General features: G+C 72.3%; 53 protein-coding genes and 2 tRNA genes (2 of these 55 only partly in view). 30 read left to right on the forward strand and 25 right to left on the reverse strand.

Translation table 11 applies throughout. The features are described from left to right. Both ABGB06_RS18120 and ABGB06_RS18125 read right to left on the reverse strand, forming a co-directional pair. Positions 1–3,495, reverse strand: the 5' portion of a protein-coding gene (locus ABGB06_RS18120; RefSeq protein ID WP_347590544.1) for a PAS domain-containing protein. Its footprint begins 96 nt before the window's first position; only the first 3,495 of its 3,591 coding nucleotides appear in the window; the start codon lies at positions 3,493–3,495; its stop codon lies off the left edge, out of view. A gap of 124 nt (positions 3,496–3,619) precedes the next feature. Beyond that, positions 3,620–4,054: an SSI family serine proteinase inhibitor gene (locus ABGB06_RS18125; protein WP_347590546.1), complete on the reverse strand. Its 435-nt coding sequence runs from the start codon at positions 4,052–4,054 to the stop codon at positions 3,620–3,622. 255 nt (positions 4,055–4,309) lie between these two features. Between ABGB06_RS18125 and ABGB06_RS18130 the strand changes: the two genes are divergently transcribed. Both ABGB06_RS18130 and ABGB06_RS18135 read left to right on the forward strand, forming a co-directional pair. Continuing rightward, a tRNA-Ser gene (locus ABGB06_RS18130) sits at positions 4,310–4,402 on the forward strand. Between the two features lie 151 nt (positions 4,403–4,553). Next, a tRNA-Arg gene (locus tag ABGB06_RS18135) sits at positions 4,554–4,626 on the forward strand. 88 nt (positions 4,627–4,714) lie between these two features. On the opposite strand, the gene ABGB06_RS18140 is transcribed toward ABGB06_RS18135, so the two are convergent. The 3 genes from ABGB06_RS18140 to ABGB06_RS18150 are packed head-to-tail and all read right to left on the reverse strand — an operon-like array spanning position 4,715 to position 7,706. Beyond that, on the reverse strand, positions 4,715–6,004 hold the full coding sequence (locus ABGB06_RS18140; RefSeq protein WP_347590548.1) for a site-specific integrase: 1,290 nt from the start codon (positions 6,002–6,004) through the stop codon (positions 4,715–4,717). Then, a complete protein-coding gene (locus tag ABGB06_RS18145; RefSeq protein WP_347590550.1) occupies positions 6,004–6,207 on the reverse strand; it encodes a helix-turn-helix domain-containing protein in 204 nt (67 codons plus the stop codon). Before ABGB06_RS18145 ends, ABGB06_RS18140 begins: the two co-directional genes overlap by 1 nt. Then, on the reverse strand, positions 6,204–7,706 hold the full coding sequence (locus ABGB06_RS18150) for a replication initiator (RefSeq protein WP_347590552.1): 1,503 nt from the start codon (positions 7,704–7,706) through the stop codon (positions 6,204–6,206). The genes ABGB06_RS18145 and ABGB06_RS18150 overlap by 4 nt, the downstream gene beginning before the upstream one ends. Before the next feature lie 69 nt (positions 7,707–7,775). Between ABGB06_RS18150 and ABGB06_RS18155 the strand changes: the two genes are divergently transcribed. Then, entirely contained in the window at positions 7,776–8,741 is a 966-nt protein-coding gene (locus ABGB06_RS18155; RefSeq protein WP_347590554.1) for a GntR family transcriptional regulator, read from the forward strand. Positions 8,742–9,153: 412 nt separating this feature from the next. Here ABGB06_RS18155 and ABGB06_RS18160 read toward each other — a convergent pair whose 3' ends face one another. The 3 genes from ABGB06_RS18160 to ABGB06_RS18170 all read right to left on the reverse strand — a co-directional run bounded on the left by ABGB06_RS18160 (position 9,154) and on the right by ABGB06_RS18170 (position 10,799). Further along, positions 9,154–9,303 carry a hypothetical protein gene (locus ABGB06_RS18160; RefSeq protein ID WP_347590556.1) on the reverse strand — a complete coding sequence of 50 codons (150 nt, stop codon included), beginning with the start codon at positions 9,301–9,303 and terminating at the stop codon, positions 9,154–9,156. 780 nt (positions 9,304–10,083) lie between these two features. Continuing rightward, positions 10,084–10,506, reverse strand: coding sequence for a hypothetical protein (locus tag ABGB06_RS18165; protein WP_347590558.1), 423 nt, complete (start codon positions 10,504–10,506; stop codon positions 10,084–10,086). Further along, positions 10,503–10,799, reverse strand: a complete 297-nt coding sequence (locus ABGB06_RS18170) for a hypothetical protein (RefSeq protein ID WP_347590560.1) — start codon at positions 10,797–10,799, stop codon at positions 10,503–10,505. The genes ABGB06_RS18165 and ABGB06_RS18170 overlap by 4 nt, the downstream gene beginning before the upstream one ends. Before the next feature lie 170 nt (positions 10,800–10,969). On the opposite strand from ABGB06_RS18170, the gene ABGB06_RS18175 reads away from it, so the two are divergent. Both ABGB06_RS18175 and ABGB06_RS18180 read left to right on the forward strand, forming a co-directional pair. Next, positions 10,970–12,238, forward strand: a complete 1,269-nt coding sequence (locus ABGB06_RS18175) for a helix-turn-helix transcriptional regulator (protein ID WP_347590562.1) — start codon at positions 10,970–10,972, stop codon at positions 12,236–12,238. Next, positions 12,235–12,750 carry an NUDIX hydrolase gene (locus ABGB06_RS18180; protein ID WP_347590564.1) on the forward strand — a complete coding sequence of 172 codons (516 nt, stop codon included), beginning with the start codon at positions 12,235–12,237 and terminating at the stop codon, positions 12,748–12,750. Before ABGB06_RS18175 ends, ABGB06_RS18180 begins: the two co-directional genes overlap by 4 nt. 2 nt (positions 12,751–12,752) lie before the next feature. Here ABGB06_RS18180 and ABGB06_RS18185 read toward each other — a convergent pair whose 3' ends face one another. Together ABGB06_RS18185 and ABGB06_RS18190 are read right to left on the reverse strand one after the other, a co-directional pair. After that, a complete protein-coding gene (locus tag ABGB06_RS18185; RefSeq protein ID WP_347590566.1) occupies positions 12,753–13,580 on the reverse strand; it encodes a hypothetical protein in 828 nt (275 codons plus the stop codon). 73 nt (positions 13,581–13,653) lie between these two features. Then, entirely contained in the window at positions 13,654–14,322 is a 669-nt protein-coding gene (locus ABGB06_RS18190) for a hypothetical protein (RefSeq protein WP_347590568.1), read from the reverse strand. 552 nt (positions 14,323–14,874) lie between these two features. Here ABGB06_RS18190 and ABGB06_RS18195 point away from each other — a divergent pair. Next, on the forward strand, positions 14,875–15,150 hold the full coding sequence (locus ABGB06_RS18195; protein ID WP_347590570.1) for a hypothetical protein: 276 nt from the start codon (positions 14,875–14,877) through the stop codon (positions 15,148–15,150). Between the two features lie 123 nt (positions 15,151–15,273). After that, positions 15,274–15,609, forward strand: a complete 336-nt coding sequence (locus tag ABGB06_RS18200; protein WP_347590572.1) for a hypothetical protein — start codon at positions 15,274–15,276, stop codon at positions 15,607–15,609. Positions 15,610–15,737: 128 nt separating this feature from the next. Here the strand turns inward: ABGB06_RS18200 and ABGB06_RS18205 are convergent, their stop codons facing one another. After that, complete coding sequence (locus tag ABGB06_RS18205; protein WP_347590574.1) at positions 15,738–15,893, reverse strand: hypothetical protein; 156 nt, start codon at positions 15,891–15,893, stop codon at positions 15,738–15,740. Positions 15,894–16,050: 157 nt separating this feature from the next. Continuing rightward, on the reverse strand, positions 16,051–16,281 hold the full coding sequence (locus ABGB06_RS18210) for a DUF2277 domain-containing protein (RefSeq protein WP_347590576.1): 231 nt from the start codon (positions 16,279–16,281) through the stop codon (positions 16,051–16,053). Positions 16,282–16,512: 231 nt separating this feature from the next. Between ABGB06_RS18210 and ABGB06_RS18215 the strand changes: the two genes are divergently transcribed. From ABGB06_RS18215 to ABGB06_RS18225, 3 genes are all read left to right on the forward strand, one after another. Further along, positions 16,513–17,484, forward strand: a complete 972-nt coding sequence (locus tag ABGB06_RS18215; protein ID WP_347590578.1) for a right-handed parallel beta-helix repeat-containing protein — start codon at positions 16,513–16,515, stop codon at positions 17,482–17,484. Between the two features lie 137 nt (positions 17,485–17,621). After that, entirely contained in the window at positions 17,622–21,368 is a 3,747-nt protein-coding gene (locus tag ABGB06_RS18220) for a substrate-binding domain-containing protein (RefSeq protein WP_347590580.1), read from the forward strand. Positions 21,369–21,423: 55 nt separating this feature from the next. After that, positions 21,424–22,302: a methyltransferase domain-containing protein gene (locus ABGB06_RS18225; RefSeq protein ID WP_347590582.1), complete on the forward strand. Its 879-nt coding sequence runs from the start codon at positions 21,424–21,426 to the stop codon at positions 22,300–22,302. Here ABGB06_RS18225 and ABGB06_RS18230 read toward each other — a convergent pair. After that, positions 22,296–22,802 (reverse strand): hypothetical protein, encoded by a 507-nt coding sequence (locus ABGB06_RS18230; protein WP_347590584.1) that lies wholly within the window; start codon positions 22,800–22,802, stop codon positions 22,296–22,298. The genes ABGB06_RS18225 and ABGB06_RS18230 overlap by 7 nt on opposite strands. A gap of 30 nt (positions 22,803–22,832) precedes the next feature. Beyond that, positions 22,833–23,831 (reverse strand): 2-dehydropantoate 2-reductase, encoded by a 999-nt coding sequence (locus ABGB06_RS18235; RefSeq protein WP_347590586.1) that lies wholly within the window; start codon positions 23,829–23,831, stop codon positions 22,833–22,835. A 154-nt stretch (positions 23,832–23,985) separates the two neighbouring features. Between ABGB06_RS18235 and ABGB06_RS18240 the strand changes: the two genes are divergently transcribed. The 3 genes from ABGB06_RS18240 to ABGB06_RS18250 all read left to right on the forward strand — a co-directional run bounded on the left by ABGB06_RS18240 (position 23,986) and on the right by ABGB06_RS18250 (position 28,946). Next, positions 23,986–26,208 carry a hypothetical protein gene (locus ABGB06_RS18240; RefSeq protein WP_347590588.1) on the forward strand — a complete coding sequence of 741 codons (2,223 nt, stop codon included), beginning with the start codon at positions 23,986–23,988 and terminating at the stop codon, positions 26,206–26,208. Continuing rightward, the gene (locus tag ABGB06_RS18245) at positions 26,208–27,770 is read left to right on the forward strand and encodes a hypothetical protein (protein WP_347590590.1); all 1,563 of its coding nucleotides are present in this window, start codon (positions 26,208–26,210) and stop codon (positions 27,768–27,770) included. Before ABGB06_RS18240 ends, ABGB06_RS18245 begins: the two co-directional genes overlap by 1 nt. A 108-nt stretch (positions 27,771–27,878) precedes the next feature. Next, positions 27,879–28,946, forward strand: a complete 1,068-nt coding sequence (locus ABGB06_RS18250) for a hypothetical protein (RefSeq protein WP_347590592.1) — start codon at positions 27,879–27,881, stop codon at positions 28,944–28,946. An 80-nt stretch (positions 28,947–29,026) separates the two neighbouring features. Here the strand turns inward: ABGB06_RS18250 and ABGB06_RS18255 are convergent, their stop codons facing one another. From ABGB06_RS18255 to ABGB06_RS18265, 3 genes are all read right to left on the reverse strand, one after another. Further along, on the reverse strand, positions 29,027–30,106 hold the full coding sequence (locus tag ABGB06_RS18255; RefSeq protein WP_347590594.1) for a L,D-transpeptidase family protein: 1,080 nt from the start codon (positions 30,104–30,106) through the stop codon (positions 29,027–29,029). Between the two features lie 151 nt (positions 30,107–30,257). Then, complete coding sequence (locus tag ABGB06_RS18260; protein WP_347591066.1) at positions 30,258–31,880, reverse strand: ATP-dependent DNA ligase; 1,623 nt, start codon at positions 31,878–31,880, stop codon at positions 30,258–30,260. A gap of 75 nt (positions 31,881–31,955) precedes the next feature. Then, positions 31,956–33,134, reverse strand: coding sequence for a S8 family serine peptidase (locus ABGB06_RS18265; protein WP_347590596.1), 1,179 nt, complete (start codon positions 33,132–33,134; stop codon positions 31,956–31,958). A 433-nt stretch (positions 33,135–33,567) separates the two neighbouring features. Between ABGB06_RS18265 and ABGB06_RS18270 the strand changes: the two genes are divergently transcribed. Next, complete coding sequence (locus ABGB06_RS18270) at positions 33,568–34,281, forward strand: response regulator transcription factor (RefSeq protein ID WP_347590598.1); 714 nt, start codon at positions 33,568–33,570, stop codon at positions 34,279–34,281. Further along, on the forward strand, positions 34,278–35,855 hold the full coding sequence (locus ABGB06_RS18275) for a HAMP domain-containing sensor histidine kinase (protein ID WP_347590600.1): 1,578 nt from the start codon (positions 34,278–34,280) through the stop codon (positions 35,853–35,855). The genes ABGB06_RS18270 and ABGB06_RS18275 overlap by 4 nt, the downstream gene beginning before the upstream one ends. On the opposite strand, the gene ABGB06_RS18280 is transcribed toward ABGB06_RS18275, so the two are convergent. After that, positions 35,839–36,510: a sensor domain-containing protein gene (locus ABGB06_RS18280; RefSeq protein ID WP_347590602.1), complete on the reverse strand. Its 672-nt coding sequence runs from the start codon at positions 36,508–36,510 to the stop codon at positions 35,839–35,841. The two genes, ABGB06_RS18275 and ABGB06_RS18280, sit on opposite strands and share 17 nt — an antisense overlap. Before the next feature lie 215 nt (positions 36,511–36,725). Here ABGB06_RS18280 and ABGB06_RS18285 point away from each other — a divergent pair, with 215 nt between their 5' ends. Beyond that, positions 36,726–37,037, forward strand: a complete 312-nt coding sequence (locus ABGB06_RS18285) for a hypothetical protein (RefSeq protein WP_347590604.1) — start codon at positions 36,726–36,728, stop codon at positions 37,035–37,037. Positions 37,038–37,111: 74 nt separating this feature from the next. Then, positions 37,112–37,696: a helix-turn-helix domain-containing protein gene (locus tag ABGB06_RS18290; protein WP_347590606.1), complete on the forward strand. Its 585-nt coding sequence runs from the start codon at positions 37,112–37,114 to the stop codon at positions 37,694–37,696. A 54-nt stretch (positions 37,697–37,750) separates the two neighbouring features. Here the strand turns inward: ABGB06_RS18290 and ABGB06_RS18295 are convergent, their stop codons facing one another. Further along, entirely contained in the window at positions 37,751–38,353 is a 603-nt protein-coding gene (locus tag ABGB06_RS18295; protein ID WP_347590608.1) for an ATP-dependent Clp protease proteolytic subunit, read from the reverse strand. 1 nt (position 38,354) lies between these two features. Next, positions 38,355–38,990, reverse strand: coding sequence for an ATP-dependent Clp protease proteolytic subunit (locus ABGB06_RS18300; protein WP_347590610.1), 636 nt, complete (start codon positions 38,988–38,990; stop codon positions 38,355–38,357). Positions 38,991–39,173: 183 nt separating this feature from the next. Here ABGB06_RS18300 and ABGB06_RS18305 point away from each other — a divergent pair, with 183 nt between their 5' ends. From ABGB06_RS18305 to ABGB06_RS18315, 3 genes are all read left to right on the forward strand, one after another. Further along, entirely contained in the window at positions 39,174–40,190 is a 1,017-nt protein-coding gene (locus ABGB06_RS18305; protein WP_347590612.1) for a glutathione S-transferase C-terminal domain-containing protein, read from the forward strand. A 130-nt stretch (positions 40,191–40,320) separates the two neighbouring features. Beyond that, positions 40,321–41,481 (forward strand): hypothetical protein, encoded by a 1,161-nt coding sequence (locus ABGB06_RS18310; protein ID WP_347590614.1) that lies wholly within the window; start codon positions 40,321–40,323, stop codon positions 41,479–41,481. A 188-nt stretch (positions 41,482–41,669) separates the two neighbouring features. Then, positions 41,670–41,912 carry a hypothetical protein gene (locus tag ABGB06_RS18315; RefSeq protein ID WP_347590616.1) on the forward strand — a complete coding sequence of 81 codons (243 nt, stop codon included), beginning with the start codon at positions 41,670–41,672 and terminating at the stop codon, positions 41,910–41,912. Between the two features lie 41 nt (positions 41,913–41,953). Here the strand turns inward: ABGB06_RS18315 and ABGB06_RS18320 are convergent, their stop codons facing one another. Further along, positions 41,954–42,319 (reverse strand): PH domain-containing protein, encoded by a 366-nt coding sequence (locus ABGB06_RS18320; protein ID WP_347590618.1) that lies wholly within the window; start codon positions 42,317–42,319, stop codon positions 41,954–41,956. Between the two features lie 196 nt (positions 42,320–42,515). On the opposite strand from ABGB06_RS18320, the gene ABGB06_RS18325 reads away from it, so the two are divergent. After that, the gene (locus ABGB06_RS18325; protein WP_347590620.1) at positions 42,516–43,316 is read left to right on the forward strand and encodes a serine protease; all 801 of its coding nucleotides are present in this window, start codon (positions 42,516–42,518) and stop codon (positions 43,314–43,316) included. A gap of 111 nt (positions 43,317–43,427) precedes the next feature. Here the strand turns inward: ABGB06_RS18325 and ABGB06_RS18330 are convergent, their stop codons facing one another. Beyond that, positions 43,428–44,885, reverse strand: a complete 1,458-nt coding sequence (locus tag ABGB06_RS18330; protein ID WP_347590622.1) for an MFS transporter — start codon at positions 44,883–44,885, stop codon at positions 43,428–43,430. A gap of 182 nt (positions 44,886–45,067) precedes the next feature. Between ABGB06_RS18330 and ABGB06_RS18335 the strand changes: the two genes are divergently transcribed. The 5 genes from ABGB06_RS18335 (at position 45,068) to ABGB06_RS18355 (ending at position 50,375) form a co-directional block, all read left to right on the forward strand. Then, on the forward strand, positions 45,068–45,718 hold the full coding sequence (locus ABGB06_RS18335; RefSeq protein ID WP_347590624.1) for a TetR family transcriptional regulator: 651 nt from the start codon (positions 45,068–45,070) through the stop codon (positions 45,716–45,718). Between the two features lie 99 nt (positions 45,719–45,817). Further along, on the forward strand, positions 45,818–46,075 hold the full coding sequence (locus ABGB06_RS18340) for a hypothetical protein (RefSeq protein WP_347590626.1): 258 nt from the start codon (positions 45,818–45,820) through the stop codon (positions 46,073–46,075). Between the two features lie 146 nt (positions 46,076–46,221). Further along, positions 46,222–46,605, forward strand: a complete 384-nt coding sequence (locus ABGB06_RS18345; RefSeq protein WP_347590628.1) for a hypothetical protein — start codon at positions 46,222–46,224, stop codon at positions 46,603–46,605. A gap of 255 nt (positions 46,606–46,860) precedes the next feature. Then, positions 46,861–49,293 (forward strand): SpoIIE family protein phosphatase, encoded by a 2,433-nt coding sequence (locus tag ABGB06_RS18350; RefSeq protein WP_347590630.1) that lies wholly within the window; start codon positions 46,861–46,863, stop codon positions 49,291–49,293. A gap of 428 nt (positions 49,294–49,721) precedes the next feature. Then, the gene (locus ABGB06_RS18355) at positions 49,722–50,375 is read left to right on the forward strand and encodes a maleylpyruvate isomerase N-terminal domain-containing protein (RefSeq protein WP_347590632.1); all 654 of its coding nucleotides are present in this window, start codon (positions 49,722–49,724) and stop codon (positions 50,373–50,375) included. 54 nt (positions 50,376–50,429) lie between these two features. Here ABGB06_RS18355 and ABGB06_RS18360 read toward each other — a convergent pair whose 3' ends face one another. Then, entirely contained in the window at positions 50,430–50,738 is a 309-nt protein-coding gene (locus tag ABGB06_RS18360) for a hypothetical protein (RefSeq protein ID WP_347590634.1), read from the reverse strand. Positions 50,739–50,913: 175 nt separating this feature from the next. Between ABGB06_RS18360 and ABGB06_RS18365 the strand changes: the two genes are divergently transcribed. Next, entirely contained in the window at positions 50,914–51,672 is a 759-nt protein-coding gene (locus ABGB06_RS18365; protein WP_347590636.1) for an SDR family oxidoreductase, read from the forward strand. A gap of 51 nt (positions 51,673–51,723) precedes the next feature. After that, positions 51,724–52,710: an RNA polymerase subunit sigma-70 gene (locus ABGB06_RS18370; protein WP_347590638.1), complete on the forward strand. Its 987-nt coding sequence runs from the start codon at positions 51,724–51,726 to the stop codon at positions 52,708–52,710. On the opposite strand, the gene ABGB06_RS18375 is transcribed toward ABGB06_RS18370, so the two are convergent. Then, positions 52,682–53,509, reverse strand: coding sequence for a hypothetical protein (locus tag ABGB06_RS18375; protein WP_347590640.1), 828 nt, complete (start codon positions 53,507–53,509; stop codon positions 52,682–52,684). The two genes, ABGB06_RS18370 and ABGB06_RS18375, sit on opposite strands and share 29 nt — an antisense overlap. 160 nt (positions 53,510–53,669) lie before the next feature. Here ABGB06_RS18375 and ABGB06_RS18380 point away from each other — a divergent pair, with 160 nt between their 5' ends. Beyond that, a complete protein-coding gene (locus tag ABGB06_RS18380; RefSeq protein WP_347590642.1) occupies positions 53,670–54,269 on the forward strand; it encodes a PH domain-containing protein in 600 nt (199 codons plus the stop codon). A 65-nt stretch (positions 54,270–54,334) separates the two neighbouring features. Here the strand turns inward: ABGB06_RS18380 and ABGB06_RS18385 are convergent, their stop codons facing one another. Beyond that, positions 54,335–54,880, reverse strand: coding sequence for an EF-hand domain-containing protein (locus tag ABGB06_RS18385; RefSeq protein WP_347590644.1), 546 nt, complete (start codon positions 54,878–54,880; stop codon positions 54,335–54,337). A 249-nt stretch (positions 54,881–55,129) separates the two neighbouring features. On the opposite strand from ABGB06_RS18385, the gene ABGB06_RS18390 reads away from it, so the two are divergent. Continuing rightward, positions 55,130–55,855, forward strand: partial view of a TIGR03621 family F420-dependent LLM class oxidoreductase gene (locus ABGB06_RS18390; RefSeq protein ID WP_347590646.1) — the 5' portion only. Its footprint extends 228 nt past the window's final position; only the first 726 of its 954 coding nucleotides appear in the window; its start codon is at positions 55,130–55,132; the stop codon falls past the right edge of the window.

Genomic DNA, 55,855 nt, shown 5'->3' on the forward strand with positions numbered 1-55,855 from the left:
CGCCAGCAGCGGCAGCTGCCCCGGATCCATCTCCGCCGCCGTGTAGACCACGAACGGCGTCCGGGCCAGCAGCCCGTTCACCCGCAGCCAGTCGATGATCCCGGCGCGCCGGCGCCTGACCTGGTTGAGATCCATCACCACCAGGTTGGGCCGGATCTGCTGCGCCACCTCCATCGCCTGGGCGTCGGAGGGCGCGTACGCCGCGTGCATGCCGCGCCGCTCCAGCGACGCCGACAGCGCGTTGGCGATCGCCTGGTTCTCCTCGACCAGCAGCACCCGCGGCGGGTGCTGCTCGCTGTCCCGCGGCGCGAGCGCCTTCAGCAGCACCGCCGGATCGGCGCCGTACGCCGCCTCCCGGCTCGCCTGGCCGAGGCCGGCCGTCACCAGCACCGGCACCTCGGCCGCCACCGCCGCGGTGCGCAGCGACTGCAGCGCGGTGCGGGTGATCGGGCCGGTCAGCGGGTCCACGAACAGCGCCGCGGGGTAGGCCGCGATCTGCGCGTCCACCTCCTCGCGCGAGTGCACGATGACCGGCCGGTATCCGCGGTCGGTGAGCGCCTGCTGGGTGGAGACGTCGGGCTCCGGCCACACCAGCAGCCGTCGCGGGTTGTCGAGCGGCTCGGGCGGCAGCTCGTCGTCCGCCGGGCCCGGCAGCCGCAGGCCGCGGCCGCCGCTCTGCTCGCCCTGGCCCGCCCTGGCGCCCTGGGCCTCGGTGATCTCCACGGCGCCGTTCGGCCCGTCCAGCGGCTCGGGGCCCTCGGCGGCGTCGGCGGCCGGCGCGCCGATCGCGAACTCGCGGCCCGTGGCGGCCGGCAGGGCCGGCGCCGCGGACGCCGTCCTGGGATCCTCGGCGGGCGGCGCGGCGAGCTTGCGGCGCCTGGCCGGCGTGGCCGCGGGCCCGGACGAGCCCCCGCCACGGGACTGGGGGGCGCCGGGGCCCTGCGGGGGCGCGGTGCGCTGCTGCGGCGCGGGCTGCTGGCCCCGGCGGTCGCCCGGGCGGGCCACCGACACGCCCTGGCCCAGGGTCTGCACGCTCACCCCCGGCAACGACCGCGGGTCCGGATTGGCCCGCTCGCTGCCCGGCATCGGCAGCGCGCGCGGCTGGCGAACGGGCGCGGTGCGCGGAGCGCTGCCGTCCAGGATCGGGCTGCGCGCCACCACCGTGTGCTCCACGGGCTGCGGCTCCTCGGCGTCCGGATCCATCTGCTGCGCCTGCCCCATGCCCTCCGCACCGGGGGCGGGGGTGCCGGGGGCGCCGTGCGGGCCCGTGGGGACGGGCTGGGCCACGGCCGGCTCCAGCGCCGCGGCGCCGGTCGGCCCGGCGGGCTGCTGCCGCGGGGCCTGCGGATGTGACTGCGGGGCTGGCTGGTGCGGCGCCTGCTGGGCGTCGCCGGGACCCTCCGGGCCGTACGGGCCGTGCTGCTGCACGGGCCCGATGGCGATGCGCCCCTGCGCCTGCTCCTGGGCCTGCTCCTGGACGAGTGGCTGCCCGGGCTCGGCCGCCAGTCCCTGGGACCCCTGGGAGGTACCCCCGGTGCGCCGGCGGCGCCGTCCGGTCGGCTGCTCGGGCGCCGCCTGGCCGCCGGCCGTGGACTCCGGGACCGTGTCCTCGGGCGCCGTGCCCCCGGGCCCGGAAGGCCCGGGCGGCGACCCCACGGGTGCCGCGTTCCTGGCCGCCTGCGCGGGCAGTTGGGCCTGCGCCGGGGTGAGCGCCCGGCGGCGTCGCCCGTTCCCACCGGATCCACCGGATCCACCGGCCGTGCCGTTCTCGGCCTCGGCCCCGGCCTCCGGGGCGTGCGCGTGCGGCTCGGCGGGCGTGGCGCCCTGCCTGCGCCGGCGCCCGGACGGGGCGCGTTGGGCCGGCTCTATCGCGCCCGGCTCGCGACGGGCCAGGGCCACCGCGGCTCCGCCCTCGGTGCCGCGCGCCGGTTCGGTCGGCATCGGCATCACGGTCGTGTCGCCGGTGGCGTCGCGCGCCTTCCCCGCGCCCGAGGGCCGGGGAGTCGCGCCGGCGGCGACCGGCACCTCCAGCACGTACGCGGACGAGCCGGCGCCGCCCTGGCCGGGCACCTCGTGCGTCTGCAGCACGCCGCCGTGCTGCCGCACGATGCCCTGCACGATCGGGCCGTGCACGGGATCGCCGCCCGGATAGGGGCCGCGCACCTCGATCCGCACCACGTCTCCGCGCTGCGCCGCGGCCACCACGATCGTGGAGTCGCCGGCCAGCGCGCCCCCGGTCATCACCTGCTGCCCGGTGGCGTCCACCCCCGCGACGTCCGCCACCAGATGGGCCAGCGCCTGCGCCAGCCGCTCCGGGTCCACCTCCGCCTCGATCGGCGGGGCGTGCACCGCGAACTGGGCGCGCCCCGGGCCGATCAGCTCCGTCGCGCCCTCCACGCCCGCGGCGACCACCTCGTCCAGCGCGACCAGGCGGCGGTCGAGCTTCTCCCGGCCCTCGTCCAGCCGCTGGAAGCTCAGCACGTTGTCCACCAGGGTGGTCATCCGGGTGTATCCGGCGGCCAGATGGTGCAACACCTGGTTCGCCTCCGGCCACAACTGCCCCGCCGGATCGGCGGCCAGCGTGGACAGCTCGGCGCGCAGCTGCTCCAACGGCCCGCGCAGGCTGTCGCCGAGGACCGACAACAGCTGGGAGTGGCGGGCGGCCAGCGCGTCGAAGGCCCGGCGGTCGGTGAACGTCAGCACCGCGCCGACCAGTTGGTCGCCGTCCCGCACCGGGGCGGTGGTGATGTCGACCGGCACGGCCCGGCCGTCCTTGGTCCACAGCACCTGGCCGCGCACCCGGTGCTTCCGGCCCGAGGTGAGGGTGTCGTGCAGCGGGGTCTCCTCGAACGCCAGCGGGCTGCCGTCGGCGCGCGAGTGCTGGATCAGGGGGTGCAGTTCCTGGCCACCGAGCTGGCTGGCGCGGTGCCCGAGAATCTGCGCCGCGGCCGGGTTGACCAGCACGATGCGGCCGGCGGTGTCCACGCCGACCACGCCCTCGGACGCGGCGCGCAGGATCATCTCGGTCTGCCGCTGCTGGCGCACCAGTTCGGCCTCGGTGTCGAGGGTGCCGGAGAGGTCACGGACGACGAGCATGAGCAGTTCCTCGCCGGAGTAGTCGTCGGCGAACGCCGCCTCGATGGCCGAGGCGTACGCGTAGGGCGTGTGACCCGCGTTGAGCCCGGCGCTCGTCACCTCCACCTGGAGCTCCGCGCCGTCCGTGCGCCGCGCGACCATCCGGGTCGGCCGGGTGCGGACGGTCGGATCCTCCTCGGGGCGGCGCATGGAGCCCGGGATTCGGCGGGGATCGAAGTCGGGAATGATGTCGAGGAGGCCCCGGCCGACCAGGGGCGCGCCCGGAGCCTCCAGGGTCTCCACGGCGATGGCGTTGGCGTTCACGACGGTGCCGTTGCCGTTGACCAGCAACAGGGCGTCGGGCAGCGCGTCGAGTATCGCGGCGAGGCGAGCAGCGCCCCTCGCTGGCCTGCTGCTCACGACGTCGTTCCTCCCTTGACCGTGAGTTCTCAAGCGCACGACCCGGTGCGTGTCATTAGGGGGAGTCTACGGGCAGCGCTCCGGGGCGCGACGGTGCGTTCGAAAGAACGCGATTCAGGAGCGATCAGGCCTGATCACCCCCAATTCGGGGCAGCGCGGGCACCAGGCTGTCCCAACGGGCGATCTCGCAGCCGTTGCTGCGGTCGAAGTGGGCGCTGACCGGCTCGCCCTGCCAGGTGCCCTCGACCTCCGCGGTGGCCGGGCCGCCGTACAGGTAGGTGCACAGGGCGTCGGACGAGGTCGGGGCCAGCGCCTGTTGGGCGTTCTGAACTGCGTCGCAGGCCGCCTCGGGTTCGGGGTGCCGGCCGCCGTCGGGGTCGCAGACGAGCACGTACGTTCCGTCGGCGTCACCCGTGCCGGTGACGGTGATGACGAGTCGGTTGGGCGCGAACGCCGGCAGGGTGTCGGCGCCGACCCCGCCGCCGGCGGTCGCCGGGGAGACGGTCCCGGCGAGGGTGGCGACGGTCAGGGCGGTGATGGCGAGGGTCTTGTGCAGCATGCGGACACTCCGTGAGGTGCGTGCGGATCCGCCGGAGAGGGCCGGCGGAGACGGGGGTGCCTCCCGGCCGTCAGGGTCGGGAGAGGGTGGGCGTCGAGGGGCGGGCTGCCCGCTCTCCCTGCTAACGCTCCCCGACCGTGTTCGTTGCGCAACTCAAGGGCGCGGTCTTCCCTCCTTAGAGTGGAATCCGATTGGCTGCGTCCCTCCGGGCTGTGGCATCATTTGCTCGCACGCGGTCTTCGCGCTGCTGTGCGAGGAGGCTTCGCCTAGTCTGGTCTATGGCGCCGCACTGCTAATGCGGTTTGGGGTGACCCCCCATCCCGGGTTCAAATCCCGGAGCCTCCGCCACTCACACCAAGATCGTCAAGCCGTCAGCCCTGGCTCATCAGCCAGGGCTTTCGTGCTGGTCAGCGGTGGTGGGACCAAACGATTTCGCCCGCCCCCGGGACGTCATGTACGCTGGTCCCGCATTCCAGCCCACCCCTCGCGGGCGAGCTGAGCGCTCGTAGCTTAACGGATAGAGCATCTGACTACGGATCAGAAGGTTGGGGGTTCGAATCCCTCCGAGCGCGCACCAGGTCAGAGGCCCTGTCGATCTTGTCGACAGGGCCTCGCGCATGAGCGGTGACAGCGGTCGGTGACAGCAACCGCCGCGACGGATCAGACTGCCACGGGCAGGCCCGCCTGGCCGTCGCCGTCGTCCTCCCCGTCGTCTCGCCGGTTGCTGTCAGCGCTGAGGGCATCACCCACGCGGTCGAAGGCCGAGCGCTGCGCGTCGAGTCGCACGAACGTGTAGATGTCCATCGTGACCCGGATGGAGCTGTGTCCCAGCACTTCCATGATCATCCGAGCGTCGGCGCCTTGCTCGTGGAGGAGTGACGCGCAGGTGTGACGCAGATCATGAAACCGGACCCTGCGGACCCCGGAGCGGACACACAGCGCCTCGAAGGAGCGATTCAGGTTGCGCGGCTCGATGGGCGTCCCGTTCTTCGTGGTGAAGACGAGCCCCTGGCCCGTGCCCTTCCAGTTCTCGCCGGCGGCCCGCTTGTCTGCGAGCTGCTGAGCGCGCTGCGCGCGGAGCGCTGTCACGCACTCGGCAGGCAGAGCGACCCGGCGCGCCGACCGCTGCGTCTTCGGAGCGACGATCAGCAGCTCTCCGCCTACGCGCTGTAGCGCCTGCCGTACCGTGAGTATGCCCTCGTGCAGGTCCACGTCCTTCCAGCGCAGGCCCAGTAGCTCACCGCGCCGAAGCCCGATGCGTACGGCCAGCTCGTAGGCCGCCCACAGCCGGTTCCCCCGAGCGGCGGTCAGGAGCCGCCGCCCCTCGTCCACGGCGAGCGGTTCGATCTCCCGCTTCGTGCCCATGCCAAGTTCGACGTTCCGGGCGACGTTGCGCGGCAACTCGTCCTCCCGCACGGCGTGCTGAAGGGCGGCCCGCAGGATCACCAGCAGGAAGCGCACGGTCCGATCGGACGGGTACTTCCGGCAGCACTGGCCGACAGCGCAGCAGCGCTGCTTTCTCTCCGGGCGGTTCTTGTCCTTTCCCTGAGCGCAGCACTGGCAGGTGCGGGCCGTCTTGACGAGGAACGCCCGGATATCCCGAGCGGCGAGCCGGGCGATCTTCTTTTTTCCGAGGCCCGGAACGATGTAGTTCCGAACTAACGACTCGTAGTTGACGTAGGTCGTCTTCCGGACCTTAACGTTCGCCACGTTCGTCAGCCAGTAGGTCAGATATTCGGCGAGCGTCATCTTATTCGTGGCGATGGGCACGCCACTGTTGGAATCCGCCTTGAGCTTGGTCAGCTTTTCGTGAGTCTCCTCCCATGTCTTTCCATAGACGGTGCGCCGCTTGAAGGTCCCATCGGTTGTGAGGACGTAGGCTTCGCCTACCCAGCGTCCATCTTTCCTCTGAAAGATGCTGCCCTCTCCGTTTGCGTTCTTCTTCCCCATCAGTAAGCCTCCCTCTCAGTGAGTCGATTGATGTAGTCGCGGAGTGCGTCCTCGCTTATGCGTCGGCTTCGGCCGATCGTCACGGAGACGAGTTCGCGGGAACGGATCAGGTTGTAGACGGTCCAGCGGCTCACCTGGAGGCGAACGGCCACCTGGTCCACGGTCAGCAGGACCACCGGGCGATCCCGATTGGAGCGACTCATTCGACCTCCCAGTGATCGGATTCCCGCCACCGCAGGTCGGCCAGAGCTTCACGGGCGATGCGGCGATTTTCTGCGATGGCATCTCGAATCCCTTCGGCAATCTGTTCTTCGGTCTTGCTCGCGTATCCCGTTCCGACGAATCTCAGGTCCGAATCGACGATCAGCTTTCCAGCCGTGTTGAATCGCTTGCTGAGTTGGTCAGCTCGGTAATTTGCGCGCGCAGCTCGGAGCGTGGTCAGGGTCGTGCTGTAGGCGCGGCTTTTGGTCGAGAAATGGCCGCCGTAGCCGAGTTGATGTGCCCAGCGCCTCAGTTTCAGGTCCCGGAATTCCGGAAGTCGTCCGAGGCGCCATGCGGTCGTGATGAACTCCCGCACGTGCGAGGAAACGCGCAGTGCGGAGAGCGGAATGCGGAGACCCGTTCCCCCGCAGTGGTGGCAGACACGTGCCAGCCCTGTTCCTCGGCAGCCCTTGCAATACAGCGGGAAGTCCACCGTGCCGGATTCCTCGGCCGCTTTCGTGACGTACTTGGCGATGTACGCCGCAACCTTGTCGGCGGATCCGTCGCCCGTCTCGGGTATCGGCCGCACGTCCACCTGAGCGCCCCAGGTGAGATTCCACTGCCCGACCCGGCTGGGGCACGTGACTACCCGAGCACGCGATGCGGCCCGACGCGCGGACGCGGCGATGATCTCGTGATCCGCCCAGTCCGGCAGCGCCCCACCTTGCTCGGGCGGATCGAGGCGCATCACCGCGTGAAAGTGGACCAGCCCCCGCCGCTGGAACTCCGCCACCTTGACGAAGGAGAGACACGCCAGCCGGGCGAACTCCGCCTTGCTCACCCCGGCCGCGCGGGGAAGTTCCTGACGGCGCACCACGTCGGTGAAGCGGCTCCACAGCCGACCGGCATGCGCGTTCCACAGCACGGCACCGGCGTAGTCGTAGCAGGCGGCGCACAGCGGCGCCCCGATCAGCGGATCCTCCGCCGCGTGTCGCATCCAGCAGGCCGAGGGAATCCCGTGCTCGCACTCGCCACCGTCGCGCCGAGGACGACAGGCGCCGTCCGCCGAACGCGTGTGAACGGGGCCGAATGACGGCGCGGTGAGGGTCAGGAGCACCCGGGGGTGCGTCGAGACGGACGCCGGTACGCCCTTGCCGCCCGCTAAGCCCGCCTTCACCAGGTGCCAGGTGTCCCACTGATAGACGCGCGAGCAGGGCGCGCACCAGGCGCGGCGCCGGTTGCCGCAAGGGACCATCAGGGGAGCGTGTTTGTCGCTGGTCAGCTCGTGAAGTATCTCGCCGGTCGCGGAGTCCACGAGTAGGACGCTTCCTGCGAGCCGCACCGGATGGGCGCAGCCCTCGATCCTTCGTACATCTGTCTCCCATCTCCTGTAGTCCGGCGCGGTGATCCGTTCGAGCCACCGGCCGAAGTCCGCCCACTCTGCCGCTGTCATGTCCGGGGGGCGATCTCCCAGGACAAGATGTAGGACATCTTGCTCCACATCGACATGCTAGCTGAAGATGTGCTACCTCTTGGGCTTCATTTTGTGTTGTGGAGGTGTCGGGGTTCTATGACCGAGGAGGAGCGCCAGGGACCGGCGTGGCGCGCTATCGCGGATCAGCTGCGGTCTGACGTGGGCGACGAGGTGTACCCCCCGGGTGGGGCCCTTCCGGGCGAGATCCAGTTGGCCGCGCGCTATGAGGTGTCCAGGCCGACCGTCCGCCGGGCGATCAACGCGCTTGTGGGAGAAGGACTGCTGAGCGTCGCCCACGGACGGGGCACCTTCGTCCGCCCCCGCCCGGACCGGCGAGTCATTCTGTTCAACGACCCAGATCCCGTCGATCTGTTGGACGACTCCTACGAGCCATCCGAGCAGGGTTGGCTACGAGTGGAGCACCCACGCGCAATCGCCTTGAGGCGTGGGGACAGGGCGAAAGCCGTGCTGATCACGACCGCCGCGCGCGACGAGGCCGAAGCCCTCAACACTCGGACCGGCACATGGGTCCTGCGCCGTTACCAGTACTGGCGCCACCGCACGACACATCAGACCATCGCTCTCGCTTCGGTTATCCCCTCGCATCTCGTGGGGGTTTGGTCTGATCCGGAGGCCGAGTCACCTCAGGAGCCAGACGATCTCTGGGACCGCGATCCGAGTGATTCTGACCATCCACATGCGTCTACATCGCTTCCCAGCGAGGAAGCGCCCGAGGGGTTCGACGAGGAGCACGAAGGCGAAGACGCCCCGGAGCCCTTGCGGAGCTACTACGAGAAACTGAGGGAAGACCGAGGACCAGTGCGGTTCGTCAGCACTGTCACGGCCCGGATGCCCGTGGGTGACGAAGTCACCGACCTGGACGTGCCCACCGGAACGGCCGTGCTCGAAGTCCGCCGGACCATGACCGACGAGAACGGGCGCCCCCTTGAGGTCACGATGGTCACTGCCCCCGCCGACCGCTTCGAAGCCGCCAGCTCGGCCGAATGGCTCTCCGCCACCCGTCCCACGGGCGGCGACGCAGCGGCGGTGCTCCGCCTGTAGGTTCCGCAAAGTTTCTCTACAGGATCAAGGGCGCGCCTTCGGCGCGCCGGGTGGCGGGCTGGCCCTTGCGGGACGGGCATGCGGCCTTCGGCCGGTCCCGCCCGCAAGCCGCCCACCACCCGCGCTCGGCAACACGCCGACACCCAAGAGCACTTCCGCGATCTACACCGAGAACTGCCGAGCGTCGCACGATGGTTGGATGGCTGGGGCGGACGGCCTCCGAGGCTTTAGGCAGCCACCAGGGGGCGAGCCTCGAAGAGCAGGGGGCCAGATCGGGCCTTAGCGGGCAGGCCAGGAGCCAGCCCGATTCGCCGCACGAGCGTATGGCCCCCTGCTCTCTCGCCCCCTGGCAGCTCCCGCCCAAAGCCTCTCCGGCCGCCCGCGCACTCTTGGCGCGGGCCGGGTATGAGGGCTACTTCTTCTTGCGTGCTTGCTTCTCGGCCGCGCGGCGCTGGGCGCGGTTGCCGTTGAGATCGGGAGCAACGGCCGTCTTGTCCTTCTTGACGGTGTAGCCGCTGGTGGCCCCTCCGGTATGGGTGTCAGTGCGGCGAGTCTTCGGCATGATCGTCTCTTCGTCTCTCGGTCAGCGGGTGGGTCGGGTTGTCTTGGGCGGAGGGTTGTCCTTCGGGCCGCCCTTGGCCAAGCGGTTCATCGGTCTCCTCTCTCGTGGTTGGTGGATTGCGGCCGTATCCCGTTGGCCGCCGGGTGGGGCCCCGCCCTGCCGTTGGAAGGATGTCCTCCGATCCCGCAGGCAGGGCGGGGCTGCTTCGGCGGCGCTGGCCCGGGGCGGGAGCTGAGCCCGTCGGCTCAGGTCGGGCACGTCTGCCCGTCTCGGGGCTGGTCCGGTCGGAAGCGCCGCCGCTCCGTCCCCGACGGAGGCCGGGGGCGGATGGGTGACCCTGCCGAGCCCGGGAGAGCGCAACGGGGCTTCGAGACGCTCAATACCGGGCGGCAGGGGGCTGATGCCCGTCAGGGGGGCGGGCGCGTTGGTCGGGGTGGGGCGCCCGGAGGCCAGGCGTGGAACCGCCGGCGGCGCGGCAGCGGCACGGTTGGGCAGGCCGGGGCGCAGGCGTAGAGGCGGAGCGAGTAGCCGTGGTCGGCGACATCGCCGAGGCAGCGGGCGTCCATGCCCAGGTGCCGCCCACACCGGGCGCAGTCGATGCCCAGTAGTTGCCGCTCATTCAAGCGCGTCACCTCAGGCAGTGGCTCAGCGCTGGTCTGCTGCTCCCGCTCGGCCACCACGGTCGTCACCACGCCGCCTCCGGGCTCGGGCGGGTCACCGTGGCGGCGCTCTCGATCTGCCAGCCGAGCCGCTGGTACGTCTCGTGCAACTTCTCGCGGTTCACTGGCGCCCCTTGGACTGGCAGATGGAGCACGGGAACGGGCAGGGCGGCACCGGTTCCCCGGAGGGGACCACCAGCAGCCCGGACGCGGAGAGAGATTGCGGCGCCGAGGGGTCCGGGCGCATGGCCTCCTGGCACGCCAGGCTCAGCGCCCGCCCTATGGCACATGCCACGTCGGGCCCGCAGGTCTCACACTCGGCCACGTGGAGTGCATAGGCGCCGCGCAACTGCTCCACGTCCGCCGGCCGCGGGTACTCCGAGACCGCCTGCCGCAGGTCTGTCGGTCGCGCCGTCCATTCCTCGCCCCCGCACACCGGTCGCAGCAGCGCGAACGGCCCACCCTCGCCCAGGTACACGCCCAGCCGATCCGTGGCCCCGTCTCTCACCAACGAGCCGACCGGCAGGTGCCCCGAGCCCTTCACCGGGCCACCTCGACGCCGTGAATCCGGCTGGGACCCACGTCGATCCCGTAGGACGCCAGCCACAGCGCTCGCCGACGCTCCCTCTGAGCCGTCAGCAGTTCACGGCGGTCCTGCCACTCACCGAGGGGCAGCACGTACGGGCGGACCACCTCGTCCGCACCGCGCGGCAGCAGCAGCGTCGGCGGGTCAAACTTGGCGACGACCGCAGCGGAGCGGCGCAACCGATGACGGCCGCGCGGAGGGTCCAGCAGCCGGAGCAGTAGCCCCAGGGTCTTGGCGATACAGTGCGGCATGTCAGCGCTCCTTCACAGCGTTGGCCACGCCCCCGGACCCCGCAACGGTCGCGGGGGTTCGCGGTTTCCGTTCGTTGGGCCTTTCATCGAAGCCGCTCCGTTGATCACTGGGAGGCGCCAGACAGGGGGCCAGGGAGGGGCCAGACTGGAAGGGGAGAGGAGGCCAGTTGATGAGCCAGGAGAGGCGCCAGTGGTTCGGGGCGTACCTCGCGCGTCTGCGGCGGACGAGCAGGCTGAGTCAGCGACAGGTGGCGAGCAAGCTGTGCGCCCTGTCCGGCGTGCAGTCCCTCACCCGCAACGAGGTGTCACGGTGGGAGCGCGGTGAACGCATCCCGGATTCCTGGCTGCCCGCCCTCGCTCAGGCCCTCGAAGTGCCGCTGAACGAGTTGGAGCAGGCAGCCGCCTACGCGCGCGAGGAAATCGACGGGCGCCCGGCCGAGCCGACGACCATCCCTGTCCCCTCGCCCGCTCATCCTGCCCAACCCGTCCATCGTGACATGCGCTCCGACAGGACCGCCATGGACTCTTTCCGAATGGCGGACCGACAGCTTGGCGGGGGCCATCTGTACGGATCGGTGATGCACTATCTCAACTCCCAGGTGGCGCCCAGAATCTTCGGCGCCGACAGCGTCAACAGCGCACCGGAGACCTTCCTTGCGGCAGCCGCCCTTACGGAAATGGCCGGGTGGATGGCTCACGACTCGGGCCAGGACAACCGTGCGCGGCAGCATTTCGAGCACGCCTTGCCCCTCGCCCGCGCTGGTTCGGACCATTCGCTCACAGCCCATGTCTTCGCCAGCCTGAGCCACTTGGCGCTGCAATCGGAGCAACCCCGCGACGCCATAGATCTTGCCCGCTCCGGACGAGCCGCGGCGAAGGCAGGTCCTCTCGTGCCGATGCTGAGCGCGCGGCTGTACGCCATGCAGGCCCGCGCGTCGGCGCGATTGGGAGAGGAATCTGCCAGCCGTCAAGCTCTCGCGGCGGCCGAGGATGCCTTAGGCCGCGAGGCGGAAGGTAACGCGTCCGAGTGGATCAGCCAGTTTGACGCGGCATCGCTCGCAAGTGAAGAAACGCTCTGCCTGCAAGAGCTGGGGCAGCTGCCAGCAGCGGCTGAGGCAGCCGAGCGAGCAGTCTCGTTGCGTACCGGAGAAAGGGCGCGAAGTCGCGTCTTCAGTCAGATCTCACTCGCTGCTATCCGTGCTGAGATGGGCGAGCTCGATGCGGCGTGTACCGTCGCGTCCGAATTACTGGAGTCCTGCCGCACCCTCGGATCTCTCCGCATCACGCACCAGCTCGACGACTTGGCCCAGACTCTCAGAGCCTTCCAGGCGGAACGGTCGGTAGCCGAACTTCTCGACTCGCTCACCATGGTCAACCAGCAACGGAGTTTGCTGCTGGCAGGCATCACCCCGTCACACAGTGGAGGAATCGCGCCATGACCGGCCAGCCCCAGCCCGGCACCGCGGAATGGGAGGTGTACCTTGCCGAAGGGAACGCCAAGCAGGCCCGTAAGCGCGTCGCCGCAGACGTGATCTTGCGCGACGAGTCGGGACGGATTCTTCTCGTGAATCCGACCTACAAAGAGGGTTGGGACCTTCCGGGCGGCATGGTCGAGGCGAACGAGTCACCGACGGATGCAGCACACCGCGAGCTTCTGGAAGAACTCGGCATCCGGCCGGAGCTTCGAGGACTGTTGTTGATGGATTGGGACCCGCCCCACGGACCCTGGGATGATCAATTCGTCCTGATCTTCGACGGCGGAACGCTGAGCCCTGCCCAGGCAGCAGGACTCAGCCCGCACGATGACGAGCTGTCCGCGTGTGCGTTCTTTCGGCCAGAGGACGCGATAGCCGCCCTACGACCGCGCATCCGTGAGCGCGTCGCCCAGGCCCTCGCCGCACTGATTGAAGGTGAGCCCCGATACCTAGAGGCCGGCCGCCCTCTCTGGTAGCTCTATCTGTAAACTGCGAGTGGCGAAACCGCAATCAACGGACCTTTCAGGATAAAGGCATCTTCGGCGATCGGCCCTCCCAGCTCATGAGGCCAGGAACGAAAAGCTTCCATGAGTCGAGCTTTTAGGTCAGTTGCCACACCACTTCGCCGCATCTTCCTCGGTAGCAGTTTCAAGACATCGAAGAGATCCAATTCGCGCTCATTCGGGATGATCTTATCAATTTTTCCGACTAGTGTCGATTCGCCTTCGAGTTCGTCAATCCCTCGCAAGATGTGATCACTCCGGGCTACGAAAAATACTTTCGTTTCGAGATCCCCCGCAGTTGACACAATGGGGATCTCCTTTTGCTGCTCATCTCTTCCGCGAAAAAGCATAGTGATCCCCTGAATGGCGACCTCGGCTTCCGGGTCTGTATCGGTGACTCCCATGCCTTTGACCATCTGCGTGAATTCAAGCAATGAGTCGATTAGCTGGGTTAGCTGGGAAACCTCGAAATTCCGCGATACTTCAACAAGTGCATGCTTGTCGATCTCCTGCACTTCCACATCGGTGTACTCGTCGTACTTCTTGATGTTTGATTCGAGTGATTCGTATAGGCGGTTGAATGAATGCTTTTCCGAGTAGCTGAGAATTTTTTCAAGGGTTCTTTCCTCCTTGGATTCCTGGACGCTGGTAGGAGGATCGTCCAAGTAGGCGTCACTGTCCGGTTGGCCGCTGTTCTCTGACTTCGTTTTTTCTCGCATCTGGATAAGGTGTCCGGGATCGAGTGCCGACATGTAGTCACTCAATCTCGCTGTATCCAAGTAAAGAAAGTCGCGAAGGCGCATGAGTCCTCTTTTCGTCGTTTCGTGGTACGGGACGATGTGCAGACGATTGAATGAGATCCAGACGATGATCTCGCTAGGTGGGGGTGTCGCCACCGGGATCAATAGAAGTTTCGAACGATTCTGCTAGGCGGGCAAGAGCTTCATTGGCTTTCGAAGTCTCGTCTTCCGTCAACTTGCGAGGAGAGTTGCTATAGGGCATGTACTGATCAGGATAGAGGATGTGGCCAAAACGAAGAGGGAAGTTTGCAAGGACTCTCCAATCCTTGCGGTGTCCCATCTTCACTCTAAGCGTCACGTTATAGTCGCGAGCTGTCCAGTGAAATTCGGGAAAAGGTGTCCGGAATTCGATGAAAACTTGTTCGGCTGCCCTCCCGCCTAGTGCAAATCCCGCCGGCAAGGTGAGTTCTTCGCCCTTCTCTGGACGAAGTCCCTTTCGAGTGGAGACCCATGGAAGATCGAATATCGAATCAGGGGTGTCGGTGAAAGAAAGTCGAAAATCTTGCACAATGATCGGCTTCGCCCCAGTGTTGTGCAGTACTAGCGGGAGTCGAAGCCGCATCGCCGATGCTGTCAATTCCACGGCAAAGGATTTTGGCTCCCAGGTCCTTAGGCGTCCTTGGCGAGCATTCAGCCACCAGAACGACGCGATCGTAAAGAAAAGGGCGCAAGATGCCACAACGGCGGTTGCGGGCAGCGCAGAGGAGGAGGTCTGTTGAGCGGCTAAGTCGATCGAGTAGAACACGGCAGTCAATCTGTGGTCCGCAAGAAGGAGGAAGGCGGGGTTGGGTGAGGTCGCCCTCTCCCAGATGCGCACGGTCAGGCTATCGTCTGGTACGCCCCAGTGGGCGAAATCATCAGATGTCAGCCCCTAGCTTCGGACGTGCCGACGGACGACCGGAGGGTCGGGCGATGGTGCAGGCCAGCTGGCGGGCGGCTGACAGCAACGGTGACAGCAACAGGGGCGCACATCGGCTGTCATGTGCCCCCACCGGCACACGGTGCTTCAGGTCGAGCAGGCCACCCGCACCGGGGCGCCCCGTTCTACGGATCAGAAGGTTGGGGGTTCGAATCCCTCCGAGCGCGCATCGCACGAAGGCCCCGCCGCACCGCGGCGGGGCCTTCGCCATGGCGGGTCATGGCGGGGTCGCGCCCTCCTGAGCCCGTCGCCCCTTCGGGTGACCCGGTGTGTGGCGTTCGCCACGCCCCGTGTCCGCCGGGATCGTGGCTCGACTTGCCGACCGGCCGGTCCCGCGCACGCTGGTGGGAGAGGTTCACGCGGCAGCGGGAGGCGGACATGGTTCAGGTGCACCGCAAGGGTGAGAACGAGATGCGGCAGGTCGAGATCTTCCGGATCGTGATGGAGGACGGCGACCAGGAGGCGATGCGCGCCGACCCCGAGCAGTTCGTCAGGCAGGCGGTGGCGTCCGAGATTCCCACGGTGAACCGGATGTCGGTCGACGTCGATCTGCTCAACGACCTGGCGAACGACGAGCCGATGGCGACGTGGGTGGTCCACCACACGGTGAGCGGCTCCGAGGAGTCCGCGATCGACGTCACCCGGGAGATGTGACGGGGGACGTCGCGGTGCGACGGGAACCCGCCGGGGCGATCCCGTAGTCGGTCGAGCGCGGACGGTCATCGGCGTCGGTAGGCTCCGGCGGGAGAGTGTCCGCCGAGTGAGAGCCGGGATGCCGTGGCGTACGCCTGCCCGTCCTGCGGGGCCGCCAAGACCGTCGTCGTGCTGTTCGGCGTCGAGGGGTCGTTCCCCTATCCGTGCCTGCGCTGTGCCTGGGTGCCGCGGTGGCTGCCCACCGGCACCGAGCAGCGGGCGAACGAGCCCTGTCCGACCCGGGCATGCCTGGGGTCGGTGTGCCTGGTGTACCTCTACGACGCGAGCGGCGAACTGCTGCGGGTCGGCCAGGAGCCCTGCGCCCGGTGCCGCGGCGGGGGCGTCGCGGAGCACGGTACCCCGCATGGTGTGGAGCGCCACCAGAACGGGACGCGGCTCTCCGCGGCGCGCTGGGGGTAGGGCGGGGTCAGCGCGCGCCGAAGGCCATACGCTCATGACCACCACCGAATGAGGGGGCGATCCACATCAGCCTCGAACGGCAGAGCCTCTACCGGTACCTGTGCGACAACCCCGGGTGCAGCTGGCAGTCACAACTCACCGGCTACCCGGAGCGGGCGCGCGAGCAGTACCACGGGCACGTCGAGCAGCACCACCAGGGTGACGTGGGCGTCGCGTGCGCCCGCTGCTCGGGCGAGGGGTACACGGGCGTTCCCGGTCACGGCGCCGGAGAGCAGCAGAAACACAAGCGGGCACCAGCCGTCTGAGACCCAGCCGTCTGAGACCCAGCCCTCTGAGACTGCGGGCGTCTGAGTAGCCGGCCGTCTGAGATCCCGGCCGTCTGAGATCCCGGTCGTCTGAGATCCCGGTCGTCTGAGACCCGGCCCGGTCCGTGGGCGGGACCTAGCGGTCGGATATCCTCGGCCGGGCGCCTCGGACCTCCAGGCCGTCCAGCAGACGCTGGGTGGCCTCGGCCACCGCGTCCACCGCCGCGTCGAAAACCTCCCGATTGTGAGCGGCCGGCGCGCGGAATCCGGACACCTTGCGAACGTACTGCAAAGCCGCCGCGCGGACCTCGTCGTCGGAGACCTCGGGCGTCGCGGGCGGGCGGAGCGTCTTGATGCTTCGGCACATGTCTCCAGTGTCGCACTCAGCACCGACAACGGCGCTGAGCTGCGCGAACGCCCTCCCCAGCGGAGCTGGCGGGGGCGGCGGGACCGGGCAGCGCGCCATAGTCCACACAGGGCCCGTCATCGTCCACAGGCCCCGCCCTAGCATCGTCCCGACGCCGAGAGCCGCGCGGTCGGCGGTCGTTCCCCCACATGCAGCAAACATCCACCAACCCCCACATGGATGGAGATTCCCATGCGCAGGACGAGCGCACGGTTCAAGCTGGGCAGTGCCGTAGCGGTGGTGACGGCGGCCGCGACGATCGGCGGCGTGACCGCGTGGAACGGGGCCGCCGCCGAGCCGGAGGCCGCCGAGACGCTCGCCGTCGGCACCCCCGAGGGCTATGGCCAGAACACCACCGGCGGCGCCGGTGGCGAGGTCGTCCAGGTGTCGGACGCCGGCGCGTTCGCCGAGGCCGCGGAGAGCGACGGCCCGCTGCAGATCGAGGTCAGCGGCACCATCTCGCTGTCCGACATGACCGACGTCACCTCGGACAAGACCATCATCGGCGTCGGCAGCGACGCCGAGATCACCGGCAGCGGCCTGAACGTCAGCGAGGCCGACAACGTGATCATCCAGAACCTCACGTTCAGCAACTCGAACGACGACGGCATCAACGTGCAGTACTCGACCAACGTGTGGATCGACCACTGCGACTTCACCGGTGCCAGCGACGGCAGCCTGGACATCAAGCGGGCCTCGGACGACATCACGGTGTCGTGGAACCACGTCTACGACTCCGACAAGAACATGCTCCTCGGCCACGACGACGACAACTCGGGCGAGGACGTCGGCAACCTGAAGGTCAGCTACCACCACAACTGGTTCGACGCCACCAACCAGCGCAACCCGCGCGTCCGCTTCGGCAACCCGGTGCACGTCTACAACAACTACTACAACGACATCGGCAGCTACGGTGTCGCGTCCACCATGGACGCCGGCGTGCTGGTCGAGGGCAACTACTTCGAGAACGTCGACGACCCGTACCACCTGGGTGAGGGCGACTCCGGACCCGGCGACCTGGTCGCCCGGGACAACGAGCTCGTCAACTCCAGCGAGGGCGAGACCGGCGGCTCGGTGAGCAACCCCTCGTACAGCTACGACCTGGACCCGGCCGCGGACGTCAAGTCGATCGTGACCGGTGGCGCTGGGGTCGGTCAGATCTGACAGGTCCTTGATCGACGTCCCGTTCCGTGGGTCCGAGCCCGGACAAGGCTGTTGGCCGCCTTGTCCGGGCACGGGCCTGCCGCTATCGTCCTCGCCACGAGAGACGCCGAGCGTTTCCCACGAGCGAGGCAGCCCCCATGGCGGAACGCGGGCCCGCAGCGACGCGGGCGCCGAGGCGGCCCACCGTCGGGCTCGTCACGGCCAACATCCACCTAGGCGTCGGCGCCAGTCTCTGGGCCGGGGTGCTTGAGGCGGCCGAACGGAACGACGTCAACGTCGTCTGCTTCCCCGGCGACGCACTACGTCCCGACGGCGCGCCGCGCAACGCGATCTACGACCTGATCGGTCGTGACCTCGGCCCGCTGCGGCTGGACGGCGCCATCTGCTGGACCTCCACGCTGGGCCTGCCGGCCGGCGCGCTGACCGCCGAGGACGAGCGGGCCGAGCGGCTGATCCGGCACCTCTCGGCCCTTCCCGTGGTCAGCCTGAACCGGGCGCTCGCCGAGCACGCGGAGGCCCCGGGGCCGCACAACGCCGCTGGCGCGCCCGGGCCTTCGGGCCAGCCGGGCCAGCCGGGTCTCTCGGGACAGCCGGGCCAGCACGGTCCCGGCGAACCCGGGCTCCCCGCCAGGGAGACCGGGAGGTATCCCCAGCATCCCCAACACGCCGACCACGAGACGCTGCTGCTCGACTCCTACGCCGGCATGCGCAAGGCCGTCAGCCACCTGGTGCAGGCGCACGGCCGCCGCCGGCTGGCCTGCCTGCGCGGGCCGCTGGCCAACCCCGTCTCGGTGAACCGTTTCCGCGCCTACGCCGACGCCCTGGCCCAGCACCGCATCCGCCACGACCGGTCGCTGGTCTCCGCCTCGGTGGACTTCGCCAACGGCGCCGGCGCCTCGGCGATGCGGGTGCTGGTGGACGTCCGCGGGCTGCGCCCCGGGCGGGACTTCGACGCCGTGGTGGCGTGCAGCGACGTGCTGGCCGCGGACGCGCTGCGGTTCCTCGCCGGCCGCGGGGTCCGGGTGCCGGAGGACGTGGCGGTCATCAGCTTCAACGACTCGCTGGAGGCGCGGCTCAGCGATCCGCCGCTGACCTCGGTGGCGCTGCCGTTCGCCGAGCTCGGCGCGCTCGCCGTGGACACGCTGCTGGCCCGGCTGCGCGGCGGGCGCCCGCCGGCGCGGCGCGCGGTGCCCGGCACGCTGGTCACCCGCCGGTCCTGCGGGTGCCACTCCCCGCTGGTGATCCAGGGCGCGCCCGAGCATCCTCCCGCCGAGGCTCGTCCCCCGAAGGCTCTGCCGACCGACACGCCTGCCGCCGGTGCTGCTGCCGCCGGTGCTGCTGCCGCCGGTGCTGCTGCCGCCGGTGCTCCCGCTGATACTCCCGCCGCCGATGCCCTCCCCGCAGGTGCGCCTCCCGAGGAGACGGCCGGGCCGGGCGCGGACGGGTCGCCGTCGCCGTCCCCGTCGCTTCCCGAGGCGACCGCCGAGCTGACCGAGGCGCTGCGCGCCGACATCGCCTCGGGAACCGGCGTCACCTTCCTCAGCCTCCTCGAACGCCGCCTCGACGGCTGGATCCAGGGCGTCGAGGACGCCGCCGCCTGGGACCGCGCGCTGCTGCGGCTCCGCGCGGACCTGCGGCCCGACGACGCCCGCGCCGAGCGGCTGCTCGGCCAGGCCCGGCTGATGGTGGCCGACAAGTCCCGCCGGCTGCTGGAGTACGAGCGGTGGACGCGGGAACAGGAGTCCATCAAGCTGCGCGAGCTCGGCACCACGCTGACCACGGTGGTGGACACCGAGGCGATACGCACCGCGCTGGGCCGCCATCTGCCGGGGCTCGGCGTGCCCGGCTGCCGCCTGCTGCTCAACACCAGCGCCACCGGCGGCACCGCGGGCCAGGCGGGCCCGCTGGCGTGGGCCGGCGCGGACGGCGAGCACGTCCCGCGGCCGCCGCTGGCCAGGGTGCCGCGCGAGGACCGGTTCACCGTCGTGCTGGAGGCGCTGCACATCGGCGAGGAGCAGCTCGGGTTCGCCCTCTTCGACGCCGGGCCGCGCCAGCACGCCGCCCGGCACGGCGCGCTGTACCGGGCGCTGGGCGACCAGATCAGCGCGGCGCTCAAGGGGGTGCGGCTCTTCGAGGAGGTGCGCCGGGCGCGCGACGCCGCGGAACAGGCCAGCCAGTTCAAGACCCGGCTGCTGGACAACGCCACCGACGAGCTGCGCACCCCCGTGGAGTCGATCCTGAACCACACCAGGGGCCGCGATCCGGCCGTCGCGGAGGACGCCGAGCGGCTGCTGCGGCTCATCGACGACCTGCTGGACCTGACCCGTTCGGAGATCGACGCGCTGGACCTGACCCGTCGGCTGCTCGACCCGCGCCCGCTGCTGACCGAGACGTTCGGGGCGTTGGCCCGGCCCGGCTGGCGCCTGGCGCTGCCGCGCCGGCTGCCCGCGCTGCGCGCCGACGCCTTCCGGCTGCGGCAGATCGTCCGCGGCCTGATCACCGCGACGGCGGGACCGGGCGCCGCTCCCGGCCTCGAACTCGCCGCCGAGGCCGGCCCGGACCGGCTGCACGTCGACGTGACCAGCCCCGAGCTGACCGTGCCGCCCGACGAGGACGAGCGGCTGTTCCAGCCGTTCGCCGCGGGGGAGCCGGGCAGCCGGCTGAGCCTGGCCATCGCCCGCCGGCTCGCGGTGCTGCACGGCGGTTCGGTCGCCTTCCGGCGCAGACCCAGACCCGGTTTCCACCTGGAGCTGCCGCTGCCCACCCCGGCCGAGCAGCATTCGGGACCGCCGCCCCGGCCGGCCGCGTCCGGGCGCACCCTGCTGGTCGCCGCGTCGGCGGGACCGGGGCCACGGGAGGTGGCGGCGCTGGCCGGCCGGCACGGGCTGGTCGCGCGGGTGCTGCACCCCGACGACGACGTGGCGACTCTGACCAGCGAGCCCGGGCCGGCCGCGGTGGCCTGGGACACCGAACGGGCCACCGCGCAGGAGTGGGCGACCATCCGCCGGCTGCACGACCATCCGGCGCTGCGCCACACGCCGTTCCTGCTCTACGGCCCGGTGGGCGGCGATGACCTGGGCCAGGCGCTGCACGCGCTGCGCCCGTCGGGCCTGGCCGCGCCCGCGCTCATCGTGGACGGTTCGGCGCACACCAGGGAGCGGCTGCGGCGGCTGCTCACCGGCGTGCTCCCCGGGCGCACGGTGCGCGCAGCGGCGGACGGCACGGCGGCCTGCGCGCTCTTCGCCGAGGACCCGCCGGGGCTGCTCATCGTGGACCGGGCGCTGCCCGACATGGACGGGTTCGAACTGGTGGAACGGCTGCACGAGGCGACGGGCCCGGGCGCCGCTCCCGGGGCCACCGGCTCGACCGGCGGCGACGGCGGCGGCCCGCCGAGCGTTCCGGTCCTGATGCTCAGCGACACCGGCTTCACCTTCGCCGACGCCCGCCGCGCCGAGCGCCACCCGTCCGTGGTGCTGCTCGGCCGGGACGTGTTGACCGACGCGGAGACCGCCCGGCTGCTGACCGCGATGATCCAGCGCGCCCGCACCGACCCCGCCGCCCAACGCACCTACGCGCCGGTCCGGCACGCCCTCGCCTACCTCGAACAGCACTACCGGCACCGTTTCTCCCGCTGGCAGGTGGCGCAGGCCGCGGGGGTGAGCGAGGACCATCTCGGGCGGCTCTTCCACCGCGAGCTCGGGGTCACGCTCTGGGAGTACCTGACCCGGCTGCGCATCAAGCGGGCCAAGGAGCGCCTGCAACGCAGCGACGACAGCGTGCAGACCATCGCCCGCGCGGTCGGCTTCCACGACCGCGCCTACTTCAGCCGGGTCTTCCGCAAGGTGACCGGCGTGGCCCCGCACGCCTACCGCGACGCTCCCTGAGCGCTCACGGAAAACCGCTGGGCGCCGGTCGGATTCGGTGGCTACCGTCCCCCACATGAACGAGACGGACGCGCACCGCGACGGACCGTACCGCGAGGGACACCCGGACTGGCTCCGGCTGAACCGCGCGAACTGGGACGACCGGGTGCGGGTCCACGCCGCCAGCGACTTCTACGACCTGTCGGGATTCCGCGCCGGCGGCGACACCCTGCGCGCCTTCGAGCTCGCGGAGCTGGGCGACGTGACGGGCCTGCGGCTGCTGCACCTCCAGTGCCACATGGGCCAGGACACGCTGTCCTGGGCGCGGCGCGGCGCCGAGGTCACCGGGCTGGACTTCTCCGAGAAGGCGATCTCCACCGCCCGGGCGCTGGCGGCCGACGTCGGGCTGGCCGACCGGGCGCGTTTCGTGGTCTCCGACGTGTACGAGGCGGGCGCGGCCCTGGGCGGGGAGCGCTTCGACGTCGTCTACACGGGGATCGGCGCGCTGGTGTGGCTGCCCGACCTGGTGCGCTGGGCGCGGGTGGTCGCCTCGCTGCTGGACGAGGGCGGGGCGCTGTACCTGGCCGAGTTCCACCCGTTGACCGACATGCTCGGGGACGACGGCCGCACCGTGGAGCGCGACTACTTCGAGGAACGCGGCCAGGTCGAGGACTTCGCGTACACCTACACCGGCGGTCCTGAGCTGACCGAGACGGTGTCGGTGGAGTGGTTCCATCCGCTGGGCGAGGTGCTGACCGCGATCAGCGGGGCCGGGCTGCGCGTCGACTTCCTGCACGAGCACCCGTTCACGCTCTTCCAGCGGTATCCGGTGCTGGAGCGTGACGAGGACGGGTACCACCGCTTTCCGCCGGGGCAGCCGGGCGTTCCGCTGATGTACTCGCTGCGCGCGACGAAGCTGGGCCCCGCTCCCGACCGGGAGCCGCCGGCTCAGTAGCCGTACTCGTCCTCGCACATCTGCCGGATGCTCGCGTCGCCCCACCAGTCGTAGGGCTCGCCCATCGCGCACAGCTGCTCCATGGCCTCCTCCTCGCCCGGGTCCGCGCCGTCGGTGGGGTCGGGCGCGGCGGTCTCGGTCGGGTCGGGCGCGGTGGCGGGTGGTTCGGAGGCCTCGGCCCCCTCGTCCGAGGCGTCCGGGTCGTCGGGCTCGGTGGCGGACGGCGTCGGGGACTCCTCGGTGACGCCCTGGTCGGGCGACGCCTGGGTGAGCCCGGTGGCGTCCGGCTCCGGCGGGGTGAGGGACTCGTCCGGGCTCGGGGGAGCGGACACCGGATCGCCGTCGGCGGGCCCCGCCGGGGCCTGGGTGCTGCAGCCGGCGAGCGCCCCCAGCACGGCCGCCGCGACCAGGGACACGAGCGGGGCGAGGAGCGCGCGACGGCGCCGGCTGCTGCTCATGATCCGTCCCTCCGGGAAGACGACGGCGATGCTGACGGGCATCACCGTACCGAACGGAGGATGGACGGGTGATCAGATGAGCTGGGAGATACGCGTGTTGAGCTTCTCCGCGGTCGTCGAGCCCGGCGCACGCCCCTCGCGGGCGAACGCGTTCGCCGCGCGCCGGAGCGTCTCGTTGACCGGGGTCGGCACCCCGTGCTGGCGGCCGAGCAGCACGATCTCGCCGTTGAGGTAGTCGGCCTCGATGGAGCCGAGACCGCGCCTGAGGCTCTGCCACGACGAGCCTCCGCCGCGCGCCTCGGGGCCCTCGCCGGCGAGCGGCCGCATCTCCATCCGCCCGGCGCGCGCCGCCGCCTGCTCCTCCGCCCCCGCGTGCGCGATGCCCGCCGCGGCCAGCACGGCCTCGCCCTCCTCCCGGGCCCGGCGCGCCAGATCCCGCGTCGCCTCGTCCTCCACCGGGCCGCAGAGCGCCTCCACCGCGTTCACCAGGTTCAGCAGCAGCTTGCCGTACTTCCAGCGGAGCACGTCGGGCACCACGGGGGCGGCGAACCGCGACGCCTCCAGATCGGCCGCGATCTGCGGCAGCACGTCGTCGGGCGCGGCCTCCGGATAGCGGCCCAGGTGCAGGACCCCGGTCAGCGGCGCGCAGGACGCGCTCACCAGGCCGGGCTCCAGATGCTCGGACGGCAGCCAGACGCACGCCCCGTAGACCCGCGCGAAGCGGCGCAGCGCCAGCTGCTCGCCGGCCACCCCGTTCTGCGCGCACAGCACCGGCGGGTCGCCCGCCGACTCGGCGTACGGCGCCCAGGCGTCGAGCGCCGGCACGGCGTCCTGCGTCTTGACCGCGAGGACCAGCACGTCGTCCGACTGCGGCACGACCTCCTCCGGGCCCGCCGCGACCGGCACCGGCAGGGTCAGCGTGGCCTCGGGGGTGCGCAACCGCAGCCCGTTCCGGCGCAGCGCGGCGGCGTGCGCGCCCCGCGCGACCAGGACGACGTCGTGCCCGCTCTCGTACAGCCGTCCGCCGATCGACCCACCGACCGCACCGGCCCCGATGATGATGTAGCGCATCGGGCCATTATCCGCGCCAAAAACCGTACAACCATCCGAAAATCGCTGGTGGACCCGTAACGTGTTGACCGTCACCCGCGATGTTCTCCGCACACGATCCACGCACGGTCCGCACAGCTGCGCACAACCACGTCAACGGCGCCACGGGGGGGCGATGGGCGAGGAACCGTACGGTCAGGGCGCGTTACTCGACGGGCTCGTGCCCCGGATGGTCGGCCTGGAGCGAACCAGGGAGCGCAGGTTCCGGCCGGACTTCGGCGGCGCCGGGCCGCTCGTCAGGGTCACCGGCGGGCGGGCGAGCGGCAAGACGGCGATGCTCGACGCCCTCGCCGACGGCTACGCCCACCGGCTTCCGCTGGCCCGCGCCGACCTCGCCGCGCCGGACCTGGGCAACAGCGCCCTGGACGCGATGCGGCTGACCGAGTCACCGACCGCCTCGCCGGTCACCCACCTGCTCTACCTGCTGAGGCACCAGCTCGGCCTGCACACCCGCGGCGGCGGCCTGCCCTTCCCCCGGCTCTCCCTCGGCCTCCTGGTCGCCACGGCCTGGATACCCGACCAGGACGGCCGGGGCCTGGTCCCGGCCGGACTGCTGGCGGCCCAGCGCGAGCTCTGGCAGTTCGTCACCGGAGCCCTCTCCGACCCGGGGAAACGACGGCAGCTCATCGAGGGCTGGCTGACCGCGCTGACCGACTGCCTGCCCATCGTGCTGCCCGGCCTGGAGAGCTTCGTCCAGGCCCTCATCTCCACCGGCCGGGAGTTCCTGCTGTCGCGGCGGTCACGTAGTCCGCTGCGCTGGTGGGGCCGGCGGCTGGCGGCGGCGCTGGGCGACGACATCGACCGGCTCTTCTACTTCATCATCGACTTCCAGACCATGGGCGAGAGCCGGCGCACCGCCGAGCGCCGGCTGGTGGAGGCCTTCGTGGCCGACGTCGCGGCCCGGTACGGCGTCCTGCAGCGGCACAACGCCAGATCGCTGCCGCTGGTCCTGCTGGACAACGTGCACGCCGGCGTGGGACCGCGGTTCCTGGAGTTGCTGGGCGACGGCTACCGGGCGTTGGCCGCCGAGGGCGGGTCGCCGGTGCACCCGGTCGTCGTGGGCACCGCCCTCGGCCGCGAGACGTGCGACCACGCGAGGGACGCGCACGACGCCGGCTGCCCCCGCCCGCTCGACGACGTCGGCCGCCCCTTCGCCTGGTCCGCCCCCTCCTCCGCCACCCCCGCCGCGACGGCCGCCGCCGGCTGGCTGCTGCGGCTGCACATCAACGAGGTGCGGCAGGAGCACATCAGGACGATGCTGCGGATCGCCCTCGGTCCCGTCAGGTATCCGCCGGACCTGGAGCGGCCGATCGCCCGGCTCAGCGGCGGCCGGGCCGGCTGCGCCCGGATCCTGGTGGACGCCGCGCTGCGACGGCTCGACGCCGGCGCGGACCCGGCGCGGCTGACCGGCGACGACCTCCTCGCGGACGGCGTCGGCCACGAGCTGCTCGAACTGCTGCTGCCCGGCCAGCTCCCGGTGCGCCGGGGGGACACGGTGCTGCTGTCCGCCGCCCTGGAGAGCACGGCCGCGCGCACCCTGCTGCGCGAGCGCGGCACGCCCCGGCCGCAGGACGACGGCGACGCGACCCGCCGGCTGAACCACGTGCGGGGCGAGCTGGCAGGACCGCACTGGCGCCGCGACCCGTGGCCCGCGCCGGCCGCGCCGCCGGTCCGCGACCGGGCGCTGCGGGCGCTGCTGCTGCGCCGGCTCGCCGACCGGCCGCGCCCCGCGCGCGACGCCGACCCGGCGGACTGGGAGACGGCGCACGGACGGTTACGCGAGCACCGGCCGCCCGACCCCGGACCGGACGGTGCCCCGTCCGCCCCCGGCGTGCACTGGGCCTTCTCGCTGCACCACGCCCTGGCGTTGGGCGAACTGGAGGTCGTGACCCGCCGGCTGCACGAGCTCTTCGTGAGCCTCACACCCCGGCAGTGGCTCACCGTCGTCAACATCGTCTGTGCCGCCCCCCGCGCGCCCCGCGAGCTGGTGCGTCCCCCCGGGACTCCCGGCACCCCCGGCGCCCCCGGCACCCCCGGCACCCCCGGGGCCGGGCCGCCGGACTGTCCCGTCTGCTCCGGCGACGATCCGGCGCACCGCTCGATCCGGCAGCTGACCCGTTGCGTGTGGCGGCTGTCCGACCCGATGGCCACCACGCCCGACCCCGAGGACGTGGAAGAGGTCCACTCCGTCCTCGACTGGCTGCACCGCTACCACGACGCCGACGCCGGGGTGTTCGGAAACGCGGCGCACGCCTGGCGGACCCAGCTCAGGGAGGGGATCCAGGCCCCCGCCCTGCGGACACCGTTGCCCGAGACACCGGAAGGGACGCAGTCGTGATGGCTTCCAGGCCCGCCCGCACCTGGTATCGGCCCCTCGCCTGGGGTGTGTTGACCCGATGGGTGGTCGGCGTGGTCGTCGTGGGGACGGTCGGGGCCGGCAGCGTCGTCGCTGTCGTGGCCCTCCGCGACCGCAGCTGCGCCGAGGGGGTGACCGAGCGCGGGGGCGAATGCGTCGGCGTCACCGACGGCGGCTACAGCTTCGACCCGCTGCTCGACGACGTCTCCCGGCGCATCGAGGAGGAGAACGACCGGGTCACCGGCTCCGGCGAGGGCTACGTGACCGTCGCCTTCATGGTGCCGATGAACTTCGCCGACCAGGTCGAGCGGGAGCAGACGCTGCGCGAGGTGCAGGGCGCCTACCTGGCGCAGTACCACGCCAACCACCGAGAGGACGAGACCCCGCGGATACGCCTGGTGCTGGCCAACCCGGGGCCGGACAACGCGCACTGGGAGCCGGTCGCCCGGCAACTCGTCGACATGGCGGACTCGGAGCATCAGCTACGCGCCGTCACCGGCTTCAACGTCTCGATCGCCAGCACCCGGGCCACCATCGAGTACCTGACCAGGGACCACGGCATCCCGGTGGTGGCCGGGCCGCTGACCGCCGACGACATCGGCAACACGGACGAGCGTCCCGACGCGTACCCGGGCATGGCCAAGATCGTCCCGGACAACGGCGACCAGGCCCAGGCGCTGGGCTACTTCAACGCGGAGACCGTCGACCCGACCCGCACTCTCCTGGTGGAGGACGAGCGGGAGGACGACAACTACATCGCCTCGCTCGCCGACGTCTTCGGCGACCTCACGGCGCAGGCCCAGCGCGCCCCCGAGACGTACGAGTCACCGCCGGACGTCAACGACGAGAGCACGCTGTCCAACACCTTCAACCAGATGGTCAACAACATCTGCTCCGGCCCGGCCGACACCATCTACTTCGCGGGCCGGCCGGTGCAGCTGCGGCAGTTCGTCAACGAGCTCGGCGGCCGGCACTGCACGACCCGGAGCTTCACCGTGATCACCGGCTCCGGGGCCTCCTCGCTGGCCACCGACAAGGAGCTCCGCTGGGAGGCGCTGAGCAACGGCGTGACCGTGCAGTACGCGGCCATCGCGCATCCCGACGCCTGGGGGAGTGGCTCCGCGCCGGTCGGGTCCGGGGGCGACGCGTCGGCGTTCCAGGAGTTGGAGGAGCTGGTGCGGCAGGCCGAGGAGCGGCCCGTGGGCCCGATCGGCGCGGAGCGGCTGGACCTCACCGACTCCCGCGCGATCGTCATCTACGACGCGGTCACCACGGCGGTGCGGGCGATCTGGAACAGCGTCACCCCCGACCAGCCGATCCCGTCGCTGACCGACATCGGCAACGCCTGGCCGCGGCTGCGTGACGTCAACCGGGTCGAGGGCGCCAGCGGCTGGATCTGCCTGGACAACAACGGCAACGCCTACAACAAGGCGGTGTCCGTGGTCAGCCTGGACCCGGAGCGGGAGGGCGGCATCCGGTTCGACGGGGTGGCCTGGCCGAACGGCGAACCGCCCACCGACTGCAGCATCCCCAACCAGCCCTGACGCGCCCGGTGGTGGCTGGAAGACACCGCCCGCACGGCGTGAAAGTGGCAGGAAAGCGCCGTTGGCCACGCTGGCACCCAGTAAGAGATCACGATCTTGGAGTGCGACATGAGGTGGCCTTCTCGACTGGCGGTGGCACTGGGGACCATGGCCCTGGTGGCGGGCTGTTCCAGCGGTGACTCGGCCGAGCCGGAGGGCGACACCGCGGGGAGTTCCCTCGGCGCCTTCGGGGGCGGCGGGCAGGAGCAACAGGAACAACAGGAACAACAGGAGCAACAGGAACAACAGGAGTCCCAGGAGCCCGCCGCGCAGACCGGGTTCGACGAGTGCCAGCTGTTCGCGCCCGACGAACTGGCCGACATCTTCGGCATCCCCGCCCTGCACATCACCGCGCGAACGATCGATCCGCAGGCGGACGGTGGGCGGCTGGCCGCCTGCGGCTACTACTCGGATGACATACCGGGTCTCCCCGGCGTGTGGATCAACACCGTGGCGGGTGCGGACGAGGAGGCACTTTTCGCGGCCTTCGAGGGACGGGACACGGGCTCACTGGACAACCTCGGTGACCGCGCCGAGGTGGTGGCCACGACCGCGCCGGACGGGTCGGTCCGCTCCCGCCAGCTGAGGGTGATCGACGGCGACGTCGGGCTGATCATCAGCTACACCTACGACGACGGACCCGGCGGCATGCCCGCGATCCCCGACGGCGAGCTCGGCGAGGCGGTCGCCACGGTCGCCGTCCTAGCCCTGGAACGCGTACCCGCGGAGCCGAGCATCCCCGACGGCGAGCCCGAGGGCCCGTGCGCCGAGGTCGACCTGGCGCACGCGGCCGAGGTGCTCGGGGAGGAACTCGTGGCAGCACGCACCGTGCTCAGCGACACGGGCGGCGTGAGCTGCACCTTCACCGGCAACGAGGCGGCGCTGGACGCCGTGGTGTACACCGATCCGGAGATCGTCGAGAACTGGCGTCCCCCGGCCGACGAGATCAATGGTCCGGACATCGCCGACGGTGCCCGCCTCGACACCGAACTGGGCTACCTCGACACGACGGTCATCTCGGGGAATCACGTCCTGGCCATCAGCGCCTGGTACACCCAGACGGTCGGCGCGCCCGGCACGCCGGGGCCGCAGGAGACGGAGCTGGTGCGCGCGGTCGCCGAGGCGGTCGACGGCTGACCGCAGGACTGTGTAGGACTCTGCTGGACTCCGCATGACTCCGCGGCGAGGTCGGGGGCCCGACCTCGCCGCGGGCGCGGTTACCAGTAGACGACGACCTTGTCGCCCTCGTTCACCTCGTCGAAGAGCTGCGAGACGGCCCCCTCGTCGCGGACGTTGACGCAGCCGTGCGAGGCGCCGTTGTAGCCGTTGGCGGCGAAGTCCTCCGAGTAGTGCACGGCCTGGCCGCCGTCGAAGAACATCGCGTACGGCATCGGCGAGTCGTAGATCGTCGAGTGGTGGTTCCGGGACTTCCAGTACACCTCGAACACGCCCTCGCGGGTGGGCGTCTCCTCGGCGCCGAACCGGACGTCCATCGTCATCTCGACCTCGCCGTCGATCACCCAGGACAGGGTCGAGGAGGTCTTCGATATGCACAGCACCCGGCCCGTCAGGCAGCGGTCGTCGAGCACCTGGGCCGGCTCCGCCTCCGGCACGTCGAGCGGCGGGTACATCTCGTCCTGGGTCGGCGTGTCCGTCTCGGCGGTCAGCGCGTCCCAGGTGTCCTGGTAGACCGTGCCGGTCTCCTCGAGGCCCGCCGCCGCCTGGTAGGCGCTGACGGCGGCCGTGGTGACCTCGCCGTAGTAGCCCGTGGGGTTCTGCGTGAAGTGGTCCAGCTGCGCCAGCCGGGCCTGGAGCTCCCGCACCTGCTCGGAGTTGGCCCCGTAGTCCAGCACCGGCTGCGGCGGGAACATCTCCTCCTCGGTGGGCGTCGTGGTCTGCCCGGTCAGCGCGTCCCAGGTGGACTCGGTGACCTCGCCGGTCACCTCCAGGTCCTGGTCGCGCTGGTACTCGGAGACCGAGCCGAGCGTGATGTCGCCGAAGAAGCCGGTGGGCTGCGCGGTGAAGAACTCCAACTGGGCCAACCGCGCCTGCAGCTCGCGCACCTCGTCCGACTCGTCGCCGTAGGCGAAGAGGACCTGCTCCGCCGGCTCCTGCGGGGCCTCGTCCTCGGCCTCGCCGTTCGGCTCGTCGTTGCCATCGTCGGACTCCGCCGGCGACTGGGAGTCCCCGGTGGATCCCGAGGGCTCCTCCGAGCCCTCGGACGAACATCCGGACAGCAACAGCGCGGCCGCCACGGCGCCCGCCGTGACGGTTCGGCGGAGAACGGTCGTGCGCATCTGTATCCCCCTCGTTCCCAATGGGCTTCATGGGTATAGATGCGCCTTGCAGCCGGAATGTTTCCAAGATCCCATAACGATGGAGCCACAATCCGGGCCTTCCACTCAGCGGGGAGCTCAGCGGGCGCTCAGCGGGGAGCTCAACGGGCGCTCAACGGAGCAGCGCGCGGACCGACTCCACGGTGTCGGCCTCCGCGGCGGGCTTGTCCTCCCGATAGCGCAGCACCCGCGCGAAGCGCAGCGTCACCCCCTCCGGATAGCGCGTCGAACGCTGCACGCCGTCGAACGCCACCTCCACCACCAGCTCGGGCCGCACCCGCACCACCCAGCCCTCCTCCCCGCCCCGGTCCCCGCCCCCGTCGTCCCCGCCTCCCACGTCGCCGTCCAGGGCCAGCCCGGTCAGCCGCTCGGTCTGCCAGTCGAGCATCGCGTCGGTCAGACCCTTGAACGTCTTGCCCAGCATCCCGAACGTGCCGTCCGCCCGGCGGGCGCCCAGATGCAGGTTGGACAGCTTCCCGGCGCGGCGTCCGTGCCCCCACTCCGCCGCGAGCACCACCAGGTCCAGGGTGTGCACCGGCTTCACCTTCAGCCAGGAGGCGCCGCGCCGCCCCGCCCCGTACGCCGAGTCCAGGCCCTTCACCAGCACGCCCTCGTGGCCGCGGTCCAGCACGTCGTCGGCGAACGCCCGAGCCGCCTCCCGCTGCCCCTCGTCCGCCGGCTCCCGCACCACCAGCCGACGCACCCGGCGGTGCTCGGGCACCACCCGGGCCAGCTCCGCGTGCCGCTCGCCGGCGGGCAGGCCGAGCAGCTCGCGGCCGTCCACGTAGAGCAGGTCGAAGAAGACGGGGAAGAGCGGCAGCGGCCCCGCCGCCTCATCCGCCAGCGGCCGGGGCAGGGTGCCGACCCGGCCGGCGGTCTCCTGGAACGGCCGGGGCCGGCCGTCCGGTCCCAGCGCGATGACCTCGCCGTCCAGCACGGCCTGCCGCACGTCGAGCTCCAACGCCGCCGCCCGCACCTCCGCCAGGCTCCCCCAGGCGCCGGGGCGCCTGGGAGGTGCCCCCATGCCGATCTCCGCCAGCGTCCGGGTGTAGACCCGCACCCGCTCCCCGTCCCGGTGCACCTGGACCCGGATCCCGTCCAGCTTCTCCTCCACCGCGCACGGGCCGACCCGGTCCAGCGCCTCGTCCACGCTCTTCGCGCTCTGCGCGAGCATCGGCTGCACCGGGCGCCCGACCTGCAGCCGGAACGCGCCCAGCACCTCCACGCCGTGCGCCAGCAGCTCGCGGGCGACGGCGCCGAGCGAGCCGCCGAGCATCACCGCCCGCCGCACCTCCTCGGGCTCGGCGCCCGCGGCGGCGGCCAGGCCCTCGACCGCCAGCGCGTCCAGCGCGCCCTGCCGCAGCTCGCCGCTGAGCAGCCGGAACAGGAAGTCCTGCTCCGTCCCGGTGGCCGCCGCCATCAGCTCGCCGAGCAGCCGCTGGCGCTCCGCCGTCGAACCCTTGCCAGAAACGGCGGCGATCCGGCCCAGGGCCTCGTCCACGGACCGCACGGTGAGCGTCGCCACCGGCGCGGGCGCCTGGCGCAGGCTGCTCAGCGCCCGCCAGCCGACCCCGATCCGGCGCTGCGGCAGCCGCCCGGCGAGGTACGTGATCACGATCGGAGCGTCGTCCGGGTCCGCCTTGGCGAACAGCCGGGCGAGCGCCACGGTCTTGGCGGAGCGGGCCGCGCTCCCCGCCACCTCCCGCGACGTCTCCGCGACGTCCACGAACAACAGCATGCCTCCCATGGTCCCCCGCCCCACTGACAGCCGCACGGGCGCCAGCACGCGGCGCCGCGCGACCCCGCCCGCTCAGCGGGGGCAGGATCTGCGCCGGGTCCTGGACAGCAGCAGCGATCCGGAGGCGAGCAGCAGCACCCCCGCGACGAGGCCCACGCCCAGCAGCGGTCCCGCGGTCTGCCGCGGCGCGGCGTGCTGGGCCTCCTGCGGCGTCAGGGGCGTCAGCAGCAGCACCGCGACCGCCGCCCGGGCGTCGATCAGCCCCGCCCCCAGCCGCGGGTCCCCCGCCGGGTTGGCGGCGGTCGAGGTGATCAGCTCCCGGGCCCGCGCCGGATCCGCGCCGAGCCCGATGAGCAGCGCCGCCTCCGCGGCCACGTGCGGGGCCGCCATCGAGGTGCCGGAGGCCTGCCGGTAACCGCCGCCCGGCACCGTGGAGACGATGTCCACACCCGGTGCGGAGACCCGCCGGGGGTACTCCCAGGGCGCCCGGGCGCCCTGGGGCGAGTGTGCGGGCGCGGTGTGGCGGAGCGCGGGACGCCCGTCCGGCTCCGTCGCGCCCGCCACGATGACGGGCGCGGCCAGCCGGTACAGGCCCGCGACGTCGTCGGCCCGGTCGGCCGCCACCACGATCACCGCGTCGTCCGCGGCGCCGCGCAGCGCCCGGTCCAGTGGGCCGCCGCGGCGCAGCCCGACGCCGGCGCGGCACCGGGCGGGGTCGCCCAGGTCCAGGTTGATCACCTCGGCGCCGTTCGCCACCGCCCAGCGCACCCCCTCGGCGAGGATGGCGTTGCTGGTCGCGCCCGTCCGGTCGATCACCCGCACCGGCATGATCCGGGCGCCCGGCGCGCCGCCCGCGATGCCGAGCCCGTTGCCCTGGCTGGCCGCGATGACGCCGGCGACCCGGGTGCCGTGGCCGTTCTCGTCGTCGGGACGGTCGTCGCCGCCGACCAGGTCGATGCCGGGCACGAGCCGTCCGGCCAGATCGGGGTGGTGGGCGTCGACGCCGGAGTCCAGGACCGCGACGACCGTGCCCCGCGCGTCCGCGCCGGCCCGGCCGGCGCCGGCCAGCCCGCTGAGGTCGAGGCCGTACTGCTCGTCACGGAGCGGATCGGCGCCCGTGCCGGTGCCCGCCGCCGCGGACACCGGCGCGGCCACCGACCCGTTCACCGGTCCGAGGACGAGTACGGCGGCGGCCATCGCGACCGCCACTCCCGCGACGGTCGCCGTGCCGTCCCGTCGCCGTCGTCCCACGGCGTGTCACTGTCGCTCGCCGCGTCCGGGGCAGCGGTCCGCCTGCCTGCCCCGGGCCGCACGAGGGTGGGGAGGCGCCGTCGTGACCGGTTCCTCCGACTCCCGTCGCGTGTCCCGTTGGGTGGCCACGACCGTCTCTCCCTTCCCCGTCCGTTCCGGCCGCGCGAACCGCGCGCGGCAGGTGCGTCGCCCGGTTCGCTGGATGTGCTCGTGGTGCTCGTAGTGCTTGTGGTGCTGGTGTTTCTGGTCTTTCTCGTGGTGCTGGTTCGCTCGCCGCCGGCGGCGCAGGTGCCTTCTGCCGAGCAGCCTGCGCGAGCAGTCCGAACGCGATGTTCGGGAAATGTTCGGGCAGTGTCAGGGTTCGGGCCGGTCAGCGGCCCGACCCGGCGCGCGCCGCCGCCCGCGCGCCCCACCCGGGCTAGCATCGATACCCATGTCCGACAGCAAGGGCACCAAGGGCACACGGGGAGCCAAGGGCCTGGTCCTGGTCGTCGAGGACGAGCGGCACATCGCCGAGTTACAGCGGCTCTACCTCGCTCGCGAGGGCTTCGGCGTACAGATCGAGAGCGACGGGGAGGCGGGGCTCGCCGCCGCGCGCCAGCTCCGCCCGGTGGCGATCGTCCTGGACATCGGCCTCCCCACGATGGACGGCGACGAGATCTGCCGACGGCTGCGCGAGGAGGGGGACTGGACCCCGATCCTGCTGGTCACCGCCCGCGACGAGGAGACCGACCGGGTGCTCGGCCTGGAACTGGGCGCCGACGACTACATCACCAAGCCGTTCTCGCCGCGCGAGCTGGTGGCCCGGGTCCGCACCATCCTGCGGCGCACGTCGGGGCGTCCCGAGGAGCCGGTCCGCACCGTCGGCCGGGTCACCCTCGACGCGGCCCGCCGCACCGTTCGGGCCGACGGCCGTCCGGTGGAGCTGACCACCACCGAGTTCAACCTGCTGAACAGCCTGCTCAGCCAGCCGGGCCGGGTGTACAGCCGCGACGAGCTGCTCGCCCAGGTCTGGGGCTATCCGGACCAGCGGGGCACCCGGGTCGTCGACGTCTACATCTCGCAGCTCCGCTCGAAGCTGGGCGACGCCTGCCCGATACGCACCGTGCGCGGCGTCGGCTACAGCGTTCCGGACCCGTCGGCATGAGACCCCGCCGGCGGCGTCCGCCGCGGTGGCCGTGGCGGCGCCGGTCTCGGTGGGGTCGGCTGCGGTGGGGTCGGTCTCGGTGGGGTCGGCTGCGGGGACGCCGGCTGGGGTGGCCCGGCTGGATATCCGGCCGCGGCGGCCTGACCGGGGACATCGTCCTGCTCACCATCACCGTCGCGGCCGTCGCCGTGCTGCTCACCGGCGTGGTCGCCTGGTACATGCTGCGCACCAGCGCCGAGGCCCAGGGCCGGGAGGAACTCGCCCGTCGGGCCGAGGTGCTCAGCCGGACGCCCGCCATGTCGTCCCTGCTGCTCGACCGCGAGCAGCGGATCACCGGCTTCGACGACGTGCTGCTGGCCCTGATCACCCCGACGGGCATGACGACGGGGCCGGCGGCGCCCGCGGTGGGCGACGACACCCGGGCGACCCTGCTGGCCGGCTATCCGGTCGCCACCACCGCCACGCTGGACGGCCGGCAGGTGCTGCTGGCCGGCCACCCGGCCAGGAACGGCAGCGCCGTGGTGCTCACCCAGCCGCTCAGCACCGTGTCCCAGGCGACCGACCGGATGCGCGGCGCGTTGGCCTGGCCGCTGGGCGCGGGGCTGGCCGGCGCCGCCCTCGCCGGCGCCCTGCTGGCCCGCCGGCTGGCCCGGCCGCTGGTCACCGCGGCCCAGGTGGCGCACCGGCTGGCCGAGGGCGAACGGGGTCTGCGGCTCGCGCCGGACGGCCCGGCCGAACTCGTCGAACTGGCCGAGGCGCTCGGCGCGCTCGACACCGCCCTGGCCCGCAGCGAGAACCGGCAGCGCGAGTTCCTGCTGTCCGTCTCGCACGAGCTGCGAACCCCGCTGACCATCGTCCAGGGCTACGCCGAGGCGTTCGCGGACGGCGTCGTGCCGCCGGAGGACACCGCCGAGGTCGGCCGCACCGTGCTCGCCGAGACCCGCCGCCTCGACCGCTTCGTGCGGGAACTGCTCGACCTGGCGCGGATGGAGGCCGACGACTTCCGGCTGGAGATCCACGACGTCGACCTCGACGCGCTGGTGACCGAGGCCGGCCGCGCCTGGTCCGGGCGGTGCGCCCGGCACGGCGTCGAGTTCCGCCTGGAACGGCCGGAACACCCCGTCCCGGTGCGGACCGACGGCTTCCGCGTCCGGCAGCTCATCGACGGCCTGGCGGAGAACGCGCTCCGCGTCACCCCGGCGGGCGGGCCGCTGGTGCTGGCACTCCACGAGGAGGAGGCCCCGCCGGACCCGGCGGACGCGGGCGACACCCCCTGGGGCGGGGCCCGGCTCGAGGTCAGGGACGGCGGTCCCGGACTGACCGAGGCCGACGTGGCGGTGGCGTTCGAACGCGGCGTGCTGCGGGCCCGTTACCGCGACAGCCGACCGGGCGGCGCCGGCCTGGGCCTGGCCATCGCCCACCGCCTCGCCACCCGCCTCGGCGCCACCATCACCGCCCACGCCCACGGCCCCGAGGGCGGCGCCCGCTTCGTCGTCCTGCTGCCGCCCGGGCCCCGGCCCGGCCCCGCGGCCGGCGCCCCGCGCGCGGGCTCGTCGGCTACTCGGCCGGCGTGAGCAGGCCGTGCGCGACGCCCGCCTGGAGCGCGGCGAGGCCGCGGACCATCGGGACGGCCGTGGCCAGCAGCACCACGCCGATGCCCATGTTGAAGGCGATGTCGGCCAGCCGGGAGTCGATGCCGAACATCAGGTCCAGCAGGCCCGCGTTGTCGTCGCGGGGAATCGGCCACGACCACGTGGCGTAGAGCAGCTCCCCGAGCCCGCCGAGGGTCCAGGTCAGCGCCAGGCTGAAGGTGAGGACGCGGATCGGGAACGACGCCACCGCGTGCAGCACGTCGCGCCAGGCCTGCCCGTCCCGCAACGCCTGCCGGGTGCGGGCGAGGCCGTGCCCCTCGCGTTCGACGTAACGCGGCGCCCGCGGCGGCTGGCCGGTGACGGCCGCGAGGCGCCGGCGCTCCCAGCCGGCGAAGCCGCGCGCCGCGGCCAGCGTGCCGGCCAGCAGCGGCAGTCCCACCACGAGCACGACGGCGGACACCCCGACCGAGAGCCCGGTGACCACCACCGTGAAGGCGGCGATGCCGACCGGCAGTCCGGCCAACAGATAGCCCAGTTCGCGCCAGAACCGGCTCGCCCCACGGGGGCGTCCGGCGTGGTCGAGGCCGCCGGCGGCGGAGGCGGTGGTTGCTGCGTTCGGTGCGGTCATCGCGGTCATGAGACCACCTTCTCCCGTCCCCGCCTCCTCCGCCCAGGCGCCTGACACGCCTCCCGAGGTGGGCCTACCTACACCCTCCCGCATGGGGGGACCCTCCGAACTCATCCCCGGGCCGGTACGTGGGGATGAGCCGGAACGGGGAGGGGAACGGTGGCGGCAGGGCTGGCCGGAGGGGCGGGGGCCGTGTGATGGGAAGGCCGTTCGGTAGGGGGTGGGTGCTGCGTCGGGGGGCCGTCCTGGCCCGGATGCGGGACACCGTGCCCGCCAACGCGGAGTTCCGGCGGGTCTTTCCCGGCCTCGGGTACGGCCTGGGCCTGATGCGCGAGCCGCTGCCGTGCGGCGGCGGTCGTTGGGGCCACGGCGGCGACGTGGAGGGCACGACCGTCCGCGTCGGCGTCACCGCCGACGGCGAGCGCGGCATCGTCCTCGACGCCAGCGGCACCAGCTCCGACTGGGTGGACGTGCTGGTCGCCGAGGCCGCCGTGCGGTCCCTGATGGACGCGTACCTGTGCGCGGGCCTGGACTGACCCGGCGCCCCCGTTCGCGGAGAGCGGACCGCCGGGGGACTCCCGGCCGGGCGGGACGTTCCTAGGCTGAGGGGGTGAGCAACCACGCGCCGAAACAAGCCCGCGTCGTCCCGCTGCGCCCGGCCGCGGCTCCGCGCGTCGAACCGCGCGTCCAACCGCGCGTCGACCCCCAGGGCGACCCGCGGGCCGAGCCGGCGGCCGAGCCGCACGGCCGCCCCGGGGCCGAGCCCGGGCCGGCGACGGTCGAGCCCGCGGTTCCGGCGCGTCCCGCGGCCAGGGAGCCGCTGTGGCGGCACGTCGTCGGCGACGTGCTGCGCCGCGAACGGCTCGACCAGCGGCGCACGCTCAGGGAGGTGGCCGAGGAGGCCCGCATCTCGATGCCGTACCTCTCGGAGGTCGAACGCGGCCGCAAGGAGGCGTCGTCCGAGGTGCTCGCCGCCGCCGCGCACGCGCTCGGCCTCCGGCTCGCGGATCTGCTCGCCCTGGCCCAGCACGAGCTGACGCGGGCCGGGACGTCCGCCGGCGGCGCCGCGCGGCACGCCCGCACCCCCGGCCGCGCCGAGGCGTCCCTCAGCTCCGTCACGGAGCTGGCCGCCCGACGCGCCGGCGGGACGAGCCGCGTGGCGGCCCGCCCCGGCGAGGTCCGCCTGGCCGCGTGACGAACGCCTGACGGACCCCGACACACCCCGACGAACGCCTGACGCCCCCCGACGTCAGGAGGGCAGGGCGCGCTTGCTCAACACCTGGTCCGCGAGCCCGTACTCCACCGCCTCCCGCGCGGTGAAGACCCGGTCCCGGTCGGTGTCCGAGCGGAGCTTCGCGATGTCGTGCCCGGTGTGCCGGGCCAGCACCTCCTCCACCTGCTCGCGGATCCGCAGCATCTCCTTGGCCTGGAGGCTGAGATCGGACACCGTCCCCCGTTGCACCCCGCTCACCGGCTGCCCGAGCAGCACCCGCGCGTGCTCCAGCACCACCCGCCGCCCCGGGTCGCCCCCGGCCAGCAGCACCGCCGCGGTCGACGCCGCCTGCCCGACGCAGACCGTCGAGATGGGCGAGGTCACGAAGGTCATCGTGTCGTAGATGGCCATCAGCGAGGTGTACGAGCCGCCGGGCGAGTTGATGTAGATCGAGATCTCCCGCTCCGGGCTCTCCGACTCCAGGTGGAAGAGCTGCGCGATGACGACGTTCGCCACTCCGTCGTCGATCTCGGTGCCGAGGAAGATGACCCGCTCGGACAGCAGCCGGCTGTAGATGTCGAACGCCCGCTCGCCCGACGACGTGCGCTCGACGACCGTCGGAATCGTGTACTGGCTCATGTCAGAACCCCGCTCGTCGCTGGGAGCCGGCCGGCCGGACGTCGCTGAGCGACGTGACGACGTGGTCGACCATGCCGTAGTCCTTCGCCTGTTCCGCCGTGAACCACCGGTCCCGGTCGCCGTCCCGGGAGATGGTCTCCGGCGTCTGGCCGGTGTGCTCCGCGGTGATCCGCTCCACGGACCGCTTCGTGAACTCCAGGTTCTCGGCCTGGATCGCGATGTCCGCGGTGCTGCCGCCGATGCCGGCCGACGGCTGGTGCATCATGATCTGCGCGTTCGGCAGCGCGTGGCGCTTGCCCGCGGTGCCGACGGTCAGCAGGAACTGCCCCATGCTCGCCGCGAAGCCCATGGCCAGCGTGGCGACGTCGTTGGGAATCAGCCGCATCGTGTCGTAGATGGCGAGGCCGGCCGTGACGGACCCGCCGGGGCTGTTGATGTAGAGGCTGATGTCGGTCTTCGGGTCCTCCGCCGACAGGAGGATCATCTGGGCGCAGATCCGGTTCGCGGACACCTCGTCGACCTGGGTGCCCAGGAAGACGATCCGCTGCTTCAGCAACTCCGCCGCCAGATGGTCGTCGTACCGGGTCGGAGGCGTGTCCCCCTCCGCGGCGCGTGGCTCCAGCGCGTTCCGTGCCATCGGTCGGTCCTTCCTCTCGTTCCGCCGGACTCGACCCGAGTCTCGACCCGGTGGCGCCCCCATGTCCGAGGTATCGGCCCGCAGCAGATTCGCTCCCGGCAGATCCCCCACCGCCCGCCCACCGGCCACGCCCGCCCCGCCGGCGCGGCGTGGAACCATGGGAGGAACGACGAGGAGAACGAGATGAGCACGGGCGACGGCAACACCGAGTACGGCAGGAAGAAGTTCAAGCGGTCGCGCAGCCACTTCGCCGACCGGATCACCGCGGACGGCCGGGACGGCTGGCCCGTCGAGGCGGGGCGGTACCGGCTGGTGGTCAGCCGCGCCTGCCCGTGGGCGAGCCGGGTGCTGATCTCACGGCGTCTGCTGGGCCTGGAGGCCGCCCTGCCGACGGGCGTCGTGGACCCGATCCAGGACGACCGCAGCTGGCGCTTCACCCTCGACCCGGACGGACGCGATCCGGTGCTCGGCATCCGGTACCTGAGCGAGGCGTACGACGCGCGCGAGACCGGGTATCCGGGCGGGGTGAGCGTGCCGGCGATCGTGGACGTGCCGAGCGGCCGGCTGGTCACCAACGACTTCCTGCAGATGACCCTCGACCTCGCCACCGAGTGGACGGCGCTGCACCGGCCGGGCGCGCCGGACCTCTACCCGGAGGCGCTGCGCGACGAGATCGACGAGGTCGCGGACGGCGTCTACCGCGACGTCAACAACGGGGTGTACCGCGCGGGCTTCGCCACCGAGCAGGGGGAGTACGAGACCGCGTACCGGGACGTCTTCCGCCGCCTCGACCAGCTCTCCGAGCGGCTGGCCGACCGGCGGTACCTGGTCGGCGACACCATCACGGAAGCGGACATCCGGCTGTTCACCACGCTGGTCCGGTTCGACGCCGTCTACCACAACCACTTCAAGTGCAACCGCTCGAAGATCACCGAGGATCCGGTGCTCTGGGCGTACGTCCGCGACCTCTACCAGACGCCGGGCTTCGGCGACACGGTCGACTTCGATCACATCAAGCGGCACTACTACCTGGTCCACACCGGCATCAACCCGACCGGCATCCTGCCCGCGGGCCCCGACCTCTCCGGCTGGCACACCCCGCACCACCGCGAGCAGCTGCCCGGCACCCCCTTCGGCGACGCCACCCCGCCGGGACCGCCTCCGCCCGGCGAGGAGATCCCCGCCGTCGGCCGGCCCTGACGGGCCTCCCGGCGGCGACCGGCCGCGCACGGTTCATCTTCTCTTCGCGTTCGGGAGGTTCCCCCGGCCCGGATCTCGTGGAGGATCTTCCGTGTTCGTCACACGAACACATACGGAAGGGTGGACGCCCATGTCAACGCTCAGCCGCCGCACGGTCGTTGCCGGCGCGTCCGGAGCCGGCCTCGCGCTCGCGCTGCCGCGTGCCGCGCACGCCGCCGAGCCGCACGCCGCCGAGGCCGCGCAGGCGGGCGAGGTCGGGTACGCCGCCTTCCGTCTCGTCCGGGCGTGGCCCGGCGAACCGGCCGCGCCGGAGATCAGCCTGCCCGCCGGGTACGCCTTCGTGCCGGGCGAGCAGTACCAGGTGGCCAGCCGGGCCGAGTACTACAGCTTCGTCAGCGGCCCGAGGAACGACGCCGGCGTCGAGGTCTCCGTCCGCTGGCCGGGGGTCCGGGTGCGGGCGGTCGTGCACATGGAGCGCCGGCTCGCCCTGCGGCGCGACCCGGCGGACCGGCACCGCCTCACCTTCACGCTGCCCGTCAACCAGCCGACGATCGGCGCCAACGAGCCGACGCTGCAGATCTGGAGCCACCCCGACCTGTCCGCCGGCATGTACTTCAAGCTCGACCACAACGACCCGGACCGCGCCGCCGGGCCCTGGCAGGAGGTGCCCTGGCCGGCGCACGAGGTCAGGTCGCAGCTCCACCAGCTCGTCGCCGCGCACGCCGTGCTGCTGGACTCGGGGCTGAAGGCCACGGCCGCCGCCAAGGGCCACCGCTGGTTCGTCGCCGGTTTCGAGACCAACAACGCCGTGCACGCCGACAACCCGCCGCACTGGCACGTCTCGTACAACTCGGGTGCCGACTTCTCCGCGCCCACCCACAACACGCACTTCTGGCTGGACGCGGACGCCAGGAACTTCTACAACGGCATGGACGTCACCGGCCTCGGCCGACTCCGGCACTACGTGGGCGATCCGGCGGCCGTGTACGACTTCGTCGGCGACGCGAACGGCGGCCGCGGCGAACTCGTCGTCACCCTGACCATCCGCCCGGACGGCGGCCTGGACATCGCCCCGCCCCAGGGCCCCGGGTACGCCATCGCCGCCGGCCGGGACGGGAGCCTGCTCGACGAGGTCACCGTCGAGCGCGGCGGCCGACCCTGGCTCCGCGTCACCACGGAGGACCACTACCACGTCGGCCTGCTGACCGTCCGCGTCCGCGGCCTGCTCGACCCCGCCGAGAGCCACACCCGGGTGCTCCGCTACGACCCGCTGACCGGCGTACTGGTCTGAACTGGTCCGACTGACCTGGCCGGTCGGATCGAGCCGGACCAGGTTGGCCGAACGGGAGCGGCCCCTCGCGGCGCCGCCGGCGCCATGCTCGGTCCATGAGAAGAACACCGAGAAGAACACCGAGAAGAACACCCAGGAGAAGAACGGCCGTCCGAGCGTGGTCCATCTCGGCCGCCGCCGTCGCGTGCGTGGCCGGATCCGTCGTCGCCGCCGCCCCCGCGCACGCCGACGCCGCCCTGTGCCGGACCTATCTGGTCTCCGTCGGCTACCCGGGCGAGACCAGCAACGAGCTGCGCTGGGCCTGCCAGACCGGCGAGAACAGCCCGACCCACTCCCTGTGCACCACCCCGATGGAGGCCGCCGGCGTCTCCCCCTTCCACGCCAACATCGCCTGCCATCTGGCGCACGAGCCCGCCGCGTCCGGCACCTGACCGGCAGCTGACCGGCACGTGACCGGGACCGCCCGGGCCGGCTACCTGGCCACGAACTGCGTCAGGATCCCCTGCACCTCGTAGATGTCCACGCCCTTGGTGAAGGTCTTCTCGATCGGCGTCGCGCTGCCCGATATCCAGATCTTCAACTCCGCGTCGAGGTCGAAGTGGCCCGCCGTCTCCACCGCGAAGTGCGAGATGCTGCGGTAGGGGATGGAGTGGTACTCCACCTTCCGCCCGGTGATGCCCTGCTTGTCCACCAGGATCAGCCGGCGGTCGGTGAACAGGATGGTGTCTCGGATCAGCAGGAACGCCGCGTGCACCTGCTCGCCCGCCCCCAGCAGCCGCCCGTACTCCTGCTGCGCCTGTCCCACGTCGATCGCGTGCGCGTTCCCGAACAGCGCCATGACGGTCCTCCCCTGGCTCGTCGGCCGGTCCCCGGCCGGGTCGTCATCCCCACCTGCTCCCTGCACGGTAACGCGGCGCGCCGACAGCCCGAGGCGGGCAGGGTGAAGTCTCGAACGATCGTGCCCATTTCACTGCAACGCCTTGGGCTTCTCAGGCGTCTCCTTCTGCACAACCGAGACAATCCCGAGGAGTAGCGTGCTCGCTCAGCTCAGCCGCCGCACCAAGGCGAGGGCGGCACTCGCCGTCGCCGCGGTCGCCGCGTCCGTCATAGGCGTGCTGGCGGCGTCCACCGCCAGCGCCGACCCGTCCGAACGCATCGTCGGCGGTACGGTCACCACCACCGACCGGTACCCGTACGTCATGCAGATCACCGACAGCACCCAGTGGCAGTTCTGCGGCGGCACCCTGGTGTCGCCCACGAAGATCGTCACCGCCGCCCACTGCGTCGAGGGGCTGGACCCCGCGGACATCCGCGGCGTCGGTGGCCGCACCTACCTCGACGGCAACGACGGCACCGTGCGCCGGGTGACCGACATCTGGATCCACCCGGACTGGGACGGCAGCACGTACCACTCCGACGTCGCCGTGCTGACGCTCCTCAAGGAGATGCCGTACGAGCCCCTCGACATCGTCGGGGCGGACGACGCGAGCGTCTACGCCGCCGGCACCAACGCCCGCATCCTCGGCTGGGGTACCACCCGGGAGAACGGCCCGTCCTCCAACCGCCTGCGGACCGCACTGGTCCCCACGGTCTCGAACGCCACGTGCAACGGCGCCTACCCGGTGCTGTACGAGCGCTCGGTCATGGTCTGCGCCGGCCTGCCCGAGGGCGGCAAGGACACCTGTCAGGGTGACAGCGGCGGCCCGCTCGTCATCGGCGGCCGGCTCGCCGGCATCACCTCCTGGGGCAACGGCTGCGCCCGCGAGGGCTACCCCGGCGTCTACACGCGCCTGACCACCTTCTCCGACGAGGTCACCGAGCAGATCAACTCCTGACCCGTCCCCGCACCGACACACGGCCCTCCCGGCGCTCGGCCACGAGCCCGGGAGGGCCGTCGTCGTCCGGGTCCGGGTCCGGGGCCGCCGACGCCGCTCAGGCCGCGCCGCTCAGGCCTCGGCCGCCGCCTGTTCGGGGACGGTGGGCGCGTCGCTCCTGCCGTTGCCCGCGGTGCCGGGGCGGCCGGCCGGGATGACGGACGCGATGGCCGCGGCCACGAGGGCGACGCCGCCGCCGATGATCAGGGCCGCGCGGAAGCCGTCCTCCGAGGCGAAGCTGTAGCCGCCCATGGTGACGGTCATCTCGGAGAGGACCACGCCGACGACGGCGGCGCCGACGGAGGTGCCGAGCGAGCGCATCAGGGTGTTGAAGCCGTTGGCCGCGGCGGTCTCGGAGAGCGCGACCGAGCCCATGATCAGGGCGGGCATCGCGCCGTAGGCGAGGCCCACGCCGCCGCTGGTGACCATGAGGGCCAGCATCAGGCCCCATGCGGACCCCATGAGCAGCAGCGCCAGCCCGTATCCGACGGCCAGCACCAGGACGCCGCAGACCAGCGTGTGCTTCGGGCCGCGCGCGTCGGTGAGCCGTCCGCCGAGCGGGGAGACGAACATCATGATGATGCCGCCGGGCGCCATCCACAGACCGGCCGCGAGCATCGACTGGCCCAGGCCGTAGCCGGTTTCCTCGGGGAACTGGAGCAGTTGGGGCACCACCAGCATGCTGGCGTACATGCTGAAGCCGACGAAGATCGAGGCGAGGTTGGTGAGCAGCACGCGCGGGCGGGCGGTGCTCCGCAGGTCGATCAGCGGGTGCCGGGTGCGCAGCTCCCAGAGTCCCCAGCCGAGCAGCAGCGCGACGGCGGCGACGGCCAGGCCGACGGTGGTCGCCGAGGCCCAGCCCCAGTCGCCGCCCTTGGAGACGGCGAGCAGCAGGCAGACCAGACCGGCCCCGAGCCCGAGCGCGCCGGGGGCGTCGAAGCGCTGGCCCCTGGCGCCGGCGGGCACGTCGGGTATCAGCCGCCAGAGCAGGACGGCGATCACGGCGGCGAGGCCGGCGGAGCCCCAGAACAGCACGCGCCAGTGCGCGTACTGGGCGACCGCGGCGGCGATCGGCAGGCCGAGGCCACCGCCGATGCCCATGGAGGCGCTGACCAGCGCGATGGACGAGCTGAGCCGGTCCGCCGGAACCACGTCGCGGAGCAGGGCGATGCCCAGCGGCACCATGCCCATGCCCATGCCCTGCAGGCCACGTCCGATGATCATGGGCACGACGGAGGAGGCGAGCGCGCACACCACCGAGCCCACCACGAGTGGTACGGAGCAGGCCAGGAGCATCCGGCGCTTGCCGAGCAGATCGCCGAGGCGCCCGGAGACCGGCACGCACACCGCCGCCACCAGCAGGGTGACGGTGATCACCCAGGCGGCGTTCGACGGTGTGGTGTCCAGGATCCGCGGCAGCTCCGCGATGAGCGGGGTGATCAGCGTCTGCATGATCGCGGCGGTCGTGCCGGCCAGGGCCAGGGTGGCGACCACACCGCCGGTTCCGGCCGGTGTCTTGGCCACGTGCATGCGGGACTCCTCGCGTACCGGGGGACTCCCGGGCCCCCTGGGACGTACCCGAGACCCCCGAGACCCGTAAGTCAACATCTGCTTACATGCGACGGTAGGGCAGGGTGCCGCGCGTAGTCAACAATTGTTTACATCAGGCGGGCGCGGAGGTACCGTGCGCGCCACCACAGGAGAGGACGTCCATGGCAGCACCCCGGCCCCACAGCGAGCTCACCCCCGGGACGGCCGCGGACGACGCCCCCGCGGCGGCGCCCCGGCGCCGCGCCGCGGCCCGCACCCGCGGGCTCCTCCTCGACTCGGCCCGGCGCCGTTTCGCCCACGACGGGTACGCGGCCACCACGGTGCGGGACATCGCCGACGACGCCGGCGTCAACGCCGCCCTGATCAACCGCTACTTCCAGTCCAAGGAAGGGCTGTTCGAGGCGTGCCTCGCGGCGGCCATCGAGGAACTCGGCCGCACCGCGAGCGCGGTGTCCGACCGCACCGACATCGCCGAGATCATCGTCAGGCAGACGGCCAACGCCGTCTCCGCGGAACGCCCGAGGGACGCGCTGCTCCTGCTGCTGCGCGCCTCGGGTGACGAGCGCACCGAGCGGATGCGCACCGACCTGCTCCGCACGGTGAGCGAGCGGCTCGCCGGGACGGCGGGGTGGCGCCCCGAGGACCCCGCCGGCGACGGGCTGCTGCTGCGCGCCCAGCTCATCCTGGCCGCCACCTTCGGCCTGACGGTGCTTCGCGCCTCGCCGGGCCTCGAACCCCTCACCTCGGCCACCGAGGAGGACCTCCACCAGCCGCTGCGCGATCTGGTGGACGCCCTGCTCGCCCGCCGGTGATCCGCCGGTGATCCGCCGGTGCCCCGGCGCAACCCGACCCCGATGTCGCGGTGAATTCCCGTGAAACGGGATATGACCGTCAGCACGGCAGGTGCGGTGATGACCGCGCGTCAGCTCGGAGCCGGCCGAGCCCGCGCTCCCGCCCTGACCATCACCCCCGACGGTGCCGTCACCCTGGCGTTGACCGGCCTGCCGACGGCCCACTCCGCGGCCGGCGCCCCCTACCACCTGGAGATCCACCGCGGCACGCCAGGCGCCGCCGCGGAACAGCGGGCCACCGTGCCGGTGCTCACCCCCGACCTCGTCTGGACGGACCGGGCCCCGGTCCCCCGGACGCGCACTACGACGGCACCGTGACCGACCCCTCGGCCGCCGCGGCCCCGCCACGCGCGCCTAACCCGGATCGGGACCCCTCCCCGGCGGATGGCGTTACAACACTGTCAGACGGCACTGACAGCCAGTCACCAGCACCAGAAGCGAGGGGTCGAGAGATGGGTCGAGAGATGAAGTCCACCAGACGGGTGTCGCGCGTGCTCACCGTGGCCACCACCGGAGCCGTGCTCGCGTTCGGCATGACGGCGAACGCGGCGGGCACGGCGAGCGCGGCCGAGGCCAAGGCCCCCACCCCGGGCTTCCGGGCGTGCTACGACCTGAACTGCAACAAGCGGATCGAGGAGGGCCGGTCGTTCAACGCCAACGGCGACCACGGCATCACCAAGGTCCGCATCACCCGGGTGAACAAGAACGGCATCACCGTCCGGGTCAGCGGCCCCAACATGTCCGGAGAGTGCGTGGGCTCGCCGCACGTCTCCTGCGAGATCAACGGACTCGACATCACCAGCTCGCAGCGCAGGGGCGACACCGCCGTGTTCAGCTTCTGGCCGTGAGCCGGAGCCACCCGAACGGCCTACGCCGCGGCGCACGCGTCCGGCCGGGTCCGGAGTCCGCGCGGCGCACCCGCCGGGCGCTCCGCGCGGCCCGGCCGTCGGCGTGACCGCCGCGGTCGGTCGAGCAGTCGGGTGCGCGGGGCCGGGTGCGGGGGGTGCAGCGCGGCGGGATGCTGGAGCGACGAGGCGTGGCAGCCGATGCGCGCCCTGAGCACCGCGTGAGGGCACGGCAGGAACGAGGGCGAGGCGACCCCCATGGACAACGAGCCCGTCGCCACCGGTGGAGCGCGGAGCGCTCCGGCACCGGAGGACTTCGCGGTCGTCACGGACGCCGACGGGAACGTCATGCTGTGGAGCGCCGGGGCCCGGAGCCTGCTCGGATACCGGCCCGAGGAGATCGTGGGCCGGTCCGCCGCCGGCCTGCTCGCCCTGGAACTGCCCGCCGCCGCGCAGCGCCGGATGGCGGCCGGGGAGCCGTGGACCAGCGCCGTGGGGCTGCGGCACCGGGAGGGCTACCGGGTCACCGCCCAGGTCCGTGGCACGCCCCTGGTGGAGGCGTCAGGGGGACGCCGCTGGCTGTTCACGCACGCGCCGGAGACGTTCCCCTCCGGGCCGACGGACCTGGGGGAGGCGGAGCTGTGGGACCGGGCTCTCGCGCAGCTGCCGCTGCCCGTGGCCATCTACGACCGCGACGCGCGGTTCGTGACCTGCAACCAGACGATGAGCCAGGCCATGGGCCTGGCGCCGGAGGAAATGCGGGGCCGGACGCTGTGGGAGATCCAGCCCACCCCGCCGTTCGACGAGCTGGACGCGCTGCAGCGGCAGGTGCTGCTCACCGGTGAGACGGTCTACAGCGAGGAGAAGCCCGCCCGAGCTCCGGGGGAGACCCGCGACCACGCCTGGTCGGCGTTCATCTCCCCGCTGAAGGACGAGGCCGGCGGCGTGCACGGGCTGTCGGCGCTGGTGGTCGACACCACCGACCAGTTCTGGGCGCGCCGCCGGCTGGCGGTGCTCAACGACGCCAGCGTCCGCATCGGCAGCGCTCTGGACGTGACCAGGACCGCGGAGGAGCTGGCCGAGGTGGCGGTCTCGGGCTTCGCCGACTTCGTCACCGTCGACCTGATGGAGTCCGTCGTCCTGGGCGACGAGCCGGAGCCGTTGACGCCCACCGCGCCGGTCGTCCACCGTCGCGCCGCGCAGCGTTCGGTGCTTCCCGGCTGCCCGGAGTCGGTGGTGCCGCAGGGCGGAATGGACGTCTATCCGCCCGGTTCCCCGCCGTCCCAGGCGCTGCTCACGGGCCAGGCGACACGGCACCGGGTGAGCGACGAGCCGATGCGGGAGTGGCTGCGGACCTCCCCGGCCCGCGCCGAGAGCGTGCGGCGGCACGGGGTGCACTCGGTGATGCTGGTGCCGGTGCGGGCCCGGGGGGTCACCCTCGGCCTGGTGCACTTCGTGCGGCACCGCACGCCCGAGACGTTCGGCGCCGACGATCTGGTGCTGGCCCAGGAGATCGTCGCCCGGGCGGCGGTGAGCGTCGACAACGCCCGCCGCTACACGGGTGAACGGCGGACCGCGCTGGCCCTCCAGCGCAGCCTGCTGCCCGGGCGCCTGCCGGGGGTGGCGGCGGTGGACCTGGCGTACCGGTACCTGCCGGCCGGTTCCGGGACCGGCGTCGGCGGCGACTGGTTCGACGTCATCCCGCTGTCCGGCGGACGCGTCGCGCTGGTGGTGGGCGACGTGGTGGGGCACGGCGTCCGCGCCTCGGCCACCATGGGCCGGCTGCGCACCGCGGTGCGCACCCTGGCCGACGTCGACCTCGCCCCCGACGAACTGCTCACCCAGCTCGACGACCTCGTCATCCGGCTCGACCGGGACGAGGGCCCGGACACCGGTGGCCGGATCGTCGAGGCCTCGGGGGAGGTGGGGGCCACCTGCCTGTACGCCGTCTACGACCCGGTGTCGGGCCGCTGCGCCCTGTCCCGGGCCGGACATCCGCCGCCCGCCCTGGTGACCCCCGACGGCGGCGTGCAGTTCCTGGACCTGCCGGCCGGGCCGCCGCTCGGCCTGGGCGGCCTGCCCTTCGAGACCGTCGAGATCGGCCTCGGCGAGGGCAGTCTGCTGGCCCTCTACACCGACGGCCTGATCGAGGCCCCGGGACGGGACATCGACGTCGGACTCGACCGACTGCGGAACGCGCTGCTCGATCCGGCGGCCAGCCTGGAGGAGAGCTGCGACCGGGTGCTGCGCCGGGTGCCGAACGATCCCCCGACCGACGACATCGTCCTGATCCTGGCGCGCACCTCCGTGCTCGGCTCAGGCGAGGTGTCCACCTGGCCGGTCGCGGCCGAACCCGAGGCGGTCTCGGGCGCCCGCCAGGCGGCGAGCGAACAGGTGGTGGGGTGGGGACTGGAGGACCTGCTCTTCCCCACCGAGCTGATCGTCAGCGAACTCGTCACCAACGCCATCCGTTTCGGCACCCCGCCCGTCCAGCTCCGGCTGATCCGCGGCGACGCGCTCATCTGCGAGGTGTCGGACGGCAGCAGCGCCGCACCGCACATGCGGCGGGCGCGCACCTTCGACGAGGGCGGCCGCGGCCTGCTGCTCGTCGCCCAGGTCGCCGAACGCTGGGGCAGCCGCCAGATCCCCACCGGCAAAACCATCTGGGCCGAACAGCCCCTGCCGCGCTGAGCGCTGCCGCGCTGGGGCCGCGTGCTGCCGCGCTGGGCCCTCCCGCGTTGAGCTCTCCCGCGTTGGGTCCTGCTCCCTGAGCCATCCCGCGCTGGGCCCTCCCGCGCTGGGCCCTCCCGCGCTGGGCCCTCCCGCGCTGGGCCATCCCGCGCTGGGCCATCCCGCGCTGGGCCATCCCGCGCTGGGCCATCCCGCGTTGAGCTCTCCCGCGTTGAGTCCTGCCGCGTTGAGCTCTCCCGCGTTGAGTCCTGCCGCGTTGGGTCCTGTCGCGCTGGGCCCTGCCGCGCCGAGCCTCCTGTGCTGAGCCCGGGAGCGCCGCGGCGCCCGGCGTCGCGCTCCCCGAGCCGGCCGGCGCCGCGGGCGCGGCCGGCCTCGGGCCCGACGGCGACGCGCTTGTCCCCCCGTCCGGCAAGGACTACCGTGCCGCGGTGGATCTCTTCTCACGTTCCTGGACCGCGTTGCGCACGGCGGTCGCCGACCTCCCCGACGCGGAGTTCGACCGGCCGTCCGGTTGCGCCGGCTGGCTCGTGCGGGATCTGGTCTGCCATCTGGTCATCGGCGCGCAGGACGTGCTGATCACCCTGGTCACGCCCGCCGACGCCGAGCCGACCGTGGACGCGGTCGGCTACTGGAGCGTCGTCGAACCCCCGACCGGCGAGGACCCGCTCGACGCGCTGATCCCGCGGCTGGCCGCCGCCTACGGCGAACCGCGCTGGCTGAGGTTCCACTTCGACGACGTCGGCGCCGCGGCGGGCCGCGCCGCCGAGCTCGCGGATCCCGCCGCCCGGGTGAGCACCCAGGACAAGGTGCTGACCGTCGGGGACTTCCTGTCCGCGTACGTCCTCGAGTGGACCCTGCACCACCTCGACCTGATCGCGGGTGTGCCGTCGGCCGCCGAGCCGCCGGCCGAGACCCTGGCGGCGGCCCGCACGTTGCTGGAGGGGATCGCCGGAACGCCGTTCCCCGCCGCGGTCTCCGACCGGGACGCGCTGCTGGTCGCCACCGGCCGGCGCCCGCCGACCGACGCGGAGCGGGCCGCGTTGGGCGATCTCGCCGCGCGGCTCCCGCTCAGCATCGGCTGAGCGGGGCCGGGCCGCGTCGCGCGGGCGTCACGCGGACGTCATGCCCCGCGCCGCTCAGGCTATGAGCGAGCAGAAGCTCCCGGAGACGGACAGCGGGTGGGTCTCGCGCACCAGGACGACCTGGCAGAGATAGGCGGCCGTGGTCGTGGTGTTCCACACCTCGTAGGGACCACTGCCCTCCGCCCAGGTCACGACCTCGCAGCCGGCGCCCTCGATCGTGCCCGACGAACCTTCGCTGATCTCCGTGCAGTTGATGAGGCCCTTGTCGGCCTCCTGGGCGGCCAGGGCCGGGGCGGCGGTCAGGGACAGCGCGAGAGCGGCACCGGCGGCCGCGGTGATCCGGAGGAGGTGCTGAGCCTTCACGTCGACTCCTTGAGTGTCGGGTGCATGCCATCCCCATCATCTGACGCCGACTCACCTTTGGCCACAGCGTCACCGACTCCCGGACCACGGCGCCGATGAGGACCGCCGCGACGGTTTTTCCTCCCACGGCTGGTCTGGATACGGACCCGACCCGTCGACCACACCGGAGCATCCGATGTCCCCATCCCCCCTTCCCCAGCTTCCCCGGACCGCCGTCGTCACCGGCGCCACCCGCGGCTTCGGGCGCGCGATCGCCGCCGCCCTGGTCGCCGCGGGCACCCACGTCGTCGGCATCGCCCGCCACGAGCGCGAGCTGAACGGGGTACGCGACGAACTCGGCGACGACTTCACCCCCGTCGCCGCCGACGCCACCGGCGAGACGCTCGCCCAGGACCTGATCCGCGCCCACCGGCCGGGACTGCTCGTCCTCAACGCCGGCGCCGCACCGCACATGACGCCCGTGCACGAGCACACGTGGGAGACCTTCAGCCGCCACTGGGAGACCGACACCCGGCACGTCTTCGGCTGGACCCGGGCGGCGCTGCGGGAGCCGCTGGCGCCGGGCAGCCTGGTCGTGTCGATGTCCAGCGGCGCCGTGCTGGGCGGATCCCCGCTCAGCGGCGGCTACGCCAGCGCCAAGGCCGCCATCCGCTACCTCAGGGGGTACGCGACCGACGAGTCGCAGCGGGCCGGCCTGGGCATCCGCTTCGCCACGCTGCTGCCCAACATGAGCCTGGACGGCGGCATCGGCTCGGTGGCCGCGGCGGGCTACGCGGCCCGCCTGGGCGTGGACCGTGACACCTTCATCCGGGACCGGGGACCCGTGCTCACCGCCGACCAGGTCGGCAAGGCCGTCGTGGAGCTGGCCGGCGACCCGGACAGCGCCCCGGAGTACCGGGTCGTCGGCGGCGACGGGCTGAGCCCGCTCGACTGAGCGACACCGCCCCCACACCGCCCGACACCGCGCCCAGGAGGAGAAGCCACGATGCCCTCGAACCCCGAGTTCGCCGCCGCGACGGAACGGTTCCGGCCGGAACTGCTCGCGCACTGCTACCGGATGCTCGGCTCGATCCACGACGCCGAGGACCTGGTGCAGGAGACCTACCTGCGGGCCTGGCGGGCGTTCGACCGGTTCGAGGGCCGCTCCTCGGTGCGGCGTTGGCTGTACACGATCGCCACCCGGGCGTGCCTGACGGCGCTCCAGACGCGCGCCCGACGCCCGTTGCCGTCGGGCCTCGGCGCGCCCGCGGACGATCACCGGGTGACCGTGACGCCCCGCGACCCGTCGGTGCCGTGGCTCCAGCCCGCACCGGACGCGCTGTTCGGCGGCGACGATCCGGCGGCGGTGGTGGCCGGGCGGACCGGGGTGCGGCTCGCGCTCATCGCCGCGCTCCAGTTCCTGTCCGCCCGGCAGCGGGCCGTTCTGACACTGCGCGACGTGCTGGGGTTCCGGACCGCCGAGGTCGCCGAGATCCTGGACACCACCGACACGGCCGTCGACAGCGCGTTGCGCCGGGCCCGAGCCCGCCTGGCCGAGGCCGGACCGGTCGAGGACGACCTGGCCGAACCGGCGGAACACACCCGCCGGGCCCTGCTCGACGACTACGTCGCCGCGTTCACCCGGGCCGACGCGGACGCGCTGGTGCGCCTGCTGCGGGTCGACGTCGAGCTGGAGATGCCGCCGACCCCGACCTGGTTCACCGGCCGCCGGGCCGTCGTCGGCTTCCTCGCCGGCCGCGTGCTGCGTCCCGACCGGTGGCGGATGGTGCCCACGCGCGCCAACGGCCAGCCCGCCGTCGTCGTCCACCACCGCGCCGCCGACGGCCGCCACGAGGCCCACGGCGTCCAGGTCCTGACCCTGATCGGCGCCCGGATCAGCCGCATCACGGCCTTCAACGACCCGGGCCTGGTCCCCACCTTCGGCCTCCCGTCCGTGCTCGCCCTCAGCGGCGGACCGGCTGGAGGCGGGTGACGCGGTCGAGGTCGCCGACCAGCAGGTCACGGTGGCTGATGCTGAAGTCCCCGTTGAGCAGGTCCGTTCCCGGGCCGTAGCGCCGGCCCAGGACGGTGGCGGGGAGGAAGCCGCGCAGCCCGTGGCGCGTTCGCTTCGGGTAGTCGACGGGTTCGCCCCAGCCGGCGGCGGCCTGGTCGGTGGAGAGCAGGACCCAGTGATCCACGGGCACGGAGGCGTCGAGGTCCGGCGCCGCTCCGGTGTGGCAGTCCAGCGCCGGCAGGGTCAGCCGGTCCGGGTCGAGGGGTGGATACCACAGCAGCAGGGGCTTGGCGCGTTGCGCGTCCGCGTTGTCGAAGCAGCACACGGCGATGGTGTGGTCGGGGAAGTGGTCGGCGTAGAAACGCAGGAGGTCGGGGTCGAGGTCGGGGCGCCGATGCGGGGGCACCCGCCGGAGCGCGGCGGGGATCGCGGTGGGGTCGGCGGCCAGGAGCACCGTGTAGACGTCGTGGTCGAAGACCTGGACGGGCTGCGGTTCCGCGCCGCCCATCCACACCAGGTCACCGGCTCCGCCGGGGACGGCTTCAACGGCGGCGACCATGCGTTCCAGAACGTCGCCGGCCTTTCCGACGGCGAGAAACTGCTCGGGGGTGAGCCGTCTGGTGGGCAGGTGCACCAACATGGCGTTCGGTCCGCCCGCCAGGTTGACGGCGGTGTTCTGATAGCCCAGCACGTGAATGAGGCCGTGTTCGGGATGGCACTGCCGCCCGCAGTACACGATCGTGCCGGAGAACCTGGCCTCAGCCGTCGATATGCACATGACGGGAAGCTACCTCCCCGTCCGGCGGTGCACGGAGGCCTGCCCGCGCCGAGGCCGTCCGGTGTCCGGCCCCGCCGTCCCGGGCAGATCCGTGGTGGGACGCACAGCGCCGCCCGCGCCGCGGAGCGGGCGGGCCGACGGCGGCGAGGGGTGGGTGGGCATGGCTGCGGAGTTCCCGCGGCGCGAGTACCGCGCGATGCCGAACGAGCGCAGGTGGCAGATCGCCGGCGTGGCGGTCACCGTGGCCGCACCGGTGATCGGCTCCTGGACGTGGCCGACAGCGGACGGATTCTGGTGGCTCGGGCCGCTGGTGACCTGCTGTGGCCTGGGCGTCTTCGCCTGGCTCGTGCGCGCCGTCCGGCGATCCGGAACGACCGTCGACGAGACCGGCATACGTGTGCGGGGCATCCTGCGCGCCACGCGGCTGCGCTGGGACGAGATCCTGGACATCCGCTCCGTGAGCGTTCCCGCGGACGAACACGGCCGGGGCGTCGCCACCCACGCCTACCGCGCGGACGGTTCGCTCGTGACCCTGGCACATCTCGACGGTCTCCAGCCGGCCTACCAGCGCGAGCTCGAACTCGTCAGGGAGCGCTGGGAGGAGCTGCGCGGGCCGGGCACGAGACCCCTGACGGACGCCGAACGCCACCACTACGTGGTCCGCCGGCGCGCGCGGTTGCTCCGCGTGACCGGACTCGGAATTCTCGTCTCCGTGCTGCTGGTCGGTCTCTGGGTGTGGCTGGGCCTGACGGTCGGCTGACCGAGCCGGGCGAGGTCACCGCCCGACGGGGCGGCGAACGCCGCACAGGAGAGCGCCCCGGATGATCAGGACAGCTGGGACGGCTCGTCGGGGAACCGGCCGCAGAGCCAGTTGCCCGGTTCCGCCGGGTCGTCGCTCATCCAGAACTGGCGCCACAGCAGCGCGAACTCCTCGCGGCTGAGATGCCCGTCGTCGTCCAGGTCGAGCAACTCCCAGACGCCCGTCATGTCCACCGACTGCCCGTTCCACGTCTCGACGAGCCTGCGGTGTTCCTCCGGGGATATGGTGCCGTCGCGGTCGGCGTCCACGGCGTCGAAGACCGTCTCGGCCGTCGCGGTCACGTCCGCGACCATGGCCGGCAACCTGTCCACGAGCGAGAGCACGTCGCTCAGGCTGACCGCCTCGCCCCCGACATCGCGCAGCGCCGCCCACCACCCCATCAGCAGCGACTCCACCCGCGCCCGCAGCTCCGTGCCCGGCTCCACCCCCGGCAGCCGACTCCAACGGGCCACGAGCGCCCGGAAGTCGTCCTCGCGCAAGCTCCCGTCGCCGTCCACGTCGAACGCGGCGAACATCCCCCTGAGCTTCCGCTCCTGAAACGCGCTGGCCATGAGCGGCCTCCCTCGACGCCGAACCGAACCATGGACCGCCCGCGACGATCCGACGGGGCAGCGGGCGGCGTGCCACTCTAGGCTGGCGCACACCCACGTCTCCATGGGCACATGGGCGCGAATATTCACTCGGAAGAGGGATGTTGAGTCGGTGCGGGTCGCGAGAGTGTGCGCGGGCCCTGAACCGGGAAACGCCTCCGACGCACCCCGGCTCTGGGCATCACCGCGCCTCTTGGGCACGATGAGGCCATGCGTCCCTTCCGCTTCCTCACCACGGTCGACGAACTTCCCGACGGACCCGGCCTGGCCGCCTTCGCGCGTCGTGCGGAGTCGCTGGGGTACAGCGCCCTGATGGCCCCGGACCATCTCCTGGCCCAGTACGCGCCGGTCCCGCTCCTCGCCTCCGTGGCCGCGGCGACCGAGAAGCTGCGCGTCGGCACCTTCGTGTTCAACAACAACCTGCGGCATCCCGCGGTCCTGGCCCAGGAGCTCGCGACGGTCGACCGACTCTCCGGCGGACGCCTGGAGATCGGCCTCGGCGCCGGCTGGAACGAACCCGAACACGACGCGATCGGCATCCCCTTCGAGCCCGTCGGCACCCGGGTCGGCAAACTCACCGAGGCCATCCAGGTCGTCAAGGGCTGCTTCGGCGACGAGCCGTTCTCCCTCGACGGCAGGCACTACACGATCACCGACTACGACGCGCAGCCGAAGCCGGTCCAGCGCCCGCACCCGCCGATCTTCATCGGCGGCGGTGGAAGGCGACTGCTGACGCTGGCCGCCAGGCAGGCACAGATCATCGGCCTGGCACCCCGGCTCGGGAGGGACGAGCGGGGCCTGCCGACCCTGGACGCACCGAGCATCACCCTCGCGGCCACCGAGGAGAAGATCGGCTGGGTCCGCGAGGCGGCCGGCGACCGTTTCGCGGAGCTCGAGCTGAACAGCTACCCGACCGGCGGCCCGACGGTCCTCACC

The organism is Streptomyces sp. B6B3 (assembly GCF_039871525.1).
GTDB lineage: Bacteria > Actinomycetota > Actinomycetes > Streptomycetales > Streptomycetaceae > Streptomyces.

Coding starts and splice junctions, on each gene's coding strand:
- ABGB06_RS18125 (WP_347590546.1), bottom strand. CDS start 4,054: ATGCTGCACAAGACCCTCGCCATCACCGCCCTGACCGTCGCCACCCTC.
- ABGB06_RS18140 (WP_347590548.1), bottom strand. CDS start 6,004: ATGGGGAAGAAGAACGCAAACGGAGAGGGCAGCATCTTTCAGAGGAAA.
- ABGB06_RS18145 (WP_347590550.1), bottom strand. CDS start 6,207: ATGAGTCGCTCCAATCGGGATCGCCCGGTGGTCCTGCTGACCGTGGAC.
- ABGB06_RS18155 (WP_347590554.1), top strand. CDS start 7,776: ATGACCGAGGAGGAGCGCCAGGGACCGGCGTGGCGCGCTATCGCGGAT.
- ABGB06_RS18160 (WP_347590556.1), bottom strand. CDS start 9,303: ATGCCGAAGACTCGCCGCACTGACACCCATACCGGAGGGGCCACCAGC.
- ABGB06_RS18170 (WP_347590560.1), bottom strand. CDS start 10,799: ATGCCGCACTGTATCGCCAAGACCCTGGGGCTACTGCTCCGGCTGCTG.
- ABGB06_RS18175 (WP_347590562.1), top strand. CDS start 10,970: ATGAGCCAGGAGAGGCGCCAGTGGTTCGGGGCGTACCTCGCGCGTCTG.
- ABGB06_RS18180 (WP_347590564.1), top strand. CDS start 12,235: ATGACCGGCCAGCCCCAGCCCGGCACCGCGGAATGGGAGGTGTACCTT.
- ABGB06_RS18185 (WP_347590566.1), bottom strand. CDS start 13,580: ATGCGCCTTCGCGACTTTCTTTACTTGGATACAGCGAGATTGAGTGAC.
- ABGB06_RS18195 (WP_347590570.1), top strand. CDS start 14,875: ATGGTTCAGGTGCACCGCAAGGGTGAGAACGAGATGCGGCAGGTCGAG.
- ABGB06_RS18210 (WP_347590576.1), bottom strand. CDS start 16,281: ATGTGCCGAAGCATCAAGACGCTCCGCCCGCCCGCGACGCCCGAGGTC.
- ABGB06_RS18215 (WP_347590578.1), top strand. CDS start 16,513: ATGCGCAGGACGAGCGCACGGTTCAAGCTGGGCAGTGCCGTAGCGGTG.
- ABGB06_RS18220 (WP_347590580.1), top strand. CDS start 17,622: ATGGCGGAACGCGGGCCCGCAGCGACGCGGGCGCCGAGGCGGCCCACC.
- ABGB06_RS18225 (WP_347590582.1), top strand. CDS start 21,424: ATGAACGAGACGGACGCGCACCGCGACGGACCGTACCGCGAGGGACAC.
- ABGB06_RS18230 (WP_347590584.1), bottom strand. CDS start 22,802: ATGCCCGTCAGCATCGCCGTCGTCTTCCCGGAGGGACGGATCATGAGC.
- ABGB06_RS18235 (WP_347590586.1), bottom strand. CDS start 23,831: ATGCGCTACATCATCATCGGGGCCGGTGCGGTCGGTGGGTCGATCGGC.
- ABGB06_RS18240 (WP_347590588.1), top strand. CDS start 23,986: ATGGGCGAGGAACCGTACGGTCAGGGCGCGTTACTCGACGGGCTCGTG.
- ABGB06_RS18245 (WP_347590590.1), top strand. CDS start 26,208: ATGGCTTCCAGGCCCGCCCGCACCTGGTATCGGCCCCTCGCCTGGGGT.
- ABGB06_RS18250 (WP_347590592.1), top strand. CDS start 27,879: ATGAGGTGGCCTTCTCGACTGGCGGTGGCACTGGGGACCATGGCCCTG.
- ABGB06_RS18255 (WP_347590594.1), bottom strand. CDS start 30,106: ATGCGCACGACCGTTCTCCGCCGAACCGTCACGGCGGGCGCCGTGGCG.
- ABGB06_RS18270 (WP_347590598.1), top strand. CDS start 33,568: ATGTCCGACAGCAAGGGCACCAAGGGCACACGGGGAGCCAAGGGCCTG.
- ABGB06_RS18275 (WP_347590600.1), top strand. CDS start 34,278: ATGAGACCCCGCCGGCGGCGTCCGCCGCGGTGGCCGTGGCGGCGCCGG.
- ABGB06_RS18280 (WP_347590602.1), bottom strand. CDS start 36,510: ATGACCGCGATGACCGCACCGAACGCAGCAACCACCGCCTCCGCCGCC.
- ABGB06_RS18295 (WP_347590608.1), bottom strand. CDS start 38,353: ATGAGCCAGTACACGATTCCGACGGTCGTCGAGCGCACGTCGTCGGGC.
- ABGB06_RS18300 (WP_347590610.1), bottom strand. CDS start 38,990: ATGGCACGGAACGCGCTGGAGCCACGCGCCGCGGAGGGGGACACGCCT.
- ABGB06_RS18305 (WP_347590612.1), top strand. CDS start 39,174: ATGAGCACGGGCGACGGCAACACCGAGTACGGCAGGAAGAAGTTCAAG.
- ABGB06_RS18310 (WP_347590614.1), top strand. CDS start 40,321: ATGTCAACGCTCAGCCGCCGCACGGTCGTTGCCGGCGCGTCCGGAGCC.
- ABGB06_RS18320 (WP_347590618.1), bottom strand. CDS start 42,319: ATGGCGCTGTTCGGGAACGCGCACGCGATCGACGTGGGACAGGCGCAG.
- ABGB06_RS18330 (WP_347590622.1), bottom strand. CDS start 44,885: ATGCACGTGGCCAAGACACCGGCCGGAACCGGCGGTGTGGTCGCCACC.
- ABGB06_RS18335 (WP_347590624.1), top strand. CDS start 45,068: ATGGCAGCACCCCGGCCCCACAGCGAGCTCACCCCCGGGACGGCCGCG.
- ABGB06_RS18340 (WP_347590626.1), top strand. CDS start 45,818: ATGACCGCGCGTCAGCTCGGAGCCGGCCGAGCCCGCGCTCCCGCCCTG.
- ABGB06_RS18345 (WP_347590628.1), top strand. CDS start 46,222: ATGAAGTCCACCAGACGGGTGTCGCGCGTGCTCACCGTGGCCACCACC.
- ABGB06_RS18350 (WP_347590630.1), top strand. CDS start 46,861: ATGGACAACGAGCCCGTCGCCACCGGTGGAGCGCGGAGCGCTCCGGCA.
- ABGB06_RS18365 (WP_347590636.1), top strand. CDS start 50,914: ATGTCCCCATCCCCCCTTCCCCAGCTTCCCCGGACCGCCGTCGTCACC.
- ABGB06_RS18370 (WP_347590638.1), top strand. CDS start 51,724: ATGCCCTCGAACCCCGAGTTCGCCGCCGCGACGGAACGGTTCCGGCCG.
- ABGB06_RS18375 (WP_347590640.1), bottom strand. CDS start 53,509: ATGTGCATATCGACGGCTGAGGCCAGGTTCTCCGGCACGATCGTGTAC.
- ABGB06_RS18380 (WP_347590642.1), top strand. CDS start 53,670: ATGGCTGCGGAGTTCCCGCGGCGCGAGTACCGCGCGATGCCGAACGAG.
- ABGB06_RS18385 (WP_347590644.1), bottom strand. CDS start 54,880: ATGGCCAGCGCGTTTCAGGAGCGGAAGCTCAGGGGGATGTTCGCCGCG.